Below are 57671 nucleotides of genomic sequence, written 5' to 3' on the forward strand. Positions count from 1 at the left end.
CGGGCGTATTCGACAAACATCAGGAAGGTGGAGGTGTACGGCAGGAAACCGCCGTGCAGCGCAATACCGTTAGCGATAGCGGTCATACCGAATTCACGCACGCCGTAATGGATGTAGTTACCGGCGGTGTCTTCGTTAATCGCTTTAGAGCCGGACCACAGGGTCAGGTTACTTGGCGCCAGGTCAGCGGAGCCGCCGAGGAATTCAGGCAGCAGCGGACCGAAAGCTTCGATCGCATTCTGGGACGCTTTACGGCTGGCGATTTTGGATGGATTCGCCTGCAGCTTCGCGATGAATTCATTCGCTTTCGCGTCGAAGTCAGCCGGCATATCACCTTTCATACGACGGGTGAATTCTGCCGCTTCCTGCGGGAAGGCTTTAGCGTAGGCGGCGAATTTCTCGTTCCACGCGGACTCTTTTGCCTGACCGGCTTCTTTCGCATCCCACTGCGCATAGATGTCGGACGGGATTTCGAATGCCGGATGTTTCCAGCCGAGCGCTTCGCGGGTCAGCGCGATCTCTGCGTCGCCCAACGGCGCGCCGTGGGAGTCGTGAGTACCGGCTTTGTTCGGCGAACCGAAACCAATGATGGTTTTACACATCAGCAGGGACGGTTTGTCGGTAACTGCACGCGCTTCTTCCACCGCGCGTTTAATCGAGTCAGCATCGTGACCGTCCACGCCGCGCACCACGTGCCAGCCGTAGGCTTCGAAGCGTTTTGCGGTATCGTCGGTGAACCAGCCTTCAACATGACCGTCGATGGAGATGCCGTTGTCGTCATAGAACGCCACCAGTTTGCCAAGCTTCAGGGTACCGGCCAGAGAACATACCTCGTGAGAGATACCTTCCATCATGCAGCCATCGCCCATAAACGCGTAAGTGAAGTGGTCAACAATGTCGTGGCCCGGACGGTTGAACTGCGCCGCCAGGGTTTTCTCCGCAATCGCCATCCCCACCGCATTGGCAATACCCTGACCCAGCGGACCGGTCGTGGTTTCAACACCCGGTGTATAGCCCACTTCCGGGTGGCCCGGCGTTTTAGAATGCAGCTGGCGGAAGCCCTGCAAATCGTTCAGCGAAACATCGTAGCCCGTCAGATGCAGCAGGCTGTAAATCAGCATCGAGCCGTGACCGTTGGAGAGAATAAAGCGGTCACGATCGGCCCATGCCGGGTTGTTCGGGTTGTGCCGCAGGAAGTCCCGCCACAGGACCTCCGCAATATCCGCCATCCCCATCGGCGCGCCGGGGTGGCCGGAGTTGGCCTTCTGTACTGCGTCCATACTCAAGGCGCGCAGCGCGTTGGCGCACAGACGGCGGGTAGTATTCGTTGTGTTCATCAGGATATTCCCCACGCCTTACAGCATCTGCTGAATCTGTTTTTCCAGTTTGACCTGATCGACGGCGAACAACCGGATCCCTTCCGCCAGTTTATCCACTGCCATGGGGTCCTGATTATGCAACCAGAGGAACTCCGCCTGGGTCATCGGGCTGGGGCGGGTTTCCGTCACGTTGCCTGGCACCAACTGACGGGTCAGCGCACCTTCGCTGGCAGCCAGCTCATCAAGCAGCGCCGGGGAGATGGTCAGACGGTCGCAGCCTGCCAGCGCCTGGATCTGCTCGATACGGCGGAAACTGGCCCCCATCACCACGGTGTCGTAGCCGTGAGACTTGTAGTACTGATAAATCTGGCGTACGGAAACCACGCCCGGATCGCGGTCCACCTGATACTCCGCCTGTGGCTGATTTTTCTGATACCAGTCGTAAATTCGCCCGACAAACGGCGAGATTAAAAAGACGCCCGCTTCGGCGCAGGCCCGCGCCTGAGCAAAAGAGAACAGCAGGGTCAGGTTGCAGTTGATGCCGCTCTGCTCCAGCTCTTCAGCAGCGCGAATACCCTCCCAGGTGGCGGCAAGCTTGATTAAGATACGCTCCGGCCCAATGCCGTTTTTTTCGTACATCTGAATAAGCTTGCGCGCTTTCGACACGCACATCCCGCGATCCCATGCAAAACGGGCATCAACTTCGGTGGAAATACGCCCCGGCACGTGGCGCAGCACTTCGCTGCCGATATCCACCGCGACCTGGTCGCAGGCGTTAATCAACTGCGTTTCCGCGCTGCCGCCCTGCTGACGGGCCTTGCCGATAGCGTCGGCAATCAGCGCCTGATACTGCGGCAGCTGTGCGGCCTTGAGCACCAGCGAAGGGTTAGTCGTGGCATCCTGCGGGGCAAACTTTTTAATCGATTCAATATCGCCGGTATCGGCAACAACCGTGGTGTATTTTTTCAGCTCGTCTAACTGGCTCATAGTCTGTTCCTTATATTACGACTGCGGATATTAATCTCTGGCGTGCTGGTGTTCGTAATAATCGATACGCTCTACTTTCGATGCAGAGCCGCCGCCTTCATATTCGGATTCAAGCCATGCCTGAATAATTTTTTTACCCAGTTCCGGGCCAATTACGCGAGCCCCAAGGGTAATAATCTGCGCATTATTACTTTTGCGCGCCCGTTCTGCAGAGAAGGTATCGTGGCACTGGGCCGCACGAACGCCCGGCACTTTATTCGCCACAATGCTCATCCCGATGCCGGTGCCGCAAATTAAAATGCCGCGATCGTGCTCGCCCTGCTTAATCGACATCGCCACCGCATGGGCAACATCCGGATAGACCGTACTGCCCTGGCGTTTATCGCTGCTGTAATCCGCGACGTTAATTCCCTGCCCATTCAGATAAGCGACGATAGCGTCGCGGAAAGCATAGGCGGCATCATCCGCACCAATAGCGATTGTTTTCATGGTAGTTTCCTTAATTTAACAGTACGTCTTAATTCAGTTTTAATTCAGATTCTGGTAGAAAGAAATTCGGTCGCCAGTTTGGATATATTGTGGTGATTCACCACAAAGATGTACCGTCCCTGGTAATTCAGCAGTTATAGCGCCATCAAAATTCAAGGTGACATGGCCAAGCTGTTTTAAATTCGCCGTTGCAACACTACCTACCGCCGTCACCCGATAAATAACCTCATTTATTTTCATTATCTGTCCGGGTGATAATTCAGCCGTCAGCTCACTGCCCTGGTGTACGGCGCAATACATCGCAATATCGTCAGGAACGGAATCCGAGAATAAGATCAGTTTCTGCTCCTGTAGGTAGTTTTCGACATATTCGCCAACAGCCGTGATAAGTAATGTATACAACGGCACAATCATATTATTTGTTTCCTTTTGCGGCATGAGAAGATAATGCCACCTTCTCTTCACTCTCTTCTTTTTTTACCGGTTCAACGGCCGGGGCGCGCTTTTTCAGACGTTTATCGAACCAGGCCACCAGTATCGGTGCGGTGATCATGGTGATAATGCTCGCCGTCGCCAACTGCGCGGTGGCGGCATCAACGTACATCGCCAAAGAAGGGTCGGCCTGTGCCACCATCGCCGGGGTCAGCGCCGAACTGGCGGCAGTCGTCCCCAACGCGGCGCCCAGCGCCGTTTTCTTCTTCAGGAACAGGTTGTAGATAAAGTAGAACACAATGCCGGTTATCGCAGAGATAATACCCAGTAAGATCCCGGACAAACCGGCGGTAAAGACCGTATTGATACTGGAGTTTGCGCCGATAGCAAACGACATAATAATGATGATCAGCGGTTGAGCGGCGGCGCACAGCTGCTTGAAGCGCTCATCAAGGTTGCCCCACAACATGCCAATCAGCAGAGGGATCAGCATCGACAACAGCGCGGCGAAGGGAATATTAGCCAACCCGCTGACGCCCAGTACCATCATGGTCACGAACGGACCATCTTTGACGCAGAAGACCGAGATTGCCCCGGCATCGCTGGCATCGCCGTAGTTACTGCACAGCGCGATATACAGCGAGCTATTGGAGCTGGTTAAGCAGGCAATCAGCGCCAGCGTCGAGATGCCAAGAAAACCATTAGGGCCAAACATCGCCCCTGCGGCCCACACGGCCAGCGCACCGGCAAGGCATTTAAGGAACAACAGCACCGCGCCTTTATAGAGTGGCAGCCCGGCCTGGCGGATATTAATTGATGTGCCACAAATAAGCAGAAAAATGCCCATCATCGCGCTGGAACCGACTTTAAATAATGCGGTCGTCGGGCCGCCGATGCCCAGAACTTCAGGAGCAAAGGTATTAATAAGAATCGCCGCGAGCAACGGAATAATAATTAAACCGCCTGGCACCTTATTCATTTTCTCAAGTATATTTATGTTCATAGGGTAACTCATAAATTATGATTTAACAGAGATAACGACGCAATACTACCCGTACGACCATTACGCCGTTTTTAGTTATATGACTTCAGGGTTATTGCTGTGCTTCTTTATAAATTCTGTCAACGATAGTACTAATAATATCTTCCGGTCCTGTTAATCCGCCTTTGCCGACGCAAATCAACCCGGCATAATCGCCGCCGATAATACGCACCATATCGGTTTGCGGTATCACATAGTCAATCATTTCAATACCAGTAGCACCGAGTTCTTTCAGCACATTCACCATAGTGTCACCGCCGGTCATATACAGACCTTTAATTTCACCCGATGCGCAGTTAAGGACTTCACGTACGATATTGCCCAATCCCTGATTAATATTTTCCGCAGCCTGACCGTGCGCCAGGCCAAATCGCTGCTCTTCTTCCTGAAGATTCAATAACCGCCCGGTTAACGCAGATTCAAAAACAAACAGCGCGTTCTGCTGTGCCGGTACGCACTGCCGCGCATGCTGAACCACGCGATTAACTTCGATCTCAGCGGCGTTTTTCTTGTCGACCAGCAGCTCGGCGTCAACGGGTATATGGCAAACCCTTTCATCATTGGCGATCAGATGCTGGAGCTGCTTTTTGGTCACCGGCGTTGCGCTCCCGGCGACAACCAGGATCGAGCCGCGCGGGTTTTCCGCTGCTGCGGTCGTTGACGCGCTGTTGCGCGCTTCCCGCATCAGGCCGCGACGCACCGCCAGCCGCTCGGTAAATGGACCCGGATCGACCGCCAGTACGTTCCAGTTCAGCGATACCACCGCCCCGGCAATCGCATCGACATCGTCAACGGTAATCGCGTCGACCACAATAACCCGTACGCCGCGCTGCTGCTGTTCCTGAAGATCCTGCTGAATCTGCCCCTCGCCTTTCATCACCGAAGCCAGAGCGATATGCCCGACCTGATGATGGGTCTGCGCTGCCAACAGCCCCGGCACCCACGACTCGGTCACCGGAGTACGCACATCGCGAGCCACATCGGTACGCGAGAGCGCAACGGAGTCAATCACCGAGTAGCCGCCAACCAGAATACGGCGCGACTGCGGCATCGCGGGGACCACTACCGCAACCGTTTCCAGCGGCAGCTGTTCCAGCATGGCGTCGATTTCAAAGCCAATACCGCCGCGCAGCGTCGTATCGATGCGCTTGGTAAAGTAATGCGCCCCGCGCGCCTGCAGCTGCTTCACCGCGGCGCTAACCTGATGCTGAGCTTCCGCTTTCGGCAGTGGACGGCTGTCGCTACTGACCACCATCGCCGGGTACTCTACTTCGTTGCGAGCGAAAGATTCGGTATCGAAAAAGGCGGCGGTTTTCAAGCCGCTGCGCGCCAGCAGTACCCCAACGGTGGTCGCACCGGTCAGGTCATCGGCAACGATCCCCAACTTACCGCCTTCTCCTTGCGGCCAGACCATTTCGATACAGGCTGGCGTGACGCCGGAAACATATATTCCTTCGTGAATAAACTCCGCAAGCGGGCCGCTTTTGCCGGTTGGATGCAGGTTAATCGTCGGAATACCGCGTTTGGGATAGAGACCGCAGCGCAGCGTACCGCCGCAGTCGATAACCATCAGACCAATTTCCTCTTCCGGCGGCTCGCCGTTTTTAAAGACATCAACGGACGGCCAGCCGGTGAGCTCGCTCAGGCGTTCAACGACCGGGGGACAAATCCCCCCGGTAATATAAGCAATCTTTTTCGCCTGGCTAATATTAATGGTCAGCGGCCCACCCCAGCCCTTACTGCCCTTGCTAATCAACAGATGTTTTTCCATTTCTCTGCCCTTTTGCTTCGCATGAACGTCAGCGATTAGTGGTTTTTCATTTTCCAGTAGCGCGCCGCAGCCATGGTGGATTCCAGCATGCTGACGGTGCCCGCTTTACCCGTGCCTGCTATATCAAACGCCGTCCCGTGATCGACGGAGCTACGCATAAACGGCAAACCGAACGTGATGGTTACGGAACGCTCAAAATCGAGGGTTTTACAGGCGATATGCCCCTGATCGTGATAAAGAGAGAGGATGGCGTCATAGCGACCCAGCTTGCCCAGATGGAACACGGAATCTGCCGGTACCGGGCCGATGGCGTTAATGCCCATGTCCTGCGCCGCTTTAACCGCCGGGATCAGGTTATCAGCTTCTTCATGACCAAACAGACCGTTATCTGAACCGTGCGGATTCAGTGCGGCCACCGCAATGCGCGGGTTCTGGATATTCAGCGCAGTGAACTCATGGTGGATTTGCTGTACGCAAGCAAGCACGCGCTCTTTATTGGCGTAATCGCAGGCATCTTTCAGCGCCATATGGCGGCTGACAAAAAACACGCGCAGATTGTGGACGTGGAACATCGTCAGGCCGTAATCCGAATTAGTTTCAACCTGATAGATTTCGGTATGGCCCGGTAATTTGCATCCCGCCAGCTTGATGGCTTCTTTATGAATGGGCGCGGTAGAGACCACATCGATCAGGCCCGCTTTGCCCAGTTCGATAGATTTCAGGACATAGTCCAGCGACATTTGCCCCGCCAGCTTCTGCACTTTCCCCCATTCAATGCTCTCGCAGTCGTAATCACCGGTTTCCAGGACATCCAGCGTACCCCAGCTAAAGCGAGCTTCCTGCGGATGGGTAATTTTGTTTATCGGGAAATCACATCCCATGATCTTCATCGCTCTGGCGATAATCGGAACTGAACCAATTAAAAAAGGTTTGCACTCGTCGTAGACGCTTTTTTCCATCATCGTCGCGACTGAAATCTCTGGGCCAATCCCGGCAGGATCGCCAATGGTAAGTGCGACAACAGGTTTTTTTTCTTGTGACATCGTGGACCTCTCGTAGTGGAAATCAGTTTTTGTTCATATGTTCATTAGTGAATCATATGGTCAGAACATTACCTGATGATTGAGAGGTTATTAGTGATTTAGATCACATAAAAAAATCCATAGATTTATTTTATAAAAAAATGTGATCTAACATATGTTCACATGGTGATAAAAAGTTCAATCTCACTAACACGCGAATCTACTTTCACTACAAGCTATTGATTTATCTATTATGGAGAACAAAAATGGAACAAATCTGGTTAGGAACCAGCTGGAAAATGAACAAGCCGTTGTCCCAAGCCATGGCCTGGTGTGAAACGCTGACAGAACGGCTGCCGGGGGTTTTACACCCGAAAATTCAGCCGTTTGTTATCCCCCCCTTTACCGCAATTCATCCGGTCAGTCAGTATCTCCAGCAGCACCAAATCCCTTGTCTGACCGGGGCGCAGAATATGCATGAAGCGGAAAACGGCGCCTGGACCGGTGAAATCTCCGCCGCCATGCTGGCTGAAACTGGCGCAACCCTGGTCGAACTTGGCCATTCTGAACGCCGGGGCGCATTTAATGAAACCGATGCTGCCATTAATCAAAAAGTGCATAGCGCCCTGCGCCACGGTCTGCGGCCGCTTATCTGCATTGGCGACAGCGCCGACGAGAAGCGCTGGCAAGTATCGCGAGAAACCGTGGTACGACAGATGAAAATCGCCCTGTATGGTTTGAGCGAAGAGCAAGTTTTACAAACGCTGGTCGCCTACGAGCCGGTATGGGCCATCGGCGAACACGGCACCCCGGCGACGCCGGAACAGGCCGCAGAGATCCACCGGGCACTGCGCCAGGCATTGTGTGAAACCTTCGGCACAGAGACCGGGCAGCGCATTCCCCTGCTGTATGGCGGTAGCGTCAATCGGCAAAATGCCGTAGAACTACTCCTTCAGGATGATATCAATGGGCTGTTTATTGGTCGTTCGGCATGGGATGCCAACGGCTATTGCGACATTGTTCAACGCGTTACAGAGGAATTTATTCTTCAGGCGCAGTAGTATTAGGGAGACATCAAAGATGGAAACACCGGGCGATAACTATGACTGAACAAGACTCAGATTATGCGCTGCTGACAGAAATTGCCGTGGCTTATTACGATCAGGAACAAACCCAGGAAGAGATTGCAAAGCGCTTTGGTATCTCGCGCATTAAGGTCGGACGTTTGCTGAAGAAAGCCCGTCATGAAGGGATTGTCGAGATCAGCGTGAAATATCATCCGGTCTTCAGCTCGCAGATAGAGCAGCAGTTTATTTCCCATTTCGGAATCAAACGCGCGCTTATCGCCTTAGACCATCACGACGAGGATGAACAGCGCCAGCAGGTGGCGGCGCTGGTCAGCAACTATCTGGCCGGGATCCTCAAAAATGATATGACCGTGACCGTTGGCCAGGGACGCAATGTCGCCGCCGTCGCTAACCACGTGGGGATTTTCCCGGAACGCAACTGTCGCTTTATTTGCGGTATCGGCGGAACCAAGCGCGATAACCAGCTGATCGATGCCGATCACATCAGTCGAAACCTGGCGCGCAAATTTAACGGCTTTAGCGAAACGCTGTACGCTCCAGCCTACGTCGAAACCCCGGAGCTGCGTTCAGCATTTATGCAAAACCGGCTGATTAAAGCTACGCTCGAACAGGCCAGCAAGGCGGATGTTGCCATTATTGGCCTCGGCGATATGAACGAAAACAGCTTTATGGTGCAGCTGGGCTGGTTCTCACCGCAGGAGATAGCCACCGCTCGTCAGGAACAAGGCGTGGTGGGCGATCTCGCGGGCTATAGCTTTTTCAATATTCAGGGCACGCCGGTTGATACGGTGATGAATGATCGGGTTATTGGCCTGAGCCTTGAACAACTGCGCACCATCCCCTGCGTGATTGCCATTGCTTCGGAAAGCACCAAAGCGACGGCGATCCTCGGCGCGCTGCGCACCGGCGTGATTGACGTGCTGGCGACCAGCGCATCAAATGCCCGGGCAGTGATTAACATGCAGAAAGCGTTATAAAAAAAGGGCGCCGCGGCGCCCTTAAGCAATAATCGCACTCCCCGGAGTGCGGCGCTACCCGACATCCCCGCCCCCGGGGCTAACAAAACCATTATGGCTGCAACTCGACGAATATCAGGAAGCAAAGAGAAGGGTTACAGCATCCTCAACGCCACTGTTGCCATTCGGTAAAACAGAAAGCCGGACCGGTTAAATAGACCTCTGCTTAAACGTATATCTACGTGCCGATTGAGGATGCTGTAAATTTTATGCGCTGACCTCGCGCTCGAAAATCGCCATCATATTATCCCAGGCATCGCCCACGTCTTCCGCCAGAGAAAATAGCCCGGATGTGCCGACAATAAAGACATCAACGCCTGTTTGAGCTATCTCTCCGAAAGTCTTCTCATTGCAGGAGCCATCAATCTCCGTCAAATAGTGCCAGCCGTTCTCTTCGCGCATGGCAATCAGCTGTTTAATCTTATTCAGCGATTCCGGGATAAATTTCTGCCCGGCATAGCCTGGATCCACCGACATCACCGTCACTTTATCGAGCAGATGCGCATACTCTTTGATAGCTTCCGCCGGCGTCGCCGGGTTCAGCACCACGCCACAGCGGCGGCCTGCATCTTTAATCTGGTTCAGTAAACGGAAGATTTTGTTATTCGCCGTCTCAGGATGGAAGCTGATAATGTCCGCCCCCGCCTCAAGACACATCGGAATAATATCTTCCGGGTGGTTCACCATCAGATGCACATCAACAGGCACATCGGTTATCTTTTTCAGATTCTCGATAAAGAACGGCGACAGCGTGATGTTTCTGACGTAGTTGCCGTCCATAATGTCGACGTGATAGAAATCTGCCCTGCCGTTCATCGCCGTAATCTGCTCTCTGAACTGGGTTAAATCCATGCACATCAACGAGGGCGAAAATTTAGCTACCATACCCCACCTCCCAAAAAATCAATTAATTAAACCAGGCTACAACGTGTCCGAGCACGATGCCGACCACGCCGAAATCCGCATCACCGAAGGTGGTGGATGCAAAGCCCAGGTCGCCCATCAGCGGCAGAAGAATGGCCGGTAAGAAAGAAATCAGTAAACCTTGCGCAAACGCGCCGGCGATGGCGCCGCGGCGGCCGCCGCAAATATTGCCGTACACGCCCGCCGTTGCGCCGCAGAAGAAATGCGGGACCAGGCCGGGAACTATTACGCTCAGGCCAAACAGCGGGCACAGGAACATGCTTACCAGACCGGCGGCAAAGCTTGATAAGAAGCCAACGATGACCGCATTCGGCGCGAACGGGAATACCGTTGGGCAATCGAGCGCCGGTTTAGCGTCCTTAACCAGTTTATCGGCGATACCTTTAAAGGCTGGGACGATTTCGGCGATCACCATGCGCACACCCGCAAGAATGATCCATACCCCGGCGGCAAAGGTCAGCGACTGAATAATGGCGAAGATAATGAAGTTCTGACCACCGCTGATGCTGGTTTCAACAAACGATTTCCCTGCCACCAGAACCAGAATCAGGAACAGAATCATCATGGTCAGCGAGATAGCTACCGATGAGTCACGCAGGAAGTTCAGCGATTTAGGAACCTTCAGTTCTTCAATCGACGGGCTGCCTTTACCTACCGCTTTGCCGACCAACGCCGACAGCAGATAGCCGGTTGAACCGAAGTGTCCCAGCGCCAGATCGTCAGTACCGGTAATTTTACGGGTAAATGGCTGCAGGATTGCCGGTGAAACCACCATCATTGCGCCGAGGATCACCGCACCGATGGCCACAACCCAAAAAGGAGACAGGCCACCAACGGAGAGGATCACCGCCAGCATCGCCGACATATACAGCGTATGGTGGCCGGTCAAAAAGATATATTTCAGCGGGGTAATGCGCGCCAGCACGATGTTAAACAGCATCCCCAGCACCATAATCATCGCGGTCGCCGTACCGTAGTTCTTCTGCGCCAGCGCGGCCATCGCATCGGTGTTGGGCACCACGCCCTGAATATGGAATGAGTGTTCAAACAGCTGGCTGAAGGTTGTTAACGTGGTGGCGATAATCGCCGCACCGGATGTTAATATCACAAAACCCATAATCGTTTTCAGGGTTCCGGAAATAACATCAGAAATAGCCTTTTTCTGTAATAACAAACCGATTAAAGAAAAAAGACCGACCAGTATCGCTGGTGTGCCAAGCACATCATGAATAATAAACTGCAGCATAGAATGACTCCGTAGGGCCGCAAGGAATTAATTAAAGGTTATCAACCAGGATTTCTTTAATTTTGTTATTATCCAGCAGATTATTTAAACCAAAGATCTGAGCGGAATGCCCGGACAGATGCTCCGCAATATCTTTAGCGCTCAAAATAATATCTGCAGATTCGCTTTTTGCTGAGGTAAGATCGGTATGTGATACCTCCGCCTCTTTACCTAACTCAGCAATAATTTTTTTGACGTTCATTTCAACAATGAAGCTACTGCCTAAGCCATTACCGCAAACAATCAGAATTTTTTTCATGACAAACCTCATTATCCATTGATAACACTGTTAATTTCTTCAATTGTCGATGCATTAAGCAGGCTTTCCAGACGCGCTTCATCGCAGAAAATTTCCGCCAGGGCGGTTATCATCCGAATGTGCTCATCACCAGAAACTGCGCATAGCATAATCACGACATAGATAGGATCGTTTTCATCAGCATCAAAAGAAACACCCTCTTTAATATGCAGTAAAGATAACCCATTTTTTTTAGCCCCCTGCTCTGGACGAGCATGAGGCATGGCCAGACCGGGGGCCAGAACATAATACGGGCCTAATTCTTCATGGCTACGAAAAATAGCTTCAATATAATGTTCATTAATTGATTCGTCAGCTAACAAAGGCTCTGCAGAAATAGTCAAAGCCTGTCTCCAGTCGCTGGCACTATCCACTATTTGAATCTTCTTTTCTGTTAACCAGGTAGAAATCATAAATCCCCCGCTCTATTTCAATATGGGCCTACTATAGTGGAATACTTTCGTGGGTTACCGTGATCTGCATCTCAAAGTTAGCGCTAACACGATAAAATGTTAAAATACTTGTTACCGCTAACTTTGTTAACCATACTGATCGTGTCGATACGCATGCGCATTAGTAGTGCCCTGGTCGCCCGCCATCATTTACAATAGGCCAGAGCGATTGGGTAAACAGGAGGAAATCAGTGCAGACGTTACAAACGGATGACGGCGCAAAAGAAAAACGCAGAAAGAACACCGGCAAAATCACGCTGGCAGAAGTCGCAAAGCTGGTGGGCGTCAGTACCATGACCGTATCCCGCGCGTTACGCATGCCTGAAAAGGTCAACCCAGAGCTACGCACGCGTATTGAAGCCGCAGTCAGCGAACTTGGCTATGTACCCAATTTGCAGGCTCGCAGCCTGGCCTCGGCTGATTCAACGCTGGTAATGGGCGTCGTCCCCTCTTTCTCATCGCCCGGTTTTATCGCCGCCTCAGAAACGCTGCAAACCGTCCTCGCTTCACGCGGCTATACCATGATGTTTATCGAGTCCGGCCAGGGCGGGCAAAGTGAGGAGAAGGCTTTTCAGCAGATGCTGGCCTATAATCCTGCGGCAATTGTTCAATTCAATATCGATAACATTGACAGCTGTTCGCAGATGCTGATGAATGCCGGTATACCGATGGTGGAAATCGGCGCAATTAATCGCGAGACGGCCGGCGTCAGCGTCGGGGTAGACTACTCCGCAGCGCTAAAAAAACTGGTTTCTTCGTTGGCTCAGGCGGGCTATAAAAACCTTGGTTTACTCTGCACAGCGTCAAACAATCTGATGTTCAAGCAGGTATTAAGCGGCTGGAATAGCGCGATGCTCTCTATCAACCACTCCCCACACCGGGTGGTAACGCCGCATTTACCTTCTGGGATCACCACTGGCTTTAACCTGTTGAACGATATTCGCATCACCTGGCCCGAACTGGATGCGCTGATCTGTACCTCAGACGAACTGGCTTGCGGCTGTATTATGGCCTGTCATAACGCGGGGATTAAGGTGCCGGATACGCTGGCGCTGGCCAGCCTGAGCGGCGGTACGCTGGCAGCGGTCTGCTCGCCTGCATTAACGGCGGTAGAGTTTCCGTGGAGTGAAGCGGGTACCATTGCGGGTAAAACGCTGCTGGATTTGCTGACAGGAAATACGCCGGAGAGCGCCATTGAGCTACCCTCCAGCTTGAAAGTTCGCGCCAGCAGCAGAAAGCCGCAGCGTTAAAACCCCTTTAACAGCTTGCCGATAAATTCCGGCACGACTACGCTTGCCAGGCCGTAGTGTTTTTCGGCAAACTCACTGCCCACCTGGCTTGGCTCAAGGTTTAGCTCAATCGTATGAGCGCCCTGTAGACGCGCTTCATGAACAAACCCCGCTGCCGGATAAACGTGCCCGGAAGTACCGATAGCGATAAAAATATCGCACTCAGCCAGCGCCAGGTAGATTTCATCCATATCCAGCGGCATCTCGCCGAACCACACGACGTGCGGGCGCAGCGGCGCGGGGAACTGGCAGCAGTGACATTTATCTTCCGTCGTCACATCGCCGGTCCACTCCAGCACCTGACCGCTCCACGAGCAGCGCACCTTCAGCAGCTCACCGTGCATATGAATCACCCGACGGTTGCCCGCGCGCTCATGCAGATTATCAATATTCTGGGTAACCAACAGAAAATGGTCGCCCAGCGCCTCTTCCAGCCGCGCCAGCGCCTGATGCGCCGCATTAGGTACAATATCCGGGCTTTGCAGCTGGCGGCGACGGTCGTTATAAAACGCCTGCACCAGCGCCGGGTCGCGGGCAAAGCCTTCCGGCGTCGCCACATCTTCCACCCGATGTTCTTCCCACAGACCATCGGCGGCGCGGAAGGTTTTAATTCCCGACTCCGCCGAGATACCCGCGCCGGTTAATACCACGACTCTTGGTTTTTCCATCGCTTCAGGGGTCTCCTTATCTTCACCGAAGAAAATCCGCTGACGCAGACGGTCTCGTAACCGGCGTTTATTGCGGCGAAATCGGCTTAATCGATGTGAGCGGCGCGACTGCATAGCTACCTCTGTGTTTAATGAGTCAGATGAAGGAAGGCCGCACCGCGCATACCTCCGGCATCGCCATGACGCGCGCGCTCGATGCGCAGTACGCTGGCAACAGGGAGCAGATGTCGCGGCAGGCGCTGCGCCAGCCCTTCGGTTATTGCAGTAAAGTTAGACAATCCTCCGCCAAGCACCAGCAGATCCGGGTCAACAATCGTCAAAATATTGCCCAGGCACACCGCCAGCAGGTCGAGATAACGCTCGACGTGTTCACGCGCCTTCACATCACCCTGCTGCCAGAGCGCGACGATGTCGGGCGAGGTTAAGGATTGGTGGTAAAAATGTTCGTACAGCCAGGCGAAACCGCGACCAGAAAGGTAATTTTCAATGCAGCCCAGTTGGCCACAGCCGCAGCGGGTGAGTGGAAAATCACGCCCCACCACTTCCAGCGCATCCACCGGCAGGCGGATGTGGCCGAATTCGCCGGTAATATAGCGATGCCCGGTAATCGATTTACCGTTGAGTACCAAACCGCCACCCACGCCGGTGCCGAGGATCATTCCCATTACCAGCGGGTATTGCGTAAATTCGTCGTCCCACGCTTCGGAAAGCGCAAAACAGTTAGCGTCGTTATCAAGGCGCACGTCGCGCCCCAGACGCTCGCTCAGATCGGCCCGCAGTCGCCTGCCGCTGGCGGCAGGAACGTTAGCGGCATACAGCGTGCCATCTTCCGTTTCCGGCATTCCCGGAATACCAATGCCCACCGAGCCCTGGCTACCGAAGCGTTGGTCGGCTTCCTGTACCAGCGCTTCCACCGCCAGCAAAAAAGCCTCGTAGCTCTCTTTTGGCGTAGCAACGCGTTTTTCCCACTGCAGCCGCCGCTGTTTATCAAATACGCCCAGCGCTATCTTGCTGCCGCCAATGTCAAATCCATAGTACATTTCAGCAATTCCTCTTGAGTCGTCAGCAAAGCCGACGATGACGATAAATTACTGGCCACTCAGCACCCTCGCCGGGTCAATGCGGCTGGCGCGGCGGGCGGGATACCAGCTGGCCAGCAAACTCAGCAACAGTGCCGTCACCAGCACGTAAACGACGTCCAGCCAGTGCAGTTCAGACGGCAGGAAGTCAATAAAATAGATGTCGCCGGAGAGGAATTTATGCCCGATCAGGTCCTCAATCTCGTTAATAATTGAGGTCAGCTTAAACGCGCAGATAACGCCAATCGCCACCCCAATCAGGCTCCCTACCGAACCTGCAAGTAAACCATACCATACGAAAATCGCGCGGATCAGGCCGTCTTTCGCGCCAAGCGTGCGCAGCACCGCAATATCGCCGCTTTTATCTTTCACCGCCATCACCAGGGTTGAGACGATGTTAAAGCAGGCCACTCCTATCACCAGCACCATCGCCAAGTACATAATGGCGCGGATCATCTGAATATCGCGGTACATGTAGCCGTAGGTACCTATCCAGCTTTTGATATAAACGTAACTGTTGGTCACTTCACCCGCATCGCGCACCAGGGTATTCGCGTGGAACACGTCAGTCACTTTGATGGCGATACCGGTCACGCTGCTGCCCATATCAAGATACTGCTGCGCATCCTGCATCGGGATCATGGCAAAACTATGATCGAGCTGGCCGCTGAGCTGTAAAATACCGGTGACGTGGAGCCTGACGCGCTTTGGCTGCAGCAGCTGATGGTCGGCATCAGAGTTAGGGATCATGATGGAAACCCAGTCACCCTGCTTAACGTGCAGGGCATCGGCAACGCCTTTGCCGAGGATCACCTGCTGCTCCCCGGCTTTAAAACTGGCCCAGGCATTATTCTGTACAAAGTTTGGCAGTGAACTCAGACGGCTCTCCTGCTGCGGGTCGACGCCTTTCACCTGGATGGCGCGCATGTTGCTGCCGCTCTCCACCAGCCCGGTGAAGTTAATATACGGCGCTGCAGCAACGATGCCTTTGACCTTTTCAACCTTCGCCAGCGCCTCGCTCCAGTTGTTCCATGGCTGGTTTACCGGCTCGATTTCACCGTGCGGAACCACCGCCAGAATGCGGTTATTGAGTTCGCGCTCAAAGCCGTTCATCGCGCTCAGGCCGACGATCAATACCGCTACGCCCAGCGCAATACCGATGGTTGAGATAACCGAAATCAGCGACACCATCCCGCCGCGCCGCCGTCCGCGGCTAAAGCGCAGGGCGATCAATAACGATAACGGAGAAGCCATTACTCAGCCCCCATCAGGGAGAGTTCAGCGGTCAGGCGCCCGTCGCGCATCTCCAGCTGACGGCTCATACGTTTTGCCAGTTGCAGATCGTGAGTGACCACCAGAAAGGCAGTGCGCTGCGCCACGTTCAGCTCGCCAAGTAGCTGGAAAATGCTGTCAGCGTTACGGGCATCGAGGTTACCGGTAGGTTCATCGGCCAGCACCAGGCGCGGTTTGTTAACCAGCGCGCGGGCAATCGCGACGCGCTGGCGCTCGCCGCCGGAAAGCTCCGACGGACGATGGTCGCTGCGGTGCTCAAGCCCGACGGCGCGCAGCATCGCTTTTGCCTGGCGCTCAATATCCGCCGCCTTCTGCTTACCAATCAGCAACGGCATGGCCACGTTTTCCAGCGCAGTAAAATCCGGCAACAGATGGTGGAACTGATAGATAAAGCCCAGCTCGCGGTTACGCAGATCGGCACGCGCGGCGGCGGAGAGCTGGCTCATCGGTTGACCAGAAAAGATAACGTCGCCGGAGGTCGGCGTATCCAGCCCGCCAAGCAGATGCAGCAGCGTACTTTTGCCAGAACCCGAGGTACCGACAATCGCCATCATCTCGCCCTCCTCAATACTGAAGCTGACATCATGCAATACGTCGGTTTGCACGGTGCCTTCCTGATAGCGTTTGCACAGGTTGTCGCATTGCAGCAGGATCTTATTCATAACGTAAAGCCTCAGCGGGTTGAGTGGCGGCAGCGCGCCATGAAGGATATAACGTAGAGAGTAATGCCAGCACCATCGCCACCAGGGCAATCACGATCACCTGCAGCGGCTCAATGGCCACCGGCAACGCGGCGCCGTCAAGAAACGCGCCGATAATCGGCATCAAATTATTTAACTGACTGGCAAGCAGCGCGCCCAGCCCTGCGCCAAGCAGCGCGCCGACGATCCCGGCGCTGGCCCCCTGAACCATAAAGACCAGCATAATCTGCCGAGGCGTAAGTCCCAGCGTCTGTAAAATCGCTACTTCGCCCTGCTTCTCCATCACCATCATTCCCAGAGAGGTGATAATGTTGAAGGCGGCGACGGCGACGATCAGGCTCAGCAGCAGGCCCATCATATTTTTTTCCATCCGCACGGCCTGGAACAGCTCGCCTTTACGCTCCCGCCAGTCCTGCCATTTAGTGCCTTCCGGCAGCGTCTGTTGGCTAAGGGTGTCGACCTGCAAAGGCTGATTCAGCCACAGACGCCAGCCGGTAATATTCCCCAGCGGATAGCGCATCAGGCGCGAAGCATCGTCGATGTTCGTCAACATCTGATAACCATCCACTTCGCTGCTGGCGGCGAAGGTGCCAATCACGTTAAACAGGCGCTGGCTGGGCACTCGCCCCATCGGGGTAAACTGACTGGCGGAAGGGACCATCACGCGGATCTGGTCGCCGCGGTTAACCCCCAGTTGCCCTGCCAGCTGCTCGCCCAGGATAACGTTATACTTTCCTGCCTGCAGATCGCTCTGCTTGACGTTAACCAGATAGGGAGTCAGGGGATCTTTTTGTGCAGGGTCAATGCCCAGCATCACGCCAACCGCTACGCTACGGGCGCTTTGCAGCACCACATCGCCGGTGGTCAGTGGCGCAACGCGGGTAACGCCCTGTAATTTGACCGCGCTTTCCGGCAGTTGTTGCGGGTTTACAGACCCCTGCTGGGCGCTAAGAATAGCCTGGGGCATCAACCCCAGGATGTTGTTTTGCAACTCGCGTTCAAAACCGTTCATCACCGATAAAACGGTCACCAGCGCCATCACGCCGAGCGTAATGCCAATGGTCGAGAGCCAGGAGACGAAACGACCGAAGCGGTCGGCTGCGCGCCCGCGCATATAGCGAAGGCCGATAAAGAGTGCGGCAGGTTGATACATGTCATCCATCTGATTGCTGATAGCCGATGCCCGAGTATATAAGCGATTATGAGCAGCGTAAATGTCTGAAACTTGACGATTTTATTAGCAATCACCATGAAAACCCTGCAAAAACAAAAAGATAACAAAGCCAGTACTGATTTATCTTTACGCTTATCAGAGTCCGTTACATTTTTGCCCAAAACATGACATTTACGATACGGGTTGGCGAATCCAGGTCGATCGCGGATAATCACACTATTGAATATCAGCGAGTTGCCCTCCATATCGGCAGAGCGAATCCCCAAGAGATTATGATAACGTCTATGCCTGAACAATACCGATACTCTCTGCCGGTTAAAGCCGGCGATCAGCGCCAGCTTGGCGAACTTACCGGCGCGGCCTGTGCCACTCTGGTAGCAGAAATGGCCGAACGCCACGGCGGTCCGGTGGTGCTGATAGCCCCCGATATGCAAAACGCCCTGCGTCTGAATGATGAAATCAGGCAGTTTACCGACAGCATGGTGGCAGGTCTGGCGGACTGGGAAACGCTCCCCTACGACAGCTTTTCGCCGCACCAGGACATTATCTCTTCTCGCCTCGCCACCCTGTACCAGCTCCCGACCATGGAACGCGGCGTACTGATCGTTCCGGTCAGTACACTCATGCAGCGCGTCTGTCCGCATAATTTCCTCCACGGCCATGCGCTGGTGATGAAAAAAGGGCAACGGCTGTCGCGGGACGCGCTGCGCACTCAGTTGGACAGCGCGGGCTACCGTCACGTCGACCAGGTGATGGAACACGGCGAATACGCCACCCGCGGCGCGCTGCTCGACCTGTTCCCTATGGGCAGCGAACAGCCCTACCGTCTCGATTTTTTCGATGATGAGATCGACAGCCTGCGTCTGTTCGACGTCGACAGCCAGCGGACGCTGGAAGAAGTCGCCAGCATTAACCTGCTTCCGGCACACGAATTTCCGACCGACCAGGCCGCCATCGAGCTGTTCCGCAGCCAATGGCGCGATCGTTTTGACGTGAAACGCGACGCCGAACATATTTATCAACAGGTCAGTAAAGGCACGCTGCCGGCGGGGATCGAATACTGGCAGCCGCTGTTTTTTAACGAACCGTTACCGCCGCTGTTCAGCTATTTCCCGGCGAAAACGCTGATTGTGAATACTGGCGATCTGGAGGCCAGCGCCGAACGATTCCAGAATGAAACCCGCGCCCGCTTTGAAAATCGCGGCGTCGACCCGATGCGCCCGCTTCTGCCACCTGAGATGCTATGGCTGCGTAGCGATGAGCTGTTTAGCGAGCTAAAAAAATGGCCGCGCGTGCAGCTTAAAACCGAGCGTCTGGCGGAGAAAGCCGCCAATACCAACCTCGGTTATCAAAAATTACCCGAACTGGCAATTCAGGCGCAGAACAAAGCGCCGCTGGATAACCTGCGCCGGTTCCTTGAATCCTTTAGCGGACCTGCAATCTTCTCGGTCGAAAGCGAGGGGCGTCGCGAAGCGTTGGGCGAAATGCTGGCGCGCATTAAGGTTGCGCCAAAGCATATCCTGCGTCTTGAAGAGGCGACGGGCAACGGCCGCTATCTGATGATCGGCGCCGCCGAGCATGGCTTTATTGATAGCCAGCGTAATCTGGCGCTGATTTGCGAAAGCGACCTGCTGGGCGAGCGCGTCGCCCGCCGTCGTCAGGATTCACGCCGCACGATAAATCCGGATACGTTAATCCGTAACCTGGCAGAGCTGCACATCGGGCAGCCGGTGGTACATCTTGAGCACGGGGTTGGCCGCTATGCCGGAATGACCACCCTTGAAGCGGGCGGCATCAACGGCGAATACCTGATGCTGACCTACGCCAATGACGCCAAACTGTACGTGCCGGTGTCGTCGCTGCATCTGATTAGCCGCTATGCGGGCGGTGCGGAAGAAAACGCGCCGCTGCACAAACTGGGCGGCGACGTTTGGGCGCGAGCGCGACAGAAAGCCGCCGAGAAAGTGCGCGATGTGGCCGCCGAGCTGCTGGATATCTACGCTCAGCGCGCGGCGAAAGAGGGCTACGCCTTTAAACACGATAAAGAACAGTATCAGCTATTCTGCGACGGCTTCCCGTTCGAAACCACGCCCGATCAAGCGCAGGCCATCAACGCCGTGTTAAGCGATATGTGCCAGCCGCTGGCGATGGATCGGCTGGTCTGCGGCGATGTGGGCTTTGGTAAAACCGAAGTCGCCATGCGCGCCGCTTTTCTGGCGGTCGAAAACCACAAGCAGGTGGCGGTGCTGGTACCGACCACCCTGCTCGCCCAGCAGCACTTCGATAACTTCCGCGATCGCTTCGCCAACTGGCCAGTGCGCATCGAAATGCTCTCGCGTTTCAGAAGCGCTAAAGAGCAAGCGCAGATCCTTGAGCAGGTGGCGGAAGGAAAAATCGATATTCTTATTGGCACCCATAAGCTGCTGCAACCGGACGTGAAGCTGCGCGATCTTGGTCTGCTGATCGTCGATGAGGAGCACCGCTTTGGCGTGCGCCACAAAGAGCGCATTAAAGCGATGCGCGCCGATGTCGATATCCTGACCCTGACCGCAACGCCGATTCCGCGAACCCTGAATATGGCGATGAGCGGTATGCGCGACCTGTCGATTATCGCCACGCCGCCCGCCCGTCGTCTGGCGGTGAAAACCTTCGTGCGCGAATATGATGCGCTGGTGGTACGCGAGGCGATATTGCGTGAGGTGCTGCGCGGCGGCCAGGTCTACTATCTCTACAATGATGTGGAGAATATCCAGAAAGCAGCGGACAGGCTGGCGGAGCTGGTGCCGGAAGCGCGTATCGCCATCGGCCACGGGCAGATGCGCGAGCGCGAGCTGGAGCGGGTGATGAACGATTTCCACCACCAGCGCTTTAACGTGCTGGTGTGCACCACCATTATCGAAACCGGCATCGACATTCCGACGGCAAACACCATTATTATCGAGCGTGCCGATCACTTCGGCCTGGCTCAGTTGCACCAACTGCGCGGTCGCGTCGGTCGTTCGCACCATCAGGCCTACGCCTGGCTGCTGACCCCACACCCGAAAGCGATGACCACCGATGCGCAAAAACGCCTTGAGGCCATCGCCTCGCTGGAAGATCTCGGCGCCGGGTTCGCGCTGGCGACCCACGACCTCGAAATTCGCGGCGCGGGTGAACTGCTGGGCGAGGACCAGAGCGGTTCAATGGAGACCATCGGTTTCTCGCTGTATATGGAGCTGCTGGAAAACGCCGTTGATGCCCTGAAGGCCGGGCGCGAGCCGTCGCTGGAAGATCTCACCAGCCAACAAACCGAAGTTGAGCTGCGTATGCCATCACTGCTGCCGGACGATTTTATCCCTGATGTCAATACCCGCCTGTCATTCTATAAGCGCATTGCCAGCGCGAAGAATGAGAATGAGCTGGAAGAGATCAAAGTCGAGCTTATCGATCGCTTTGGCCTGCTACCGGATCCGGCAAGAAACCTGCTTGATATCGCCCGGCTTCGTCAGCAGGCGCAAAAGCTGGGGATTCGTAAACTGGAGAGCAATGAAAAAGGCGGCACCATTGAGTTTAACGAGAAGAATAACGTGAACCCAATGTGGCTGATTGGTCTGCTGCAGAAACAGCCTCAGCACTATCGGCTAGATGGCCCGACCCGTCTGAAGTTTATGCAGGATCTCGCCGAGCGTAAAACGCGGATGGACTGGGTGCGTCAGTTTATGCGTCAGCTGGAAGAGAACGCCACCGTCTGATGGTATCCGGGATACGGCCTGCGCGCCGTATCCCGGCCCTCCGATATGTTCGGCAAAATTTACAAACATTTTGCAATCCCTCTGCACTTCCCAACACTCGCTCCGCCATAATCTCAGAGCTTTTCCGTATAAAAATAACCACTTACTTATTATGGAATTATGGTGATGAAGAGCTTTACGCGAATTTCTGTCTGGCTGGGGATGATCGCTATCGCCGCCGCGCTGGCGCTGCCCGCTCGCGCCAATACCTGGCCACTGCCGCCTCCGGGTAGCCGTCTGGTGGGGCAAAACCAGTTTCACGTTGTCGAGAATAACGGTGGCTCTCTCGAAGCTATCGCCAAAAAGTACAACGTCGGTTTTCTCGCGCTGTTACAGGCGAATCCCGGCGTTGATGCTTACGTTCCGCGGGCCGGTAGCGTGTTGACTATTCCGCTGCAAACCCTGCTACCCGACGCGCCGCGCGAAGGGTTAGTTATCAACCTGGCCGAACTTCGCCTCTACTACTACCCGCCGGGCAAAAATGAGGTCACCGTCTATCCCATCGGCATTGGTCAGCTCGGTGGCGATACCATCACGCCAACGATGGTCACCACCGTCTCCGACAAGCGCGCCAACCCCACATGGACGCCAACGGCCAATATCCGCGCCCGCTATAAAGCCATGGGTATTGACCTGCCCGCCGTGGTGCCAGCAGGGCCGGATAACCCGATGGGCCACCACGCCATTCGCCTCGCGGCATATGGCGGCGTCTATCTGCTGCACGGGACCAACGCGGATTTCGGCATTGGTATGCGCGTCAGCTCCGGCTGTATTCGCCTGCGTGATAACGACATCAAAGCGCTGTACAACGTCATAACCCCGGGTACGAAGGTTACCATTATCAATACGCCAATTAAGGCTTCCGTTGAGCCAAACGGTACCCGTCTGGTGGAAATTCATCAGCCGCTGTCGAAGCATATTGATGACGACCCGCAGACGCTGCCGATTACCCTTAACGACGGCATGCAGGCCTTTAAGCAGGCGCAGTTGACCGACGGAGATGTCATGGAGCGCGCGATGACGCTACGCTCGGGTATGCCGATTGACGTCACCCGTCACCACCACATCGCGGAACAATCGCTTTAACCCCCTCCAATAATGGACGTAAAAAAACCGCCTTCAGTTCACTGAGGCGGTTTTTTTATGGCAATAACTAAACAGAGTACTGCATTTCTGCGAGTCGCGGCACCATAAAGGGGTGGACACCGCGTTTCGTCAGGGAACAACTTACTTTTTGCTTAACGCGGACTGCTGAAGGGGTCAGATCCGCGTGTTGTCAGTGGCATGACAGGGGGAATACAAAAATTATTTATAGATGACCGCAGTCCCGTGAAGGGTATTAGGGCCGGTTACTGAAGTAATACGGTAAGAGCTTGCACCCATCTCTTCAGCTTTTTGCGCCAGCTGATCTTCAAGAGAACCCAAGTTGGTCCCTGCGGAAGCAGAAACGGTACCGATTTTGTGCTGACCCGCTGGAGTTGACTGAACTTCAACGGCGGCAAAGCTGGCGAAAGAGAGCGAGCTAAGAACAGCGGCGATGGCTAATGTTTTAACGTTTTTCATGATTATTATACCTGTGCAGATGAATGTTTTTGTAGGGGCGAACGCATTTACTTAACGATCGATAGGTAAATGATAGTGTGATCCAAGTCACACGTCAAACTATTTTTATAACGACCGTTTAACTATTTATAAACAGCTTAAAATTCATACATATATGAATTATTTATTTTTAGACCCGGATCGCTGGTAGCGCATAAGGTTTATTTTTATAATGCCCTTTCAACAAACCAACACAGGTACAGCGGCATCATGACAACTGACGTTCAAAGTTGTACGAAAAAAAGCCGTGGCCGACCTAAAGTGTTCGACAGGGAAGCGGCGCTGGATAAGGCCATGACACTCTTCTGGCAGCACGGCTATGAAGCCACCTCTCTCGCCGATCTGGTGGAGGCGACGGGTGCAAAAGCCCCTACGCTCTACGCTGAATTTGTGAATAAAGAGGGGTTGTTTCGCGCGGTGCTGGATCGCTACATCGCGCGTTTTGCCGCCAAACACGAAGCACTGTTGTTTGACGACGATAAAACCGTCGATCGGGCATTACGCGATTATTTCACCGCCGTCGCGACCTGCTTTACCAGCAAAGAAACGCCCGCAGGCTGCTTTATGATCAACACTTCCGCAGCGCTGGCGGCATCATCAACCGATATCGCCAATACCGTAAAGTCGCGGCACGCGATGCAGGAACAGACGCTAACGCAATTTCTCCAGCAGCGACAGCTGCGCGGCGAACTGCCGCCAGACGGCGATGTGCGTCAGCTGGCGCAGTTCCTTAACTGCATATTGCAGGGGATGTCAATCAGCGCCCGCGAAGGTGCGGACTTCACTAAAATCATGCAAATTGCCGAGACCACGATGCGTCTGTGGCCCCAGATTCTTCAGCAATAAGCCTCTCTTTGACCGATGGCTCCTCCGTCGGTCCCCCCTGCTTTACCCACACATTAAGTAATGCTTTCAATAGGTTATTTGCATATTTCACGCGAATGATATTGATAACAATAATCAATACGGGCAAACTTCAGCCTTAAACATTTCTGTTTATTTCACCTTGTAACAACCGGTGCGCCCGTACCGGAAAACTAAAACAACGATATCGTAAATTCATAAAAGGAATGAGCATGAAAAAGCGTCTCTGGGTGCTTAACCCACTGCTGCTGGCTACCGCCCTCCCCGCCTGGGCCGCTGATGACAACATGATTGTCAGCGCCAACCGAACGCATCGAACCGTCGCTGAAATGGCGCAGACCACCTGGGTTATCGAAGGTCAGGAAATTGAACAACAGGTTCAGGGCGGTAAAGAATTCAAAGACGTACTGGCGCAGCTGATCCCCGGCATCGACGTCAGCAGCCAGGGACGGACTAACTACGGCATGAATATGCGCGGCCGTGCAATCGTGGTGCTGATTGACGGCGTTCGCCTTAACTCTTCCCGTACCGACAGCCGCCAGCTCGACTCTATCGATCCTTTTAATATTGAGCACATTGAGGTGATCTCCGGGGCAACGTCGTTGTACGGCGGCGGCAGTACCGGCGGACTTATCAACATCGTGACCAAAAAAGGCCAGCAGGAGCGCCAGGTCGATCTGGAGCTGGGCGGCAAAACCGGCTTTGCTAATAGCAACGATCACGATGAGCGCGTCGCGGCAGCGGTCAGCGGCGGCACCGAGCACGCATCCGGCCGTTTATCGGTCGCATATCAGCGCTTTGGCGGCTGGTATGACGGCAACAACGATGCGCTTATCCTCGATAATACCCAGACTGGCCTCCAGCATTCCGACCGCCTGGACGTGATGGGTACGGGCACCATTGACATTGACGATAACCGTCAGCTGCAGCTAGTTACGCAGTACTATAAAAGTCAGGGTGACGATTACGGGCTGTACCTGGGGGAAAACATGTCGGCGGTGACCGGCGATGGCAAAGCCTTTACGACCGACGGCCTGAATTCCGATCGCGTCCCCGGCACCGAACGCCACCTGATTAGCCTGCAGTATTCCGATGCAGACTTTTTCGGCCAGAACCTGGTCAGCCAGGTCTATTATCGTGATGAATCACTGACCTTTTATCCCTTCCCTACGCTCAGCAAAGGCCAGGTCAGCAGCTTCTCTTCCTCAAAGCAGGACACCGACCAGTACGGCGCGAAGATAACCCTGAATAGCCAGCCGCTGGACGGCTGGGATCTGACCTGGGGACTGGACGCCGATCACGAAACCTTCAACGCCAACCAGATGTTCTTCGACCTGGGTCAGTCAATGCCTTCCGGTGGCCTGAACAACCAGGCTATCTACACCACCGGTCGTTATCCTGGCTACAGCATTACCAACCTGGCACCGTTCCTGCAATCCAGCTATGACCTGAATGATATCTTCACCGTTAGCGGCGGCGTGCGTTATCAGTGGACGGAAAACAAGGTCGATGATTTTGTCGGCTATGCCCAGCAGCAGGATGTCGCCAGCGGTAAGGTCAGCTCAGCGGACGCCATTCCGGGCGGCAAAACCGATTACGACAACTTCTTATTTAACGCCGGGATTGTTGCTCATCTTACCGACCGTCAGCAGACCTGGTTTAACTTCTCCCAGGGCGTGGAGCTGCCCGATCCGGGCAAATACTACGGCATTGGTAAATATGGCGCGGCGGTCAACGGCCATCTTCCGCTGCTCTCAAGCGTTAACGTAGGCGACTCGCCGCTGCAGGGGATAAAAGTCAACTCATACGAACTGGGATGGCGCTACACCGGTGATAATCTTCGCACTCAGCTGGCGGCTTACTACTCGACTTCCGACAAAACCATTGTCGTTAACCGTACTGATATGACAATCGACGTGCAGTCCGACAAACGTCGTATTTATGGCGTTGAGGGCGCAGTGGATTACTTCTTCCCGAACAGCGACTGGAGCGCCGGGGCTAACTTTAACGTTCTGAAATCTCAGGTGAAGAGCGACGGCAGCTGGCAGAAGTGGGATGTGACGCTCGCATCACCATCAAAGGCGACGGCCTGGGTTGGCTGGGCACCGGAACCGTGGTCGCTGCGGGTGCAAAGCCAGCAGGTGTTTGATTTAAGCGATGCCAGCGGTAATAAGCTCGATGGTTATAATACCGTGGACTTTATCGGCAGCTACGCGCTGCCGCTCGGCAAGCTGACCTTCAGCATCGAAAACCTGCTCAATGAAGACTATGTCACCATTTGGGGTCAGCGCGCGCCGCTGCTTTATAGTCCAACCTACGGCAGCAGCTCTCTCTACGAGTACAAAGGGCGCGGTCGTACCTTTGGCCTGAACTACTCTTTGAGCTTCTGATAAAAAAGCCCCTCAGCCTGAAAGCCTGAGGGGCGAATAGAGATAAACATCTTTTTTACGCTTTGTTAGTCAGAATCAGTTGACCATTGCTGTCCAGCGGAATTTGCGTACCAGGGTCACGATCCATGCGGATTTTGCCCTGCTGATCGCCGATTTTGTAAGTGACGTCATAGCCGAGCATTTTTTCCGATTTGTCATACACCGTTTTGCAGCGCTGCTGGGTAGTGGTGTAGGTATCCCCTTCCTGCATTGAGCCCTGAATCTGGTTTCCGGCATAGCCGCCGCCCAGCGCGCCTACCACGGTGGCGACATCACGACCGCGACCGCCACCGAACTGATGACCAATAACTCCACCTGCCACTGCGCCTAATACTGAACCGGCAATGCGGTTTTCATCCTGCACCGGACGACGATGGGTTACGGTGACGTTTCGGCACTCCTGACGCGGGGTTTTGACGCTCTCTTTTATCGGCGTACTGGACACGACCTGTGCATACTGCGGGCCGCGATCTAACACGTTAAGACCAGCAACGGCTGCAACACCCAGCGCGGCAGCCACGCCAATCCCTATACCCGCCAACATTGATTTATTCACGGGACATCCTCCTTTGTTGCTATTAACGCTAAGTTTGCCGCTCAGCCATAAGCCTTGCAAATAAGAAAGCGGATGAAAAGTGCGTGAACGTACGGAAAATCAATGGAATTCAGAGAAGTCCGAGAAGGTATTGCGGGGAAGGCAGGAGGATATTCTGGATATTTTAGTTGTAATGCGAAATCGAATCGGGCGACAAAACCTTTTGGCTCTGCCGCCCACCAGTGATTAATGCAGCTTCAGACGCGGGCGAATAATACGATTGATACGCCCTACCAGCATCATCAGGCCGGTTTTAAAGTAGCCGTGCAGCGCAATCTGATGCATGCGGTACAGAGAGATATACACGAAACGCGCAATGCGCCCTTCGATCATCATTGAGCCGCGCATCAGGTTGCCCATCAGGCTACCGACGGTGGAGTAGTTGGAGAGCGACACCAGCGAACCGTGATCTTTATAAGTATACGATTTCAGCGGCTTACCTTTGATTTGCGCGAGGATATTGTGCAGAGCGCAGGTTGCCATCTGATGAGCAGCCTGAGCGCGCGGTGGGACAAAGCCCCCTTCAGGACGGGCGCAGGAAGCGCAGTCGCCGATTGCGTAGATATCCTGATCGCGGGTCGTTTGTAACGTCGGCTCAACCACCAGCTGATTGATACGGTTGGTTTCAAGACCGCCAATTTCTTTCATAAAGTCCGGCGCTTTAATCCCTGCCGCCCAGACCATCAGATCTGCGTCGATAAACTCACCGTCTTTGGTATGCAGACCGTTAGCATCGGCGCTGGTGACCATGGTTTTAGTCAACACGCGAACGCCGAGCTTGGTCAGCTCGCTGTGCGCGGCACCGGAAATACGCGGAGGTAGCGCAGGCAGAATACGCTCCCCGGCTTCCACCAGCGTCACGTTCAGCGCTTCGTTGGTCAATCCTTTATAGCCGTAGCTGTGCAGCTGTTTTACCGCATTGTGCAGTTCAGCAGACAGCTCCACGCCGGTCGCGCCGCCGCCAACGATGGCGATATTCACCTTACCGTTCACGCCAAGATTCGCTGAATACTTAAGGAACAAATCCAGCATTTCCTGGTGGAAACGACGCGCCTGATGCGGGTTATCGAGGAAAATGCAGTTCTCTTTTACGCCTGGGGTGTTGAAATCGTTAGAGGTACTGCCCAGCGCCATCACCAGCGTGTCGTAGGGCAGCTTACGCTCGGCCACCAGCAGCTCGCCCTTCTCGTTATGCACTTCGGCAAGAGTGATGGTCTTCGCTTCACGGTTGATATCCATCACCGAGCCCAGTTGGAACTGGAAGCCATGGTTACGCGCATGAGCCAGGTAGCTCAGCGCATCTACACCTTCATCAAGTGAACCGGTTGCCACTTCATGCAGTAGCGGTTTCCACAGGTGACTATGATTGCGGTCGACCAGCGTTATTTTGGCTTTTTTATTACGACCCAGCTTTTTACCCAACTGAGTCGCCAGCTCCAGCCCACCGGCACCACCACCTACAATCACTATTTTTTTCATTGGTGTCGTCACACAACCCCCTAAAATTATTAACCAATTGTTAATTAAAAGTTATAAAAATAGCCTTTAATTAACAGCAGGTTACAGCAATGAAACCATCCAGCGAGATCGAGAATAACATGAACGGTGCATTGGTCATACCAAAATTGATATGCATCAAGTTTTACCGCATATTTTTTGAGCGCACAATCGCAAAAACGGATAAAAAAAGCCCGCAGTGTGTTAACGCTGCGGGCCGGGGGAGAAGATCAGCCGAGGGTTTTAAAGGCTTTTATTCGCTGAAGATGCGGGGAGATATTCTTGAATTTGTGGGTCTGCTCTTCATCCCAGATTATCTCATAGTAATGATGCAGCAGATCCGCCGAACGCTGGCTATTCAGCGCTTCGTCCTGCCGTGACAGCACCACCAGACAACGATCGCGGTTTTTCTCGCGGAAATTATTTACGCACTTGGTGGCAATATCCGCATACTCTTCCGGCCGGTCAATCTTACCTTCCATATTTTCATTGGGAAACAGATTCGGGTTCAGAATGGCCTGGCGGATATCGCAAAGAAAGCCAATCCGCTCCGCCCAGAAACCGCCGAGGCCCACGCCGCAAATCAGCGGACGATCGTCAGCGCTCAGCTGCAGCATCTTATCGACTTCTTTTAACAAGTGCTGCATATCATGTTTGGGATGCCGCGTGCTGTAGCTGATCAACCGGACATCGGGGTCGATAAACTGAAGCTGAAGCACCTTCTCATGGTTACCGGGGCTATTTGAGTCAAAACCATGTAAATAGATAATCATCGCATCCTCACCAGACAACAACGCCTTTCAGGTTTATTACGCGGATTTCGCCTCTTGCCAGCGCGCATGAAGCTGCTCCAGCTGCGCGCTTATCGTTTTCCAGCGGGCGGAATCCCTTAACTCCTGACGGCTAAAGGAACCTTTATGATACAATTTCGTAACACGCTCTGCTTTGATCGGCGACAGGTTATCCAGCACGCTGACCGCACCTTTACGATTATTGCAGACAAGGATCATATCGCAACCCGCATCCAACGAAGCCTGCCCGCGCTCGGCGTAGCTGCCCATAATCGCCGCCCCTTCCATAGACAGGTCGTCAGAGAAAATCACGCCATCAAAACCCAGTTCGCCGCGCAGAACCGTTTTTAGCCAGTGCGCAGAGCCGCTGGCCGGGCGCGGGTCAACGTCGCTGTAAATAACATGGGCAGGCATGATGGCATCCAGCCGCTGCTCATTGATAAGCGTGCGGAATACCGCCATGTCTTTACCGCGAATTTCAGCTTCCTCGCGCGGGTCACGTGGCGTCTCTTTGTGAGAGTCTGCGGTCACCGCACCGTGACCGGGGAAGTGCTTACCGGTGGTCTTCATACCTGCGCCGTGCATACCGTCAATAAAATGACGGGCTATCGCCAGCGCTTTGTCCGGGTCTTCGTGATAAGAACGCTCGCCAATCGCGGCGCTGATGTGCCCAACATCCAACACTGGCGCAAAGCTGATATCAATATCCATGGCGATCATTTCGCTGGCCATCAGCCAGCCCGCCTCTTCAGCCAGTTTGCCGCCCTCTTCCATGCCGAGCAGCGCGGCGAAGGATTGCGCCGCAGGCAGGCGGGTAAAACCCTCGCGGAAACGCTGCACGCGGCCGCCTTCCTGGTCGACCGCCACCACCAGATGATTGCGCGAAGCTTCGCGGATCTGGCGAACCAGTTCGCGTAACTGCGCCGGATCGTGGTAGTTGCGGGTAAACAGGATTAGCCCGCCAACTAAAGGATGCGCCAGAATCTCACGCTCTTCCGCATCCAGTTCAAAACCTTCGACATCCAACATTACCGGGCCCACACAAACCTCTCTTATCCTTTTATTTTTTGTCTAACTGACGCCATATCTCATCCGCCAGCGCAATAAACTGCCGGTCACCGGTTTGCTGCCAGCGCCGTTCATACCACCCCGCCATCAGCAGCCGCACCCATGGACGCCAGCGCTGGATTTGTCGCCATAGCTGAAGCTCATCAATATGAGTCAATTTTGCGTACTCTGCGGCCAGCTGGCGATGCGCAACAGGCTCAATCCAAACCGCCGCCAGCTCCAGCGCGATATCGCCATCGCCAGCATATTCCCAATCAATGAGCCGTAGCCCTGACTCGCCATGAACAATGTTGCCCGCATGGACATCCATATGTAAGGGGGCAAGACGCAAAGGCTGAGGTTCACCGTGGCGCAGAAGCCGTTTATGCCAGCGCAGCCACTGCGGGGTACGCCGTGCAGGACAGCTCTCTTGCCAGTACAGCTCAAGCAGCGGCCGCAGCGCGATACGCCAGCCAAAGCGCGGTTGCTGATGCAGATGATACAGTAACCCCGCAAGCGCCGGACACTCTGGTAACGTATTGACCACTTCACCAGCGCAATATTCCACCACCATCCAGGCGGGTGAATAAAAAAGCGGCGCGGGAGCTAAGGTGTCGGGAAGTCTGGAAAGCGCATGGTACTGACGGCGAAAGTAGCAGGATGGTGCCTGCACGTCATGCGGCTGGCGCAGTACCCGCTTTTGATGACCATCGCTGAGAATGCAACTGCCGCCGCTCAGACCGTTTCCAGTCAGCGCGGCGACAGGTGAGAAGCGAGGGAAAAAGCGCGACAACACTTCGTCGCGCGTAAGCTTATTGTTGCTGAACTGCACCTTTACCTGACCAGATAATTTCGCCGGTTTGTACCAGCATCAGTTGCATTTTCAGCTCAGGAGAATTGACGTTGCCGGTCGCGTTGGAATAGAGCACATACTGCGCGCCAACGGTACGGGCAATACCCATCGCTTTACTGCGGCTCCCAAGGCTATCCTGCGGCGACAGGCCAAGCTGCTGTTTAGCCACGCCAAGCTGCTGCTGCGAAACCAGGGTGAATTTGCCATTGCCTTCCAGCGCGTTACGCAGCGCCGTCGTAGCTTCCCCGGCATTTAGCGTACCGTTTGTGCGGTTGTTGACGCTATCGACCAGCAAAATGCTGCCCGCGTTGACGCCGCTGGCCTGCAGCATCTGGCCAATCATTGGCTGCACCGCCGCATTCCAGTCGAAATGACGCACGCGTGGCGCGGGTTGCGCTGGCTGCTCGCCGTGCTCAATCGGCCCCGGTTGCGTTGGTATTACGGGAATACTCGGCACGGTCGGCTGCGGCTGAACGGGCTGCTGCGGCTTCGGCTGTGCTTCCTCAACGGGAGCGGGTTCCTGACGTTGCCCCACGCATCCGGCAAGGAATATCGCCAGTGCGGTAACTAATGCATAGCGACATATTTTAATCATTACGATGACCTCTTACAGATAAAGATAAAGTCGGGCCTTGTGCGCCCCCAGAATATTGGCGCTACCGTACAGCGTAACGGAAGAGTGTGCAGGAACCGTTATACTCCGCGCAGACTCCAGCGGATGCATCTCCAGCCCTCTCGCGTCATACCAGAAAAAGCGATAGTGCACGGTAACCGGCACCTGACGTTCATTAAATAATCGGGTGGTTGCCGTCGCCTGAATCTCGGATGCGGTCACCGTCGGCACTTCCGCGCTAATCCCCGCCGCCAACACGTTTGACTCCATCACCAGGCTTTGCTGATCGCTAACCGGAATTTCCGGATGCGAACTGCAGCCGACCAGTAAAGCGGCGGCCAGAAATGCGCCGAAATGGGCTGCGCGCATAGATGTTAACCTTTATGAGCCAGCATCGGGCCTAAAGGGCGACCGCCCAGCAGGTGCATATGGATATGGTAAACTTCCTGGCCCCCGTGGCGATTGCAGTTAACAATCAAGCGATAGCCATCATCAGCAATCCCCTCATCGCGGGCGATTTTCGCCGCAACGGTCATCATACGCCCCAGGGCCTGCTCATGCTCTGCGGTAACATCGTTAACAGTAGGGATCAGAATATTGGGAATAATCAGAACATGGGTCGGAGCCTGTGGAGAGATATCGCGAAAAGCGGTAACTAGCTCATCCTGATAAACCACATCCGACGGGATCTCCCGGCGAATGATTTTGCTGAAAATCGTTTCTTCTGCCATGACTGATTCCTTATTAATTTTTATACCGTGCTCTGGCCTGCCCCTGCAGATAAACGCGGATGCACAGGATTCGCCTAAGAGTATGAGCGAGTTACTCCCACTCTTTCAACCTGAAAGCGTTTTTTCTTACGCGGCAAGGGGCTTAGCTGCTGACTGATTAATCATATCTCTGCGGAGAGTTGTTAGTCATAACAGCCCCGCCCAACTTTTTCAGAGTAATACTTACTTCTGTTTACACTTTAAATATTAATGCGTATATTTCTCATTTGTATTCACATTGAATGCAGTGCGCTTTCGATCGACCTCGGCCACAGAGCCGCGGCGAATAACAATTATCACATGATCAAGGGTTTATGATGTCTCTCTCCACCACCTTCCAGAATGGGCGTATCACACCGTCCCTGCTTGCTATGGGCATAGCGTTGGCGCTCTTTCCTCAGCTGAGCCAGGCCGCCAGCAAGTCCGAAGACACGATTATTGTAGAAGGTTCCGCAGATTCCAGTTCAGATATGCAAGAGCAGGATTACAGCGTCAAAACCACCTCTGCCGGGACCAAGATGGAAATGGCCCAGCGCGATATCCCACAATCGGTCAGCATTATCACCGAGCAACGGATGCAGGATCAGCAGTTGCAAACCCTTGGCGACGTGATGGATCACACGACGGGGATCAGCAGCAGCCAGGCAGACTCCGATCGCACCAGCTACTACTCTCGCGGTTTTCAAATTGACAACTACATGGTCGATGGCATTCCGACCTGGTTTGAATCCCGCTGGAATCTGGGTGACGCCCTTACCGATATGGCGCTGTTCGAGCGGGTGGAAGTCGTGCGTGGCGCCAATGGCCTGCTGACAGGTACGGGCAACCCGGCCGCGTCAATCAACATGATTCGTAAACACGCCACCAGCCGCGAGTTTAAAGGCAATGTTTCTGCGGAGTATGGTAGCTGGAACAAACAGCGCTATGTTGCTGATATGCAAAGCCCGCTGACCGAAGACGGCAACGTGCGTGCGCGTATTATCGCGGGCTATCAAAATAACGACTCGTGGCTCGATCGTTATAACAGCGAAAAAACCTTCTTCTCCGGCATTCTTGATGCTGACCTCGGGACCTCAACCAGTTTATCCGCTGGCTACGAATATCAGCGTATCGACGTGAATAGCCCAACATGGGGCGGTCTGCCGCGCTGGAATACCGATGGCAGCAAAAACCACTACGATCGTTCTCATAGCACTGCCCCAGATTGGGCTTATAACGACAAAGAGATCAACAAAGTCTTCGTCACGCTGAAACAGCGCTTTGCCGATACCTGGCAGGCGACCATGAACGCGACCCATTCAGAGGTTAAATTCGACAGCAAAATGATGTACGTTGATGCGTACGTCAATAAAGAGACCGGGATGCTGGTGGGGCCTTATGGCAATTATGGTCCGAGCTTTACCTACGTTGGCGGGACCGGCTGGAACAGCGGCAAACGTAAAGTCGATGCCGTGGATTTGTTTGCAGATGGCGGCTACGACCTGTTTGGTCGCCAGCACAACCTGATGATTGGCGGCAGCTACAGCAAGCAAAATAATCGCTACTTCAGCTCCTGGGCAAACGTATTTCCGGATGAGATCGGTAATTTCTATGACTTTAATAGTGCCAGCTTCCCGGAAACCAACTGGGGCCCTCAAAGCCTTGCTCAGGACGATACCACACGAATGAAATCGGTATACGCCGCAACGCGAATTTCCCTGCTTGACCCGCTACACCTGATCCTTGGCGTCCGCTATAACAACTGGAGTATCGAGACCCTGACCTACAATATGGAGAAAAACCATACTACGCCATACGCCGGGCTGGTGTATGACATCAACGATAACTGGTCGGCCTACACCAGCTACACCTCCGTTTTCCAGCCGCAGAATAAGCGTGATAGTTCCGGTAAATATCTGACCCCGGTTACCGGTAATAACTATGAAGTCGGCCTGAAGTCCGACTGGATGGACAGCCGCCTGACCACCACCCTCTCCATATTCCGCATCGAACAGGATAACCTCGGCCAGGCAACCGGCGGGCAAATCCCTGGCAGCAACGGCGAAGCGGCCTATAAAACCGTCAATGGTACCGTAAGCAAAGGGGTGGAGTTCGAAATCAACGGCGCGCTTACCGATAACTGGCAGATGACCTTCGGCGCGACTCGCTTTGTTGCCGAGGATAATGAAGGCAACGCGGTGAACCCTAACCTGCCGCGTACCAGCGTCAAGCTGTTCACCAGCTATCGCCTGCCGGTGATGCCTGATCTGACCGTCGGCGGCGGCGTTAACTGGCAAAACCGTGTTTATAAAGATACCGCTACCCCTTACGGTACTTTCCGTGCGGAACAAGGCAGCTACGCGCTGGTGGATTTGTTTACCCGTTACCAGGTCAGCAAAAACTTTGCCTTACAGGGCAACGTCAATAACCTGTTCGACAAAACCTACGATACCAACATCGACGGTTCCATTGTGTACGGCGAACCGCGCAACTTCAGCATTACCGCCAGCTATCAATTTTAACTAAACTTACCGGGAGCCGCATCGCTCCCGGTTAATAGAATACTAATACCCGTCATTCAACTCTTCCGGAATCAGATAGTTACCGGCATCCTCATTGTACGAAATAAGGTACTTTTTATTTATTTTTGTTTTCTGCCGATAGCCGGATGAATGGATCGTTAGAGCATAAAAACCGGCAGTGCTTTGGCTCTCATCAACGGTTAATTGGTTCTTAATCTCTTCGGTTTCGCCATTCGCAAAGGCACCTTCGTTGCTCATCCAGGAAGTCCAGTTAGCAACAGGTATAAATTTCCCCTCGCTAAAAACCTCAAGCAGATCGTGCGATTGCCCATAGCCTTGATTCATACTTGAAATTATCGAATGAACCGCCCACTTGTCTGGCCCAATATTGGCTACTCCATCAAAATGACCGTCAAAATTTTGGCGTTCAGATAGCAGCTTCAAGCCCTGCGGAGTTTGTTGAAGTACATAGTAGTCCGTGGGCGCAGGTTGATTATCATAAGATATCTGCTCCATATCTGGGCACATTACGATAAGATAAAACCCAGCATTCTGATTAACGACTTTGTCATAACACACATAATAGTCAGCAACCTCCTGTTCGTCCGCCGTTTTTTTATGCCAGGGGGATGCAGCATTCTTTCCCGGCTGATAATAATGCCTGATAACATCTTTACTGGTGTTATAAAAATCATTAGCAACGCAAGTACCGGATAAAAAGAGAGAAAACAACAGAGAGGTACTAAGCGTCAGTTTTAAAAAAGACATATGCGTTCCGTTTGTAAAGAAATCCCTTCAGAAGCGGAACATTACTGCTTTTCTCCGATTTATTTAACCCACTATCGGGCATCCATTCTCTGTTTCAGATTTTAACCATGATAGCTACGAGCATTTCCTGAAAACAGACGTAAAAAAGGCAGCCATTTGGCTGCCTTAGTCTCCCCACATCACAACTTAGTTGCTACGGATGTACTCATCCATTTCAGTTTTCAGGTTATCGGATTTAGTACCGAAAATAGCCTGAACGCCTGAACCTGCAACCACCACGCCCGCGGCGCCCAGTTTTTTCAGGCCAGCCTGATCAACTTTCGCCACATCTGCCACGCTCACGCGTAGACGAGTGATACATGCGTCAAGGTTAGTAATGTTTTCTTTACCGCCGAAGGCTGCAATCAGAGCCGGAGCCATCTCGCTGGTCGCGCCAGCTTTGCTGTCATCGGTGGCATCTTCACGACCCGGCGTTTTCAGATCCAGCGCTTTAATCAGCACACGGAACACCACGTAGTAAACGATGGCGTAGCAGATGCCGACAATCGGGAACAGCCACAGCTTGCTGCTGTTGCCGGACAGAACGATAAAGTCAATCAGACCATGAGAGAACGACGTACCGTCACGCATACCCAGCAGGATACAGATCGGGAATGCCAGACCTGCCAGAATCGCGTGGATGATGTACAGGATCGGCGCAACGAACATGAAGGAGAACTCGATCGGCTCGGTGATACCGGTCAGGAACGAGGTCAGCGCTGCGGAAATCATGATACCGCCCACTTTCGCGCGGTTTTCTGGTTTAGCAGAGTGCCAGATAGCAATCGCAGCAGCCGGCAGACCGTACATTTTGAACAGGAAGCCGCCGGACAGTTTGCCCGCAGTCGGGTCGCCTGCCATATAGCGAGGGATATCGCCGTGGAATACCTGACCTGCTGCGTTGGTGTATTCACCAATCTGCATCTGGAAAGGAACGTTCCAGATATGGTGCAGACCAAACGGTACCAGGCAACGCTCAATGAAGCCATAGATACCGAACGCGACAACCGGGTTCTGGTAAGCAGCCCACTGGGAGAACGTCTGGATTGCAGTACCGATCGGTGGCCAGATAAAGGACAGAACCACACCAGTGAAGATAGCGGCCAGACCGGAGATAATCGGCACAAAGCGCTTGCCCGCAAAGAAGCCCAGATACTCAGGCAGCTTGATGCGATAGAAGCGGTTGAACATGTAGGCTGCGATAGCACCGGAGATGATACCGCCGAGTACGCCGGTATCCGCCAGGTGTTTAGCCGCAATTTCTTCAGCAGGTAAATGCAGGACTAGCGGTGCCACAACTGCCATGGTTTTCACCATGATGCCATATGCAACGACCGATGCCAGAGCAGATACGCCATCGTTATTGGTGAAGCCAAGCGCGACACCGATAGCAAAAATCAGCGGCATGTTAGCGAAGACTGAACCGCCTGCTTCCGCCATGACGTGTGAAACAACTTCTGGCAGCCAACTGAAGTTTGCGGAACCGACGCCCAGCAGGATACCTGCGATAGGCAGTACGGATACCGGCAGCATCAGCGATTTACCGACCTTCTGCAGGTTAGCAAATGCATTCTTAAACATAATTGAGAGTGCTCCTGAGTATTTGGTGCTTTTTTACGTTTTCACGCATTGGCCCGGGGGGAGAACCGCGCCGTGGACAGGACATCTAAGCGCCCTTTATTTATTACACAGAGTAAAATAATTGCCGGGATGATTGTTTGACGGCTATCACGTTTCAATCAGACACCGGTTAAAAACTTACACTGGTTTACATAACTCGTGTCTGAATGTTGCCAAAAAACCTTCACCGCCCCATTTGTGGCGGTGAACTTTACTCGCTTTGGCTATTAATTACGAGCCTTAAAATAATAAGGAATATCAGAGAGGTTGCAGTTGGGAGGGGTCAATATGAAAAAGCGTGGCGAAGTTTTCCGTTGTTTGCTGTGCCAGTTGCTCCAGCGATACGCCTTTCAGAACCGCCATATACTCAGCGACATCCCGAACCATCGCTGGCTGGTTCTCTTTGCCGCGATGCGGTACCGGAGCCAGATACGGCGAATCGGTCTCAACCAGCAGACGGTCAAGAGGCACGTAGCGCGCCGCGTCACGAAGCTGTTCTGCGTTTCGGAACGTCACAATGCCGGAAAACGAGATATAGAACCCCATGTCCAGCAGCTTACCCGCAGTCTCCCTATCCTCAGTGAAACAGTGTAGTACGCCACCACAATCCGTCACTTTTTCTTCGCGTAAAATTTCCAGCGTATCGGCGCGGGCATCGCGCGTATGAACAATAACCGGTTTATTCAACTCCCGACCTATACGGATATGGTCCCGAAACGACGTCTGCTGACGTGGTTTTGTTTCTGGCGTGTAGAAATAATCCAGACCAGTTTCCCCCATTGCGACCACACCGTCTTCCGCTGCGAGTTTACGCAACTCTTCAACGTCATACTCTTCATCCTGGTTTAACGGATGCACGCCGCAGGAAAAAACAACGTCGTCGCGCTGCCCCACCAGCTCGCGCATACCGCGATATCCCGGCAGCGTCGTGGCAACCGCCAGGCAAAATTTCACATCGCGCGCGGAGGCCTTGGCCAGCACGTCGTCTACATCTTTATGCAGCGTTTGATAATCCAGGCCATCAAGATGGCAATGGGAGTCGACTAAAAACATGATGTCTCTCTCAGAGGTGGGATACGGGAAGGACCGCCCCAGGTTGCAGGTAATGTTCCCAGCGCAGAAGGCGCTCGGTTAGCAGCAGTTCGCGATTGATACCGACAACGCTCAGTAGTTGCTCGCGGCAGGCGCTGACGTCGCGAGCGATCGCCTGTAAGCGCGCGGCAGGCAGCGCATTGGCCAGTTGATTCAGCAGCGCCCAGGCATCCGGATTACTGACAAGCGTGATCCCCTGCTGTCTTTTTTGCGCATCGACGAGCAGCGATGCCAGCCAGTGCAGGCGAACCGCCGCCTGTTCATGATTCAGAATCGGCAACAACGTCAACCAGTCGCCATGAGTGAGTATATTCGCCATGGTCTGACAAAGCTGTTGACGCGCCGCCCAGTGAGCTTCCTGTAACAGATCCAGCGCCGCGGCTGGCGCATTGCCGCTGAGACGCAGCGCAGCAAGCAGCGCATCTTGTGACATTGTCACTTCTCGTTCTAACCACGCCAGAGCATAGTGTTCTGAAGGCGGAGCAAGGTGATGCAACCGGCAGCGGCTACGTAACGTAGCCAGCAAGCGAGCGGGCTCCTGGCAAGCGAGGAAAAACCAGGTATTTTCCGGCGGCTCCTCCAGCGTTTTCAGCAACGCGTTGGCCGCTGCATCGGTGAGCATGGCGGCATCACCTATCCACACCACTTTCGCGCCGCCTAATCGGGCTCGTTCGTAAAGCTTTTCGCTCACTTCACGCACGGCATCAATCCCGAGGGAGCTCTTTCCCTTTTCAGGACTCAACGCATAATAATCAGGATGCGTGCCAGCCTGCATCAGTTGACAGCTATGGCACTTACCGCAGCTTTTATGCCCTTCTGGCTGTCGGCACATCAGGAAGCGACAAAGCGCATAAATTAACGCTTCACTCCCCATGCCCGGCAGCGCCTGAACAAGTAGCGCATGGTGACCCCGTCCCGCCTGGTAGCTGGAGACTAATTGTTCAAAAGACGGGCGTAACCACGGATACCATTTCATGCGCCCTGCTCCGCGACCCATTGGTTCACCACTGCACGAATATCGCGCTCAACGGCCTCCAGCGGCTGCGTCGCGTCAACGGTGCGAATAGTCGAGTCTTGCGCCGCCAGTTCAAGGTAACGCGCGCGGGTACGGTTAAAGAAATCCAGCGACTCCTGTTCGATACGGTCAAGCTCGCCGCGGGCGCGGGCGCGCTTCAGGCCAACTTCCGGCGTAACGTCGAGATAGAGCGTCAGATTGGGGCGAAAATCTCCCAACACCGCATCGCGCAGGGTCGCCAGCATAGTCTGGTCGATACCGCGACCGCCGCCCTGATAGGCCTGCGTTGACAGATCGTGACGATCGCCAATAACCCACTTACCCTGGGCCAGCGCAGGTTTAATGACCGTTTCAACCAGCTGCACGCGGGCCGCGTAAAACATCAACACTTCGGCTTTATCATTAATCACTTCATCGCCGGTGGACTGGATATCCAGTACCAGGCTGCGCAGCTTTTCAGCCAGAATGGTGCCGCCCGGCTCACGAGTAAATACCATATCGCTAACGCCCAGCTGTTTTAGCGTCTCTACCACGAGATTACGTGCGGTGGTTTTCCCTGCGCCCTCCAGGCCCTCGATGACGATATAATTACTGCGCATTTTTTTCCTTAAGTACTTTCAGATAGTCCTGGACCGAGCGGTTATGGCTGGTCAGGTTAGTGTTAAACGTATGCCCGCCCTTCCCGTCCGCGACAAAATAAAGATACGGCGTTTTCGCCGGATGCGCGGCGGCCTTCAGCGAGGCCTCGCCCGGTGCGGCAATTGGCCCGGGCGGCATGCCGTTAATGACATAGGTGTTGTAAGCGGTCGGGGTTTCCAGGTCTTTACGCGTCAACTTACCATTATAACTCTCACCCATCCCGTAAATCACGGTCGGATCGGTTTGCAGACGCATACCAATACGTAAACGGTTGATGAATACCGATGCGACACGGTCACGCTCCTCCGGTACCGCCGTCTCTTTTTCGATAATAGAAGCCATCGTCAACAGCTGATTTTGGTCCTTATACGGTAGATTATCCATCCGCCCTTCCCAGGTTTTCTCAACCGCAGAAACCATCTTCTGATGCGCTCGTTTAAGGATGGCCACGTCGCTGGTATTCGCGGTATACATCCAGGTGTCCGGCCAGAACCAGCCCTCAACCCAGTCCGCATGTTCCAGATTGAGCGCTTTCGCCACGGTTTCATAGCTATCATCCGCCAGCGTATGCTTGACATAAGGGGCGTCGCGTAGCTGGCGCAGATAGTCGCTGACCCGCATCCCTTCAACGAAGCGCAGCGGAAACTGAGCTTCTTTGCCGCTAGCCAACAGCTGCAGCATCTGACGTACAGTCATATCAGGAGTGAAGCGATAGGTCCCGGCTTTAAAGTGGGACAGCTCGGGCTCAATGCGCAGAAGCCACTGGAAAACGCGCGGCCGGTTAATGACTTTATCGCCATACAGCTGTTGACCCAAAGCCAGGCGCCCGGTCCCGGTTTCAAGCGTAAAGATGGTCTCTTCTTTAATCAGCAATTTGCTGTCCGCCAGTTGGCGAACTTTCCACATACCGATACCCGCGGCGATACCCAGTACCACCACCAGCAACAGGATAAAACGTAACATTTTCTTCATGACTAATCAGACAGCTCACACAATGGGGCTAAAAAATGGTAAAGCTCGCGCGCGGACCAATATGTGTCGTTCCAACGGCGAACCGGCACCAGCGGCATTAATGCGTTACAGATAAGCACTTCGTCGGCTTCGCGTAGCGCATCGGGGCGCGTAGTCACTTCGACAACGCGAAACGGCGATGGTGCCAGCGTTGCGAGAATGTGCTGGCGCATAATACCGTTTACTCCCGCCTGGTCGAGGCGCGGGGTAAAAACATCAAATCCTTTACGCCAGAATACGTTCGCGGCACAGCATTCCGTAAGCCACCCTTCACTGTCAAGGACCAGCGCTTCATCGGCGTCCGTCTGCTCAAGATGAGAACGAATCAGCACTTGTTCCAGACGATTAAGGTGTTTGAGTCCGGCAAGAGAAGGATTACGCCCCAGTTGAACTGGACTCAGTGACAAGGAGATCCCCTCCTCACGCCAGCGCGGGTAATGGGCTGGATACGACGACACGCTGAGAACTCGCGTGGGACTCTCACAGCCCGCAGCGCTATATCCCCGACCACCCGCGCCGCGGGTCATCATCACCTTCAGTACGCCATCCTGATGCGGCTGAGCCTGAAGCGTCATTTCCTGCGCTAATAGCGCCCAGTCACAGTAAGGAATAAAAAGCTTTTCGCAGGTCGTCTGTAAGCGGGTGAGATGGGCAGACAGAAACTGAATTTGACCTCTAATGATCCGCGCTGTAGTAAAACAGCCATCACCAAACTGAACGCCACGATCGTTAACCGCTAGCGTTTCACTTTCAGTGCCGTTTATCAAAAACATAAAGGACTCCTCATCGCCGGTCGGTCAGTGTCGCAGGAGAAAAAGAATGGAACAAGCGGAGAAAACCGAATAAAAAAGGCCCGACAAGCGGGCCAGTTTTCCGATGAGCATTGACGGCATCAAAGATGTTACGTCAGGCGCGCATCACACCTTTTTAAAGATCAGCGAGCCGTTGGTGCCACCGAAACCGAAGGAGTTACACAGGGTGTATTCCATACCGCTAACCTGGCGTGCTTCATGAGGCACGAAGTCCAGGTCACAGCCTTCATCTGGATTATCCAGGTTGATGGTTGGCGGAACAGCCTGATCGCGCAGGGCGAGGATGGTGTAGATAGACTCTACTGCACCCGCAGCGCCGAGCAGGTGACCGGTCATTGACTTAGTGGAACTAACCATTACGCGGCTGGCAGCGTCACCGAAGACGGATTTCACCGCCTGCGCTTCTGCTTTATCGCCTGCTGGCGTAGAGGTACCGTGGGCGTTGACATAGCCAATCTGACCCGCGTCAATACCCGCATCGCGGATGGCATTAACCATCGCCAGCGCTGCTCCAGCGCCATCTTCCGGCGGCGAAGTCATATGGTACGCATCGCTGCTCATTCCAAAGCCAACGATTTCAGCATAAATTTTCGCACCGCGTTTTTTCGCGTGCTCGTACTCTTCCAGTACAACCATGCCAGCACCGTCACCCAAGACGAAGCCATCACGCTCTTTATCCCAAGGACGGCTCGCCGCCTGCGGATTATCGTTGCGTGTGGACAGCGCACGCGCCGCGCCAAAGCCGCCTACGCCCAGCGGAGTACTGGCTTTTTCCGCACCACCGGCAACCATTGCGTCAGCATCGCCATAAGCGATAACGCGCGCGGCGTGACCAATGTTGTGTACACCAGAAGTACAGGCGGTCGCGATGGAGATGCTTGGTCCACGCAGACCAAACATGATGGTCAGATGACCGGCCACCATGTTAACGATTGTGGAAGGAACAAAGAACGGGCTGATCTTACGCGGTCCGCCTTTTACCAGCGAACTGTGGTTTTCTTCGATCAGGCCAAGCCCGCCAATACCGGAACCAATAGCGGCACCAATGCGGGTAGCATTCTCTTCCGTCACTTCAAGGCCAGAATCCTGCATGGCCTGAATGCCAGCGACAATTCCATATTGAATGAAGGCATCCATCTTGCGCTGTTCTTTGCGCGAGATGAAGTCATCACAGTTAAAATCCTTTACTAAGCCAGCAAATTTCGTTGCATAGGCGCTAGTATCGAAATGGTCGATCAGGCTGATGCCACTCTGACCGGCAAGGAGAGCTTTCCAGGTAGACTCTACGGTATTGCCGACAGGAGACAACATGCCCAGTCCGGTCACAACTACACGACGCTTAGACACGGTTGTCCTCCAGGGAGGGAAAATAAATTCTTGTGGGACAAAATATAGATAAAACTCAGGCGGTCGAATGACCGCCTGGAGATGTTCACTTACGCCTGGTGACCGTTGATGTAATCAATGGCAGCCTGAACAGTAGTGATTTTCTCTGCTTCTTCGTCCGGAATCTCAGTATCAAACTCTTCTTCCAGAGCCATTACCAGCTCAACGGTGTCAAGAGAATCAGCGCCCAGGTCTTCAACGAAGGAAGCATTGTTGGTAACTTCTTCCTGCTTAACGCCCAGCTGTTCGCCGATAATTTTCTTAACGCGTTCTTCGATAGTGCTCATACTCTTAAATTTCCTATCAAAACTCGCTTTCGCGATGGTTTTCGTAGTGTATAAAATGTTGAAAAATTTGCAACTAAATCCCGGCAGGTCTTACCACGATTTTACGCTATTTTGCGGCTGTTTGCCCTCATAACGCAAATCATTTTGCACAAAACATTACAGTGAATCGCACGGACTGCGCGGTTCCTGAACGTTTTGCGCAAATCTCGGTCAGACCATATACATTCCGCCGTTAACGTGCAGAGTTTCACCGGTGATGTAACTCGCTTCGTCAGAGGCTAAAAATGCAACCGCACTGGCGATTTCATTTGGAGAGCCGAGGCGCCCCGCAGGAACTGCCGCCAGAGTGCCCGCACGCTGCTCATCGGTCAGCGCACGCGTCATGTCCGTTTCAATAAAGCCCGGAGCAACAACGTTTACAGTAATACCGCGGGACGCAACTTCGCGAGCCAGTGATTTACTGAAGCCAATCAGACCCGCCTTCGCCGCAGCGTAGTTGGCCTGACCCGCATTTCCCATGGTACCAACCACAGAACCGATAGTGATAATACGTCCATGACGCTTTTTCATCATAGCGCGCATTACCGCTTTTGACAGACGGAAAACCGATGACAGGTTGGTTTCGATAATATCGTTCCACTCGTCATCTTTCATGCGCATTAACAGGTTATCACGAGTAATCCCGGCATTATTCACCAGGATATCAACTTCACCAAATTCTGCGCGAATATTTCCCAGAACAGATTCGATAGATGCAGGATCGGTCACATTCAGCAACAGACCTTTACCATTAGCACCTAAATAATCGCTAATCGCCTGCGCGCCGCTTTCGCTGGTCGCAGTACCGATAACTTTCGCGCCACGGGCAACGAGCGTTTCAGCGATTGCGCGGCCAATACCGCGACTTGCACCGGTAACCAGCGCGATTTTTCCTTCAAAACTCATGGTATTCCTCTTTTATTGCTCAAGCGCCGCAGACATCGCCGCCGGCTCGTTAAGCGCGGAGGCAGTCAGGGTGTCAACAATACGTTTAGTCAGGCCAGTGAGGACTTTACCCGGACCAACTTCATACAGATGCTCTACGCCCTCAGATGCCATAAACTCAACGGTTTTGGTCCACTGAACCGGGCTATACAGCTGGCGGATCAATGCATCGCGAATAGCATCAGGCGCAGTTTCACTTTTCACGTCGACGTTGTTTACAACTGGAATCGTCGGCGCGTTAAACGTAATTTTTTGCAGCTCAACGGCCAGTTTTTCCGCCGCAGGCTTCATCAGCGCGCAGTGGGATGGCACGCTGACCGGCAGCGGCAGAGCACGTTTGGCGCCTGCAGCCTTACAGGCCGCTCCTGCGCGCTCTACGGCCTCTTTGTTACCGGCAATAACGACCTGGCCCGGCGAGTTAAAGTTTACCGGAGAAACGACCTGCCCTTCGGCAGACTCTTCGCAAGCTTTAGCAATCGCAGCATCATCAAGGCCAATGATCGCTGACATCGCACCGGTACCTTCCGGCACCGCTTCCTGCATAAACTTACCGCGCATCTCAACCAGACGTACGGCATCGGCAAAATCGATAACGCCCGCACATACCAGCGCTGAATACTCGCCAAGGCTGTGGCCCGCCAGCAGAACCGGTGCTTTACCGCCCTGTTTCTGCCAGGCGCGATAGAGCGCGACAGATGCGGTCAGCAGCGCGGGTTGAGTCTGCCATGTTTTGTTCAGTTCTTCCGCCGGGCCCTGCTGCGCAAGCGCCCACAGATCGTAACCCAACGCCGCAGAGGCTTCACGGAATGTCTCTTCGATTACCGGGTAAGTAGCCGCCATGTCTGACAGCATCCCGACACTCTGAGAGCCCTGTCCCGGGAACACAAAAGCAAATTGCGTCATGTTTAAATCCTTATACTAAAAACGAACCAGCGCGGAACCCCAGGTGAAACCGCCACCGAAGGCTTCCAGCAGAATAAGCTGACCACGTTGAATACGACCATCGCGAACAGCCTCATCCAGCGCGCAAGGGACTGAAGCAGCCGAAGTATTGCCGTGTCTGTCGAGGGTTACGACGACGTTGTCCATCGACATTCCGAGCTTCTTCGCCGTGGCGCTAATAATACGCAGGTTGGCTTGATGCGGCACCAGCCAGTCCAGCGCGGAGCGCTCGAGGTTATTAGCCGCTAACGTCTCATCAACGATGTGCGCCAGCTCGGTTACAGCCACTTTAAAGACTTCATTACCCGCCATCGTCAGATAGATAGGGTTTTCCGGCTCGACGCGATCGGCATTCGGCAGCGTCAGCAGTTCGCCGTAGCTACCATCCGCATGCAGATGCGTGGAAATGATACCCGGTTCTTCAGAAGCACCCAGCACTACGGCACCCGCGCCGTCACCGAAGATAATGATTGTCCCACGATCGGTCGGATCGCAGGTGCGCGCCAGAACGTCTGCGCCGATCACCAATGCGTAATCAACAGCACCGTTTTTAACATATTGATCGGCAACGCTGAGCGCATAGGTGAAGCCCGCACAGGCCGCAGCGACATCAAAGGCCGGACAGCCTTTAATACCCAACATTGATTGAATCTGGCAAGCAGAGCTAGGGAAGGCATGAGTACCAGAGGTGGTCGCAACAATAATCAGACCAATTTGCTCCGGCTTGACGCCCGCCATATCCAACGCATTCTTCGCGGCTTCAAGGCCCATGGTAGCAACTGTTTCATTCGGTGCGGCGATACGACGCTCACGGATACCAGTACGAGTAACAATCCACTCGTCAGAGGTATCAACCATATTCTCCAGTTCAGCGTTCGTACGCACGTGCTCAGGCAGATAGCTGCCGGTACCTATAATCTTCGTATACATGTACGCTCAGTCACTCTTGGGTAATATACCTGGTTTACTCAAACTGCGAGGCGTCAGTCGTTTCCGGTTACCCGGGCCTGAGACCTGGAGTTTCCGTTTCTGCCGCCCTCAGGCAATTCGAAACCTGCAGGGTATAAAGATTCCAGGCGAGCGGCAATTCGCTGAGGAACCTGCCGCTGCACTGCCTGCACTGCCTGCTCTATCGCGACGCAAAAAGCGCGCTGGTTGGCAGCACCATGACTTTTAATCACGGAACCGCGCAATCCTAACAGACAGGCACCATTATACTGGTCGGGGTTGAGGTGACTGAATCGCCTTGACAGGCTTTTTTGTAACCAACGCTTTAATAAAAGCAGCCACCACGACCGTTTTTTCCCCTCTCCCTGTGATTTCAACAGTGAAAGGAACATTCTGACAACACCTTCCATCGTTTTTAATGTGACGTTGCCCGTGAATCCATCACAAACCAAAACATCCGTTTTGCCCGTCAACAATTCATTGGCTTCCAGATACCCAATATAGTTGAGAGTTGGCAACGTTTTCAAAACCGCCGCCGCATCGCGAATGCTGCTGAGACCTTTCATCTCTTCTTCGCCGATATTCAGTAGCGCAACGCGGGGGTTCTGGATCCCAATAACCTCTTCGGCCAGAACCGCTCCCATTACGGCAAACTGCACCAGCATAGTGCTATCGCAATCCACGTTAGCGCCCAAATCCAGCACCACCGTTTTGCCCTTTAGCTGATGCGGTAACATGGTTACCAGTGCCGGGCGCTCAATCCCTTCGATGGGTTTGAGTAACAGTTTCGCCAACCCCATTAGCGCTCCGGTATTACCCGCGCTGACGCAGGCCTGGGCCCGCCCTTCTTTTACCAACTCCAGCGCAATACGCATCGAGCTACCGCGACTGGCGCGAATAGCCTGTGCGGGTCGTGCATCACTAGCAATAACTGACTGCGCAGGAATGACCTGCAGACGAGAACGTTGTTCAAAATCAGCTTTGGCAAGTAATGGCGCGATAGCGTCGGGATCGCCGACTAAAAGAAGTGTGAGTTGTGAATTAGAGTTCAGTGCCTGCAATGCTGCAGGCACTGTCACGGAAGGGCCGAAATCCCCTCCCATGACATCTAACGCCAGGGTTAGACGTGTCAAGATATCGTCGCTGCTCGGTTCGGCTATTCCCCAGTTACCTGGGGAGATCCTCACTAAGCTTCATCACGCTTTTACTCTTTGTCTTTCGCGCTACAAGTGCGTTGACTGCGCTCGTTCACACCAGCCGCATAGTTATCTATGTTTCTGGCGATGCTCTCGCTTGCGTCTCCCTGCAACGCGAAATCCACGGAGTAATGCGTGATTACTTAGCGATTACCTTGCGACCGCGGTAGAAACCGTCGGCAGTGATGTGGTGACGCAGGTGTTTTTCACCAGAAGTTTTGTCTACAGACAGGCTGGTGACTGCGGTCAGAGCGTCATGGGAACGACGCATGCCACGTTTGGAACGGGTTGGTTTATTCTGTTGTACGGCCATGGACCTTACTCCTCAATTACTTATGCTTTAAGCTGGCTAATACGGCAAATGGGTTTGGTTTTTGTACCTCTTCAGGCAGTTCACCAAAGACCATGTCCGCGTCGGACACTTCACAGTGTTCAGAATCATGCACCGGAACGACTGGCAAGGAGAGGATGATTTCATCTTCAACCAACGCCAGCAGATCGATTTCACCGAAGTCGTTAACCTCAATCGGCTCATACGCTTCCGGCAGTGCTTCGGCCTGTTCGTCATTTCTGACCGGGCTGAAACAATACGTTGTGTGAACATGATGGGGGAACGGTTTCCCGCAACGCTGACATTCGAGGGTTACCGACACCGTTGCATCGCCGGTTAAAACGGCAAGGCGCTGGTTATCGATAGCGAACGACATGCTGCATTCCACATCGCTGTCCACGCTGACAACAGAATCAGCGACGCGCACAGCCTGATCACGGGTATAGATACCTTGGTAATCTAAGCGTTTTTGAGCCGTGCGAACCGGATCGAGAGTCAGGGGTAATTTTACCTTTTGCATAGGGCGCGCATATTAACTTTGTAACGTCATAGAGTCAAAGAAAAAGGCAGCCTCAGGTTGCCTTTTGCCATTTATTCGCACACATTGCGGCGCATAGTTTAAAATGATGCTCTGCGAAGCGCTATATGTGGATGAAAAAATATGTCTGAACTGATCCTCGCGTCAACCTCGCCGTGGCGGCGAATGCTGCTGGAAAAGCTGTCTGTGCCTTTTGAATGCGCAGCACCGGACGTTGATGAAGCTCCGCATCCCGGAGAATCGGCGCGTCAGCTGGTGATGCGTCTGGCGCAGGCAAAGGCGCAGGCCCTTGCCGCACGCTATCCGCAACACCTTATTATAGGCTCTGACCAGGTTTGCGTCCTGGATGGCGAAATTACCGGCAAGCCACACACGGAAGAAAACGCCCATCGCCAGTTGAGAAAAGCCAGCGGCACCATCGTCACCTTCTATACGGGCCTTGCGCTATACAATTCCGCTAACGGTCACTTACAAACCGAATGCGAACCGTTTGATGTTCATTTCCGTCATTTGAGCGACCAGGAAATTGACAGCTATATCCGCAAAGAGAACCCGTTAAAATGCGCCGGAAGCTTCAAAAGCGAGGGCTTAGGTATCACGCTTTTCGAACGCCTCGAAGGGCGAGACCCCAACTCGCTGATCGGCCTGCCGCTCATTGCCTTATGTCAAATGCTCCGTCGGGAAGGGTTTAACCCACTGCTCACCTAGACAGGCAGAAAATGGGATCGGCGTTTCAATATTCACCCCGATCCCCTAACGAACACTCTTTAAGCCAGAGCCATCAGGCTGGTAAAGAGCATGTTTCCGCCGACGAATAGCAGCACACAGTAAACGATACGCAGGAACGTCTCTTTGTTAATGCGCTGCAGGAAGGCCATCCCCAGGAAGAAGCCGATCGCCGCCATAGGGAAACCGATAGTCAGAGCACCGCCGAGATGCTCCGTCCACGCGCCATTACGATACTGGTTAAAGGCGTTCCAGGTATTAAACACTACCCATACCATGTTCATAGTATTACGGAACTTTTCTTTTTCCTTAACGGTTTCGATGGTGTAAACGGTAATCAGCGGGCCGCCGATAGTAAAAGCACCGTGCACAACACCGCCTAAAATAAGGCAGCCATAGCGAAAACATTTTTTCGCTGTCGTATCAGGAGCATTAGCCACTTCAACTTTTTTAAAGATCAACGGATTGACGATATGCTTGTAAATATTCATTACAGCAATGACCGTCACCATTGCGCCAATACAGATTTTCGCCACATTGGGGCTAATGGTATAAAAAAGATAGTTGCCCACCAGTATGCCCGGAACGCACAGAGCGACTATTTTACCTAAATCTTTCCAGGAAACATCTCGCCAGGTTCTGACCGCCAGAAAATACAAGAAAGGTAATGTAATCAACGTTCCATAGGGCACCCCTACCGACGTTCCCAATAAGCCATTCGTGACCGATGCTGCTATAACGGTACAACCAAACCCTGTACATCCCTGAACAAAAAACCCGACAATTTGCATCAGGCCGACAAGTATAAAATCAGTATTGAAACTCATAATATCCGCCCTGGATATAAAGTATTCGCATGATCTCTGGTTCTTGTTACCGAACCAGAGAAGCCAGGCTGCGGGCAGTCGCGTTTTTACGACACCGGAGGCAAAACAACATGCTTCTGATGTCGCAAAGTTAACGGCTATCCCGCAGAATGCGCGTTGGTTATTATCAGAAATGAAGTTCAGTGCGCTGAATCAAATCTTTCTGTAAAGGCTTACCAAGCTCGACGAAATAGGCGCTATATCCAGCTACGCGAACCAGCATGTCTTTATAATCCTCCGGCTTTTTCTGGGCCGCCCTCATCGTCGCTGAGCTCATAATGTTGAACTGAACGTGCATTGCCTGCTTCGCGATGTACTCATCAATAAAGCTCACCAGATTGTCGCGCCCTTCGACTCCAGCCACGGCTTCCTGTGGAAACCTGAGGTTCATCAACGTACCGTTAGTCGCGAGACTATGGTCGACTTTAGTTAATGAATTCACCAGCGCAGTCGGCCCGCAGATATCATGGGAACCGCCGTCAGTGTGAACTGGCCCCATATTATCGGAGATAGGTTCGAATTTTTTACGTCCATCGATGGAAGCATTAGTATTCAGGCCCATGCCAACGTTAGCGTTGACCGAGTAAACCCCAGGGCTAAATTCACCACCGCGAGGCGTTTTTCTGCCGCTGATATGGCGGCAATAGCATTCAAACATGAATTTGAACAGGTTGTCCGCATAGTCGTCGTCATTACCGTAGTGGCGCACTTTAGAACTATTGACCAACGCATACAGTTTTTCGTGACCAACCCAGTTATCCTTAACCGCCTGCAGCAGTTGAGCACCGGTATAGCGCTTCTCATCAAACACCAGTTGCTTGATGGTTGCCAGGCTGTCGGCACAGGTCGCCATACCGGCCGCCTGCGGAGCAATACCGTTGTACTTGGCGCCTCCTTCGGTCAAATCCTTACCTGAAATCATGCAGTCTTCATAAAAGGCGGAGACATAAGGAACCGGCTTAAGCTCGCGGTGCGCATTGTCGATAATATTCAGACTGCTGCACATTTGGTCCGTCCAGTACTCGAACTGTTTATCTACGCTTGCCAAAACGTCTTCAAAGCTCTCATAAGTATCCAGGCTGCCGGTATCCGGCCCAAGTTGTTCTCCAGTGCTGAGGCTGCGGCCGCCGTTGACGACCATTTCCATCATTTTCGGCGTATTCACATAAGCCGCGTCATGCCAGCCGTACTCTTTACCCGCAAGGTCCAGCTCAACGCAGCCAACAACACAGTAATCTCTTGCCTCTTCAAGGGTCATCCCTTTGCGAAGCATTCCCTTAATAGAAGGCGCATCATTAAAAAGTTTCGGATGCCCGTAACCGGCGCGAATGCACTCAACGGTCTTTATTTTTAATTCATAAGGCGTATTTTCATGCATACGCACGCACACCCATGGGTTCATCATTCGCGTATGAGCGGAGCCTTCAAGCATCAGCATCGTCAGGTCGTTGGTTGCATCATTACCATCGCGGTCTACGCCGCCCAGAGTCAGGCTTTCACCACCAAATCCACGACCATTGCGCACAGCGACGGTACCTTTATCTTTAAGCTTGGTGGGGTTATTCATCTTCACGTACTGAACTTCGATTAATTCGAGCGCAAATTCTTTAGTTATCGTTTTATTCTTCATGTCCGCCGCGAACCAGGGATATAGCCACTGATCCATACGGCCATAAGAGATAGAGTGGCCATTACTTTCGATTTGAATCAGCGTTGTGGCAAAGTTGAACAACTGTAACGCCTGCCAGAACGTCTGCGGTACGCCGCCGGCAATCTGCTGGCAGTTTGACGCCATCATTTCAAGCTCTTGCTTTCTCTGCGGGTTCTCTTCTTTCTGTGCATACTCCTTAGCCAAAACGGCATAGCGAGCGATATATTTTTTCGCGGCTTCAAGTTCGATGATCATTGCGGTATAAAAATCGCGCTTATCACCGTAATCCGGGTCACGCTTACTCAACTTTTCCAGTCCGGCCTTTGCATTTTCAATCAGACCGTTATACCCCACGGCCATCAGGCGGGCGTAATCTATCGCCAGATGCCCTGCCCCAGCATAGTGGTACAAATTGGTCTGAAATATTTTTTCGCCGACTTCAGAACCTTTAGTTTGATCTTTTTCAAGCCGAATATTGATCAAATCATCAACCGTTTTACCTTCCCAGTAGCGGCAAAGTTCGACGATCTCTTTACGCTCTTCCTCATTGCGGATATAGAACTGATCGTTTGCACGCTCTTCGAAAGGAGAATGCAGGATTTCATTGATAATCCAGCTAACTGAAAACTCCGGATATATCGGTGATGCTTTTGCCGGCGCGGCTATTTCACCAAGAATAAGATCTTCGTCATAAATGTATAATTTTGTATTGAGAAGAATATTTTCAAACGCCCTTGCACACTTCAACTTACGTGGAGCATTTTCATATTTTTTATACGCTTCAGTCACTAGTCTTAATCTTTCAACATCAATATCATAAGGCCTGTCAAGAAACGTCTGACGCAGTCGGTTTACACGCGGATATGGCGACCAGTCTTCATGGTGAACTTGATAACCAAGGCTGTAGGTTTTATCAAAAGGCTGAGTTCCGGATGCAGTCGTATGATTTACTTTCATAGAAGTAATCCTATTTAAGATTGAAATAAATATTGACTATTTTTCTTTCGTCCCCACCACGCAATGAATGCCGCGTTGGTTAAAATATTCGGCAAGCGTCTGTATATGTTTTTGAAACGACCTGCGGTTAACCTTCACATTTTGCATTTTATAAGAAAGGCCTAGCGAGGCGTATTTTTCTTCACCAAGACGCATAAAACTTAAAAGCTGTAACGTACGAATTTTCCCATTCAACTCATCAAGAATGAAATCAGCGGTAGCTTTTATATTCACCATGTCATCGTTTACATTTGGGATAACCGGAATACGCAAAATGATCTCACGCTTTTCATCCGCTAGTTTCTTTAAATTCTTCAGAACCTTATCATTGGATACTTTTGTATATTTTTTATGAATTTCAGGATCCATATGTTTAATATCTGAAATAATAATGTCGGTATAGGGAAGAACGTTTTGAACCTTTTTCCATGGTACATATAATGATGATTCAAGACACGTTTGAATTCCCTCATGTCTACAGGCCTGAAATAACTTCGCAACAAACTCACTCTGCAGTAAAGGCTCGCCGCCGGAAACGGTAACCCCGCCACCAGATCGTTCATAATAGCCTTTATCTTTGCGGATCTCTTCCATGCACTCTTCTACCGACATGGATTTACCCCATAGCTTAATGGCATCAGAAGGACAAGCATCGTGGCAAGCAAGGCAATTTGTGCAATCGTGGCGCTCTATTGAAGTCAGTTTGCCACGCGTAAACTTCAACACATTGTCCTGCGGACAGTTCTCTTCACAGGCCCCACACTTTTTATGTGAAATACATTTTGTTTTATAGACTCCAACCTGTACATACGGCATAAAACTTTCTGGGTTGCTGCACCATTCGCAGCGTAATGGACATCCTTTAAAAAATAACTCTGTGCGTAATCCTGGCCCATCATGAATAGTAAAACGCTGGATGTTGAAAATAATCCCTACTGGTGGTGATTGATTCATTCCGCATTCCTCAGCGTTCATCTTAAAATGAAAAATGCACATAACACATAGTTTACATGCATTGTTACTTTAATTTTCAATACCCTATATATGTAGGGTATCCAATATGAACGCTATTAAAAAGCGGCCGTACTTACTATTTTATATAGGGAGTCCTCCCTATTTTTAATGTTAGCGTTGGCTATTTATCCTCAAACCATTTGTACAATTGAAAACGACTATTAACACCGCATTTGATGTATATGTTTTGTATATGTTTCTTAACAGTATGGTAACTGATGACTAATTCATCAGCAATCGCCTGATAGGTTAATCCGTTATACATCAGACCGGCAACTTTCTGTTCTGCCTGGGTCAAGGGGAGTTTCACGCCAGAATAATCGCTAACCTTCCGGTCTTCTTTCTGCGAAATGGTGATCCAATGATAAGTATCAATAATTCCATTCGAATAGTTTTGGTCATAGGTATAAATTTTAAATATATAGTCTTTGATCACCCGGGTCTGAACGCGATTCGTCGCCGTGCCCTCATTTTCATTGCCCAGTAAAAAAGGCAGCCAGTTGCACGGATTGGTACTACTAATTTCGTCTGCGATCGATGGGCCAAGAATATCCTTTAAATATTCCTGTGCCATTTCATTAGAACTCATGATGTGCATAAAATCATCGGTAATCAGATAAGCTTTCTCACCGGAGGAGATAATTTCATTCTGAATATTTGAGACAATTTTGGCTTGTTCATGTTTTTTAAAATTTTTATAAGAATTAGCGACGTAGACATATATTTTATTTAACATAGTGATTTCGGAATCAGTAAAATCTCCTTCTGAACAATTTTTAAAAAAAGCAACCTGGATGTAGGCGTTAATACCAAAGGCCATTGTCACACCATAGTGCTGTTGAAAATTTTCCTCAAGAAAACGGACATAGCCAGAGTGTTCATAATCGATAGAATTAATAATATCTGTAGATTTATACAGCCGGGGTATAACATTAAAATAGGTGAGCTGATCGGCTACGGCTTCCTGATGAATCACATGTCTGACAACATCATTGGCGATAAATTTGCGGTAAGGGTGTTCTTTACTATCAAGATAGATACCATCCCAGTTCACCCAAGAAAGGAACTTCCCGTGAGTATCAAAATACGAAATCAATATTTTTTTGAAACCAAAATTGCGTTCAATTGAATCCAGTAAAACACTGCTAAAAAATTCCCTCGCGGATATTTGTTGCTCTGCCATTTCCGAAAAAAAATTTAACTGACCAACACTGTCATAGTTCATGGTCACTCTCCATTACTTTTATAAATCCGGGCCATTGCTTTGGCTTATAGCATCGGTTTTAGCAAAATATGGTTACCCCTGCAATTTATTTCTATGAGAAAAAGCTGAACATTGAGCACGGATCACAATGACTCAGCTTTCCTCACAAACTGGAGAATTTAATTTAAAAATATTTTAAACTTTTAGAAACCTGTTATAGCGCCAGTTCATACAGTTTAATAATATCATTTAGCGTCGACTGTCGAGGATTAACCAAAATATTACCACTCTTCATCGCATCTTTCGCCATCTCAGGGATCATCTCAGCTTTAACGCCAACCGCAGAAAGTGAATCTGGAATACCGCAATCCATGTTCAATTTTTTAATTTCATCAATTAACATTTGCGGCTTAAATCCGCGTAACACACCATTTCCTTCACGGATATAGTTATAAATGACTTCATAACGCCCAGTATCGGCAAGAGCATTATATTCAATAATTGTCGGCAGGAGGATCGCATTAGCAACACCATGCGGTACATGGAAAAAAGCGCTTACCGGATGGCTCATTGCATGTACATTTCCTAACCTTGCCCAGGCAAATGCGATACCCGCAAAATTACTGCCCAGCATCATATCACATGCCGCAGCCTCATCTTTTCTGTTAGCAATAAAACGCCGCAGGCTACCACCGATCAACTCCATCGCTTTTTCTGCCATCGCATCAGAAAAAGGTGAGGCGCTGGTTGAAAGATAAGCTTCTAAAGCGTGAATAAGCGCGTCAATACCGCACGCCGCGGCAATATGCGCAGGCGCTGTCATGATCAGCTCGGGATCCAGAAGTGCGTATTTCGGCAGAATTTCATAACTGATAACCGACAGTTTATAATTTCTACTTTCATCCGTAATAACCGATGATGCCGTGACCTCACTCCCAGTTCCCGCCGTCGTCGGAATGGCAATCATCGGTACAATAGGTCCGGGAACCTTATTGCTTCCTTCATAATCTGTGATGTTTCCACCGTAATTAACAAGAACCCCAACGGCCTTCGCAACATCGATCGAGCTACCGCCACCAAGCGCCACAATACTGGTTGCGCCACATTCCTTATAAACTGCAGTAGCTTCATTGACGATATCAACGGTAGGATTCGGCATCACTCCAAGCCAGGTGGTAAGACTGATTCCCGCTGAGGTAATAATATCCTGAACTTTTTTTACAACGCCAAGACTATCAAGACCACGGTCGGAAACCAAAAGTACATTTTCAGAATGGCTTTCTTTTAGAATTTGCGGCAGTTTTTCCAGACAACCGATACCAAACTCAATGTTTTGCGGTATTTTAAAATTGAAACTTTTCATTACCTTCCCTTTTCTTCTAAACAATTAAAAGACATGAACGTCTATTCATTCCTCAACCATCGAGAATAAATAAGGTGGTTGAGTCTATTTATTTCATAAACTCTGAGAGTTGGCTAAATGCAGGCCAGAGCTTCAGGCAGCCGTAACCTACGATAACAACGAATGTGATGTGGATGATGGCCATGGCGAATCCGCCCTTAAGCATCTTCCGGGCATCAAGACCATAGGCCACCGGAATTGACCGAATACTAATGGGGAGCATAAATTCCGCATTAAAGGCCATAACGGTAATCAACCAGTAGGGAATCGGATTTAAACCAAGCTTAGTCGTAAACCCCAGGACAATCGGTAATACCACCGCGGCAGAAGCGGTAGAGTTCGTTGACTCAGAGACAACGCGCGCCAGTACAGCAAAGACAATAATGGTCAACAACCCACCGTCGAGCGACAATTCAGATATAAGACCCGCAATCCCGGCGCTTGCCCCAGAATCATTGACCAGTTTTCCTAACGCGAGTCCCCCGCCAAAGAGAATCAGCATTCCCCACATCGTCTCTTTTTGTGCCATTTCCCAGGTCAGCA

55 protein-coding genes and 2 pseudogenes (1 of these 57 running past the window's edge) are annotated in these 57671 nt (G+C 52.5%); 10 read left to right on the forward strand and 47 right to left on the reverse strand.

Going from position 1 to position 57671, the window contains the following annotated elements; translation table 11 throughout:
* The 7 genes from tkt to pdxA all read right to left on the reverse strand — a co-directional run.
* Positions 1-1337: transketolase (gene tkt / locus FN082_RS09100; RefSeq protein WP_142981472.1), on the reverse strand; the 1337-nt coding region annotated here is incomplete at its 3' end.
* A gap of 18 nt (positions 1338-1355) precedes the next feature.
* Complete coding sequence (gene tal, locus FN082_RS09105; RefSeq protein WP_139537835.1) at positions 1356-2306, reverse strand: transaldolase; 951 nt, start codon at positions 2304-2306, stop codon at positions 1356-1358.
* Positions 2307-2336: 30 nt separating this feature from the next.
* On the reverse strand, positions 2337-2795 hold the full coding sequence (gene rpiB / locus FN082_RS09110) for a ribose 5-phosphate isomerase B (RefSeq protein WP_110277152.1): 459 nt from the start codon (positions 2793-2795) through the stop codon (positions 2337-2339).
* A 39-nt stretch (positions 2796-2834) separates the two neighbouring features.
* A complete protein-coding gene (locus FN082_RS09115; protein ID WP_139537833.1) occupies positions 2835-3209 on the reverse strand; it encodes a PTS glucitol/sorbitol transporter subunit IIA in 375 nt (124 codons plus the stop codon).
* 1 nt (position 3210) lies between these two features.
* Positions 3211-4230: a 2-keto-3-deoxygluconate permease gene (locus tag FN082_RS09120; RefSeq protein ID WP_142461409.1), complete on the reverse strand. Its 1020-nt coding sequence runs from the start codon at positions 4228-4230 to the stop codon at positions 3211-3213.
* Positions 4231-4321: 91 nt separating this feature from the next.
* Positions 4322-6040 (reverse strand): four-carbon acid sugar kinase family protein, encoded by a 1719-nt coding sequence (locus FN082_RS09125; RefSeq protein WP_139537829.1) that lies wholly within the window; start codon positions 6038-6040, stop codon positions 4322-4324.
* A gap of 35 nt (positions 6041-6075) precedes the next feature.
* Positions 6076-7083: a 4-hydroxythreonine-4-phosphate dehydrogenase PdxA gene (pdxA, locus tag FN082_RS09130; RefSeq protein WP_112216798.1), complete on the reverse strand. Its 1008-nt coding sequence runs from the start codon at positions 7081-7083 to the stop codon at positions 6076-6078.
* Between the two features lie 245 nt (positions 7084-7328).
* Between pdxA and FN082_RS09135 the strand changes: the two genes are divergently transcribed.
* Both FN082_RS09135 and FN082_RS09140 read left to right on the forward strand, forming a co-directional pair.
* Positions 7329-8123, forward strand: a complete 795-nt coding sequence (locus tag FN082_RS09135; RefSeq protein WP_139537827.1) for a triose-phosphate isomerase — start codon at positions 7329-7331, stop codon at positions 8121-8123.
* Between the two features lie 41 nt (positions 8124-8164).
* Complete coding sequence (locus FN082_RS09140) at positions 8165-9127, forward strand: sugar-binding transcriptional regulator (protein ID WP_139537825.1); 963 nt, start codon at positions 8165-8167, stop codon at positions 9125-9127.
* A gap of 246 nt (positions 9128-9373) precedes the next feature.
* Here the strand turns inward: FN082_RS09140 and alsE are convergent, their stop codons facing one another.
* The 4 genes from alsE to FN082_RS09160 are packed head-to-tail and all read right to left on the reverse strand — an operon-like array spanning position 9374 to position 12086.
* Positions 9374-10051 carry a D-allulose 6-phosphate 3-epimerase gene (gene alsE / locus FN082_RS09145; RefSeq protein WP_139537822.1) on the reverse strand — a complete coding sequence of 226 codons (678 nt, stop codon included), beginning with the start codon at positions 10049-10051 and terminating at the stop codon, positions 9374-9376.
* A 22-nt stretch (positions 10052-10073) separates the two neighbouring features.
* Complete coding sequence (locus FN082_RS09150; RefSeq protein WP_142461407.1) at positions 10074-11336, reverse strand: PTS ascorbate transporter subunit IIC; 1263 nt, start codon at positions 11334-11336, stop codon at positions 10074-10076.
* Positions 11337-11367: 31 nt separating this feature from the next.
* Positions 11368-11634, reverse strand: coding sequence for a PTS sugar transporter subunit IIB (locus tag FN082_RS09155; protein WP_139537820.1), 267 nt, complete (start codon positions 11632-11634; stop codon positions 11368-11370).
* Between the two features lie 11 nt (positions 11635-11645).
* Positions 11646-12086 (reverse strand): PTS sugar transporter subunit IIA, encoded by a 441-nt coding sequence (locus FN082_RS09160; protein WP_142981473.1) that lies wholly within the window; start codon positions 12084-12086, stop codon positions 11646-11648.
* A 230-nt stretch (positions 12087-12316) separates the two neighbouring features.
* Here FN082_RS09160 and FN082_RS09165 point away from each other — a divergent pair, with 230 nt between their 5' ends.
* A complete protein-coding gene (locus tag FN082_RS09165; RefSeq protein ID WP_142461403.1) occupies positions 12317-13375 on the forward strand; it encodes a LacI family DNA-binding transcriptional regulator in 1059 nt (352 codons plus the stop codon).
* Here FN082_RS09165 and cobB read toward each other — a convergent pair.
* The 6 genes and pseudogenes from cobB to FN082_RS30470 form a co-directional block, all read right to left on the reverse strand.
* Positions 13372-14196 carry a Sir2 family NAD+-dependent deacetylase gene (cobB, locus tag FN082_RS09170; protein ID WP_142981474.1) on the reverse strand — a complete coding sequence of 275 codons (825 nt, stop codon included), beginning with the start codon at positions 14194-14196 and terminating at the stop codon, positions 13372-13374. The genes FN082_RS09165 and cobB overlap by 4 nt on opposite strands.
* Before the next feature lie 14 nt (positions 14197-14210).
* Entirely contained in the window at positions 14211-15122 is a 912-nt protein-coding gene (gene nagK / locus FN082_RS09175) for an N-acetylglucosamine kinase (RefSeq protein ID WP_142981475.1), read from the reverse strand.
* Between the two features lie 48 nt (positions 15123-15170).
* Positions 15171-16415, reverse strand: coding sequence for a lipoprotein-releasing ABC transporter permease subunit LolE (gene lolE, locus FN082_RS09180; RefSeq protein WP_139537811.1), 1245 nt, complete (start codon positions 16413-16415; stop codon positions 15171-15173).
* Positions 16415-17116 (reverse strand): lipoprotein-releasing ABC transporter ATP-binding protein LolD, encoded by a 702-nt coding sequence (lolD, locus tag FN082_RS09185; protein WP_014228855.1) that lies wholly within the window; start codon positions 17114-17116, stop codon positions 16415-16417. The genes lolE and lolD overlap by 1 nt, the downstream gene beginning before the upstream one ends.
* Positions 17109-18308, reverse strand: a complete 1200-nt coding sequence (gene lolC, locus FN082_RS09190; protein ID WP_139537809.1) for a lipoprotein-releasing ABC transporter permease subunit LolC — start codon at positions 18306-18308, stop codon at positions 17109-17111. Before lolC ends, lolD begins: the two co-directional genes overlap by 8 nt.
* A gap of 173 nt (positions 18309-18481) precedes the next feature.
* Positions 18482-18574, reverse strand: a pseudogene (locus tag FN082_RS30470) (hypothetical protein); the annotation flags it as partial.
* A 39-nt stretch (positions 18575-18613) separates the two neighbouring features.
* On the opposite strand from FN082_RS30470, the gene mfd reads away from it, so the two are divergent.
* Together mfd and ldtC are read left to right on the forward strand one after the other, a co-directional pair.
* Entirely contained in the window at positions 18614-22060 is a 3447-nt protein-coding gene (gene mfd, locus FN082_RS09200) for a transcription-repair coupling factor (protein ID WP_142981476.1), read from the forward strand.
* Positions 22061-22225: 165 nt separating this feature from the next.
* Complete coding sequence (gene ldtC / locus FN082_RS09205; protein ID WP_139537804.1) at positions 22226-23185, forward strand: L,D-transpeptidase LdtC; 960 nt, start codon at positions 22226-22228, stop codon at positions 23183-23185.
* A 219-nt stretch (positions 23186-23404) separates the two neighbouring features.
* Here ldtC and bhsA read toward each other — a convergent pair whose 3' ends face one another.
* Positions 23405-23662 (reverse strand): multiple stress resistance protein BhsA, encoded by a 258-nt coding sequence (gene bhsA / locus FN082_RS09210; RefSeq protein WP_110277139.1) that lies wholly within the window; start codon positions 23660-23662, stop codon positions 23405-23407.
* A 124-nt stretch (positions 23663-23786) separates the two neighbouring features.
* On the opposite strand from bhsA, the pseudogene FN082_RS30160 reads away from it, so the two are divergent.
* The 3 genes and pseudogenes from FN082_RS30160 to FN082_RS09220 all read left to right on the forward strand — a co-directional run.
* A pseudogene (locus tag FN082_RS30160) lies at positions 23787-23849 on the forward strand (hypothetical protein); the annotation flags it as partial.
* A 62-nt stretch (positions 23850-23911) separates the two neighbouring features.
* The gene (locus tag FN082_RS09215; protein ID WP_139537802.1) at positions 23912-24547 is read left to right on the forward strand and encodes a TetR/AcrR family transcriptional regulator; all 636 of its coding nucleotides are present in this window, start codon (positions 23912-23914) and stop codon (positions 24545-24547) included.
* A gap of 230 nt (positions 24548-24777) precedes the next feature.
* A complete protein-coding gene (locus FN082_RS09220) occupies positions 24778-26955 on the forward strand; it encodes a TonB-dependent siderophore receptor (protein ID WP_142981477.1) in 2178 nt (725 codons plus the stop codon).
* A 55-nt stretch (positions 26956-27010) separates the two neighbouring features.
* On the opposite strand, the gene FN082_RS09225 is transcribed toward FN082_RS09220, so the two are convergent.
* From FN082_RS09225 to hinT, 8 genes are all read right to left on the reverse strand, one after another.
* A complete protein-coding gene (locus FN082_RS09225; protein WP_004131424.1) occupies positions 27011-27550 on the reverse strand; it encodes a glycine zipper 2TM domain-containing protein in 540 nt (179 codons plus the stop codon).
* A 225-nt stretch (positions 27551-27775) separates the two neighbouring features.
* Positions 27776-29080 (reverse strand): NAD(P)/FAD-dependent oxidoreductase, encoded by a 1305-nt coding sequence (locus FN082_RS09230; RefSeq protein WP_142981478.1) that lies wholly within the window; start codon positions 29078-29080, stop codon positions 27776-27778.
* A 236-nt stretch (positions 29081-29316) separates the two neighbouring features.
* A complete protein-coding gene (gene ycfP / locus FN082_RS09240; protein WP_112216810.1) occupies positions 29317-29859 on the reverse strand; it encodes an alpha/beta hydrolase YcfP in 543 nt (180 codons plus the stop codon).
* A gap of 36 nt (positions 29860-29895) precedes the next feature.
* Positions 29896-30906: a beta-N-acetylhexosaminidase gene (gene nagZ / locus FN082_RS09245; protein ID WP_185931818.1), complete on the reverse strand. Its 1011-nt coding sequence runs from the start codon at positions 30904-30906 to the stop codon at positions 29896-29898.
* 31 nt (positions 30907-30937) lie between these two features.
* Positions 30938-31756: a thiamine kinase gene (gene thiK, locus FN082_RS09250; protein WP_139537794.1), complete on the reverse strand. Its 819-nt coding sequence runs from the start codon at positions 31754-31756 to the stop codon at positions 30938-30940.
* The gene (lpoB, locus tag FN082_RS09255) at positions 31737-32363 is read right to left on the reverse strand and encodes a penicillin-binding protein activator LpoB (protein ID WP_180349544.1); all 627 of its coding nucleotides are present in this window, start codon (positions 32361-32363) and stop codon (positions 31737-31739) included. Before lpoB ends, thiK begins: the two co-directional genes overlap by 20 nt.
* 21 nt (positions 32364-32384) lie before the next feature.
* A complete protein-coding gene (locus FN082_RS09260; RefSeq protein WP_139537791.1) occupies positions 32385-32759 on the reverse strand; it encodes a YcfL family protein in 375 nt (124 codons plus the stop codon).
* A 5-nt stretch (positions 32760-32764) separates the two neighbouring features.
* Positions 32765-33121: a purine nucleoside phosphoramidase gene (gene hinT, locus FN082_RS09265; protein ID WP_139537789.1), complete on the reverse strand. Its 357-nt coding sequence runs from the start codon at positions 33119-33121 to the stop codon at positions 32765-32767.
* 356 nt (positions 33122-33477) lie between these two features.
* Between hinT and fhuE the strand changes: the two genes are divergently transcribed.
* Positions 33478-35661 carry a ferric-rhodotorulic acid/ferric-coprogen receptor FhuE gene (gene fhuE, locus FN082_RS09275; protein ID WP_142981505.1) on the forward strand — a complete coding sequence of 728 codons (2184 nt, stop codon included), beginning with the start codon at positions 33478-33480 and terminating at the stop codon, positions 35659-35661.
* 42 nt (positions 35662-35703) lie between these two features.
* Here fhuE and FN082_RS09280 read toward each other — a convergent pair whose 3' ends face one another.
* From FN082_RS09280 to yceD, 15 genes are all read right to left on the reverse strand, one after another.
* Positions 35704-36429: a hypothetical protein gene (locus FN082_RS09280; RefSeq protein WP_142981479.1), complete on the reverse strand. Its 726-nt coding sequence runs from the start codon at positions 36427-36429 to the stop codon at positions 35704-35706.
* Positions 36430-36615: 186 nt separating this feature from the next.
* Complete coding sequence (gene ptsG / locus FN082_RS09285) at positions 36616-38049, reverse strand: PTS glucose transporter subunit IIBC (protein WP_139537783.1); 1434 nt, start codon at positions 38047-38049, stop codon at positions 36616-36618.
* Between the two features lie 297 nt (positions 38050-38346).
* Complete coding sequence (locus tag FN082_RS09290; protein WP_139537781.1) at positions 38347-39141, reverse strand: metal-dependent hydrolase; 795 nt, start codon at positions 39139-39141, stop codon at positions 38347-38349.
* A 10-nt stretch (positions 39142-39151) separates the two neighbouring features.
* Entirely contained in the window at positions 39152-40156 is a 1005-nt protein-coding gene (gene holB / locus FN082_RS09295) for a DNA polymerase III subunit delta' (protein ID WP_139537779.1), read from the reverse strand.
* The gene (gene tmk / locus FN082_RS09300; RefSeq protein ID WP_139537777.1) at positions 40153-40794 is read right to left on the reverse strand and encodes a dTMP kinase; all 642 of its coding nucleotides are present in this window, start codon (positions 40792-40794) and stop codon (positions 40153-40155) included. The genes holB and tmk overlap by 4 nt, the downstream gene beginning before the upstream one ends.
* Positions 40784-41806 (reverse strand): cell division protein YceG, encoded by a 1023-nt coding sequence (gene yceG, locus FN082_RS09305; RefSeq protein ID WP_139537775.1) that lies wholly within the window; start codon positions 41804-41806, stop codon positions 40784-40786. Before yceG ends, tmk begins: the two co-directional genes overlap by 11 nt.
* Before the next feature lie 2 nt (positions 41807-41808).
* Positions 41809-42618 (reverse strand): aminodeoxychorismate lyase, encoded by an 810-nt coding sequence (pabC, locus tag FN082_RS09310; protein WP_142464995.1) that lies wholly within the window; start codon positions 42616-42618, stop codon positions 41809-41811.
* A gap of 144 nt (positions 42619-42762) precedes the next feature.
* Positions 42763-44004: a beta-ketoacyl-ACP synthase II gene (gene fabF / locus FN082_RS09315; RefSeq protein ID WP_139537771.1), complete on the reverse strand. Its 1242-nt coding sequence runs from the start codon at positions 44002-44004 to the stop codon at positions 42763-42765.
* A gap of 89 nt (positions 44005-44093) precedes the next feature.
* Positions 44094-44330, reverse strand: a complete 237-nt coding sequence (gene acpP / locus FN082_RS09320) for an acyl carrier protein (protein ID WP_000103754.1) — start codon at positions 44328-44330, stop codon at positions 44094-44096.
* 210 nt (positions 44331-44540) lie between these two features.
* Complete coding sequence (gene fabG, locus FN082_RS09325) at positions 44541-45275, reverse strand: 3-oxoacyl-ACP reductase FabG (RefSeq protein ID WP_004131399.1); 735 nt, start codon at positions 45273-45275, stop codon at positions 44541-44543.
* Positions 45276-45287: 12 nt separating this feature from the next.
* Complete coding sequence (fabD, locus tag FN082_RS09330) at positions 45288-46217, reverse strand: ACP S-malonyltransferase (protein WP_142981480.1); 930 nt, start codon at positions 46215-46217, stop codon at positions 45288-45290.
* Positions 46218-46232: 15 nt separating this feature from the next.
* Positions 46233-47186 (reverse strand): beta-ketoacyl-ACP synthase III, encoded by a 954-nt coding sequence (locus FN082_RS09335; protein WP_142461381.1) that lies wholly within the window; start codon positions 47184-47186, stop codon positions 46233-46235.
* 53 nt (positions 47187-47239) lie between these two features.
* A complete protein-coding gene (gene plsX / locus FN082_RS09340; RefSeq protein WP_139537765.1) occupies positions 47240-48337 on the reverse strand; it encodes a phosphate acyltransferase PlsX in 1098 nt (365 codons plus the stop codon).
* A gap of 202 nt (positions 48338-48539) precedes the next feature.
* A complete protein-coding gene (gene rpmF, locus FN082_RS09345) occupies positions 48540-48713 on the reverse strand; it encodes a 50S ribosomal protein L32 (RefSeq protein ID WP_000290724.1) in 174 nt (57 codons plus the stop codon).
* A 16-nt stretch (positions 48714-48729) separates the two neighbouring features.
* On the reverse strand, positions 48730-49251 hold the full coding sequence (gene yceD, locus FN082_RS09350) for a 23S rRNA accumulation protein YceD (protein WP_139537763.1): 522 nt from the start codon (positions 49249-49251) through the stop codon (positions 48730-48732).
* 141 nt (positions 49252-49392) lie between these two features.
* Here yceD and FN082_RS09355 point away from each other — a divergent pair, with 141 nt between their 5' ends.
* Positions 49393-49977 carry a Maf family protein gene (locus FN082_RS09355; RefSeq protein ID WP_139537762.1) on the forward strand — a complete coding sequence of 195 codons (585 nt, stop codon included), beginning with the start codon at positions 49393-49395 and terminating at the stop codon, positions 49975-49977.
* Between the two features lie 59 nt (positions 49978-50036).
* Here the strand turns inward: FN082_RS09355 and FN082_RS09360 are convergent, their stop codons facing one another.
* From FN082_RS09360 to FN082_RS09385, 6 genes are all read right to left on the reverse strand, one after another.
* The gene (locus FN082_RS09360) at positions 50037-50822 is read right to left on the reverse strand and encodes a sulfite exporter TauE/SafE family protein (protein ID WP_142981481.1); all 786 of its coding nucleotides are present in this window, start codon (positions 50820-50822) and stop codon (positions 50037-50039) included.
* 166 nt (positions 50823-50988) lie between these two features.
* A complete protein-coding gene (gene hpfG, locus FN082_RS09365; protein WP_139537758.1) occupies positions 50989-53469 on the reverse strand; it encodes a (2S)-3-sulfopropanediol dehydratase in 2481 nt (826 codons plus the stop codon).
* A gap of 36 nt (positions 53470-53505) precedes the next feature.
* Positions 53506-54462 carry a (2S)-3-sulfopropanediol dehydratase activating enzyme gene (hpfH, locus tag FN082_RS09370; RefSeq protein ID WP_139537757.1) on the reverse strand — a complete coding sequence of 319 codons (957 nt, stop codon included), beginning with the start codon at positions 54460-54462 and terminating at the stop codon, positions 53506-53508.
* Between the two features lie 181 nt (positions 54463-54643).
* On the reverse strand, positions 54644-55747 hold the full coding sequence (locus FN082_RS09375; RefSeq protein WP_142464990.1) for a response regulator transcription factor: 1104 nt from the start codon (positions 55745-55747) through the stop codon (positions 54644-54646).
* A gap of 193 nt (positions 55748-55940) precedes the next feature.
* Positions 55941-57089 carry an iron-containing alcohol dehydrogenase gene (locus FN082_RS09380; RefSeq protein WP_142464989.1) on the reverse strand — a complete coding sequence of 383 codons (1149 nt, stop codon included), beginning with the start codon at positions 57087-57089 and terminating at the stop codon, positions 55941-55943.
* Between the two features lie 88 nt (positions 57090-57177).
* On the reverse strand, positions 57178-57671 hold the 3' portion of the coding sequence (locus FN082_RS09385) for an SLC13 family permease (RefSeq protein ID WP_142981482.1). It continues 937 nt past the right edge of the window; the window shows 494 of its 1431 coding nt (coding positions 938-1431); its start codon lies off the right edge, out of view; the stop codon is at positions 57178-57180.

The sequence above is a fragment of the Klebsiella spallanzanii genome, assembly GCF_902158555.1.
GTDB lineage: Bacteria > Pseudomonadota > Gammaproteobacteria > Enterobacterales > Enterobacteriaceae > Klebsiella > Klebsiella spallanzanii.

Excerpts from the sequence above, each read along its gene's own strand:
- tal (WP_139537835.1), bottom strand. The coding sequence starts at position 2,306 with ATGAGCCAGTTAGACGAGCTGAAAAAATACACCACGGTTGTTGCCGAT.
- rpiB (WP_110277152.1), bottom strand. The coding sequence starts at position 2,795 with ATGAAAACAATCGCTATTGGTGCGGATGATGCCGCCTATGCTTTCCGC.
- FN082_RS09115 (WP_139537833.1), bottom strand. The coding sequence starts at position 3,209 with ATGATTGTGCCGTTGTATACATTACTTATCACGGCTGTTGGCGAATAT.
- FN082_RS09120 (WP_142461409.1), bottom strand. The coding sequence starts at position 4,230 with ATGAACATAAATATACTTGAGAAAATGAATAAGGTGCCAGGCGGTTTA.
- FN082_RS09125 (WP_139537829.1), bottom strand. The coding sequence starts at position 6,040 with ATGGAAAAACATCTGTTGATTAGCAAGGGCAGTAAGGGCTGGGGTGGG.
- pdxA (WP_112216798.1), bottom strand. The coding sequence starts at position 7,083 with ATGTCACAAGAAAAAAAACCTGTTGTCGCACTTACCATTGGCGATCCT.
- FN082_RS09135 (WP_139537827.1), top strand. The coding sequence starts at position 7,329 with ATGGAACAAATCTGGTTAGGAACCAGCTGGAAAATGAACAAGCCGTTG.
- FN082_RS09140 (WP_139537825.1), top strand. The coding sequence starts at position 8,165 with ATGACTGAACAAGACTCAGATTATGCGCTGCTGACAGAAATTGCCGTG.
- alsE (WP_139537822.1), bottom strand. The coding sequence starts at position 10,051 with ATGGTAGCTAAATTTTCGCCCTCGTTGATGTGCATGGATTTAACCCAG.
- FN082_RS09150 (WP_142461407.1), bottom strand. The coding sequence starts at position 11,336 with ATGCTGCAGTTTATTATTCATGATGTGCTTGGCACACCAGCGATACTG.
- FN082_RS09155 (WP_139537820.1), bottom strand. The coding sequence starts at position 11,634 with ATGAAAAAAATTCTGATTGTTTGCGGTAATGGCTTAGGCAGTAGCTTC.
- FN082_RS09160 (WP_142981473.1), bottom strand. The coding sequence starts at position 12,086 with ATGATTTCTACCTGGTTAACAGAAAAGAAGATTCAAATAGTGGATAGT.
- cobB (WP_142981474.1), bottom strand. The coding sequence starts at position 14,196 with ATGCAGTCGCGCCGCTCACATCGATTAAGCCGATTTCGCCGCAATAAA.
- nagK (WP_142981475.1), bottom strand. The coding sequence starts at position 15,122 with ATGTACTATGGATTTGACATTGGCGGCAGCAAGATAGCGCTGGGCGTA.
- lolE (WP_139537811.1), bottom strand. The coding sequence starts at position 16,415 with ATGGCTTCTCCGTTATCGTTATTGATCGCCCTGCGCTTTAGCCGCGGA.
- lolD (WP_014228855.1), bottom strand. The coding sequence starts at position 17,116 with ATGAATAAGATCCTGCTGCAATGCGACAACCTGTGCAAACGCTATCAG.
- lolC (WP_139537809.1), bottom strand. The coding sequence starts at position 18,308 with ATGTATCAACCTGCCGCACTCTTTATCGGCCTTCGCTATATGCGCGGG.
- mfd (WP_142981476.1), top strand. The coding sequence starts at position 18,614 with ATGCCTGAACAATACCGATACTCTCTGCCGGTTAAAGCCGGCGATCAG.
- ldtC (WP_139537804.1), top strand. The coding sequence starts at position 22,226 with ATGAAGAGCTTTACGCGAATTTCTGTCTGGCTGGGGATGATCGCTATC.
- bhsA (WP_110277139.1), bottom strand. The coding sequence starts at position 23,662 with ATGAAAAACGTTAAAACATTAGCCATCGCCGCTGTTCTTAGCTCGCTC.
- FN082_RS09215 (WP_139537802.1), top strand. The coding sequence starts at position 23,912 with ATGACAACTGACGTTCAAAGTTGTACGAAAAAAAGCCGTGGCCGACCT.
- FN082_RS09220 (WP_142981477.1), top strand. The coding sequence starts at position 24,778 with ATGAAAAAGCGTCTCTGGGTGCTTAACCCACTGCTGCTGGCTACCGCC.
- ycfP (WP_112216810.1), bottom strand. The coding sequence starts at position 29,859 with ATGATTATCTATTTACATGGTTTTGACTCAAATAGCCCCGGTAACCAT.
- nagZ (WP_185931818.1), bottom strand. The coding sequence starts at position 30,906 with ATGTTGGATGTCGAAGGTTTTGAACTGGATGCGGAAGAGCGTGAGATT.
- FN082_RS09260 (WP_139537791.1), bottom strand. The coding sequence starts at position 32,759 with ATGCGCGCAGCCCATTTCGGCGCATTTCTGGCCGCCGCTTTACTGGTC.
- hinT (WP_139537789.1), bottom strand. The coding sequence starts at position 33,121 with ATGGCAGAAGAAACGATTTTCAGCAAAATCATTCGCCGGGAGATCCCG.
- fhuE (WP_142981505.1), top strand. The coding sequence starts at position 33,478 with ATGTCTCTCTCCACCACCTTCCAGAATGGGCGTATCACACCGTCCCTG.
- FN082_RS09280 (WP_142981479.1), bottom strand. The coding sequence starts at position 36,429 with ATGTCTTTTTTAAAACTGACGCTTAGTACCTCTCTGTTGTTTTCTCTC.
- ptsG (WP_139537783.1), bottom strand. The coding sequence starts at position 38,049 with ATGTTTAAGAATGCATTTGCTAACCTGCAGAAGGTCGGTAAATCGCTG.
- FN082_RS09290 (WP_139537781.1), bottom strand. The coding sequence starts at position 39,141 with ATGTTTTTAGTCGACTCCCATTGCCATCTTGATGGCCTGGATTATCAA.
- holB (WP_139537779.1), bottom strand. The coding sequence starts at position 40,156 with ATGAAATGGTATCCGTGGTTACGCCCGTCTTTTGAACAATTAGTCTCC.
- tmk (WP_139537777.1), bottom strand. The coding sequence starts at position 40,794 with ATGCGCAGTAATTATATCGTCATCGAGGGCCTGGAGGGCGCAGGGAAA.
- yceG (WP_139537775.1), bottom strand. The coding sequence starts at position 41,806 with ATGAAGAAAATGTTACGTTTTATCCTGTTGCTGGTGGTGGTACTGGGT.
- pabC (WP_142464995.1), bottom strand. The coding sequence starts at position 42,618 with ATGTTTTTGATAAACGGCACTGAAAGTGAAACGCTAGCGGTTAACGAT.
- acpP (WP_000103754.1), bottom strand. The coding sequence starts at position 44,330 with ATGAGCACTATCGAAGAACGCGTTAAGAAAATTATCGGCGAACAGCTG.
- fabG (WP_004131399.1), bottom strand. The coding sequence starts at position 45,275 with ATGAGTTTTGAAGGAAAAATCGCGCTGGTTACCGGTGCAAGTCGCGGT.
- fabD (WP_142981480.1), bottom strand. The coding sequence starts at position 46,217 with ATGACGCAATTTGCTTTTGTGTTCCCGGGACAGGGCTCTCAGAGTGTC.
- FN082_RS09335 (WP_142461381.1), bottom strand. The coding sequence starts at position 47,186 with ATGTATACGAAGATTATAGGTACCGGCAGCTATCTGCCTGAGCACGTG.
- rpmF (WP_000290724.1), bottom strand. The coding sequence starts at position 48,713 with ATGGCCGTACAACAGAATAAACCAACCCGTTCCAAACGTGGCATGCGT.
- yceD (WP_139537763.1), bottom strand. The coding sequence starts at position 49,251 with ATGCAAAAGGTAAAATTACCCCTGACTCTCGATCCGGTTCGCACGGCT.
- FN082_RS09355 (WP_139537762.1), top strand. The coding sequence starts at position 49,393 with ATGTCTGAACTGATCCTCGCGTCAACCTCGCCGTGGCGGCGAATGCTG.
- FN082_RS09360 (WP_142981481.1), bottom strand. The coding sequence starts at position 50,822 with ATGAGTTTCAATACTGATTTTATACTTGTCGGCCTGATGCAAATTGTC.
- hpfG (WP_139537758.1), bottom strand. The coding sequence starts at position 53,469 with ATGAAAGTAAATCATACGACTGCATCCGGAACTCAGCCTTTTGATAAA.
- hpfH (WP_139537757.1), bottom strand. The coding sequence starts at position 54,462 with ATGAATCAATCACCACCAGTAGGGATTATTTTCAACATCCAGCGTTTT.
- FN082_RS09375 (WP_142464990.1), bottom strand. The coding sequence starts at position 55,747 with ATGAACTATGACAGTGTTGGTCAGTTAAATTTTTTTTCGGAAATGGCA.
- FN082_RS09380 (WP_142464989.1), bottom strand. The coding sequence starts at position 57,089 with ATGAAAAGTTTCAATTTTAAAATACCGCAAAACATTGAGTTTGGTATC.